Below are 56,541 nucleotides of genomic sequence, written 5' to 3'. Positions count from 1 at the left end.
GCCTCGTTCCGGCGCTCGGCGTGTCGGTGCTGCTGATGGCCGGGGCCCTGGCGGTCGCCGCCGCCACGGCCGCCGCCGTCTGCGCCCGTACGCTCCGGCTGGGCGCGCGGGGCAGGCTCGCCGACCGCCGTCCCGGCGGGACGGCGACGGCCGTGCTGGCTGCGCTGCCCGAGTTCCTCGTCGCCTCGGTACTGGTCTCGGTGATCGGTGTGCAGCTGGGATGGCTGCCCGCCCTGGGCTGGTACGGGCCGCAGTGGATGGTGCTGCCCTCGCTCGCCGTCGGCCTGCCCGCCGGAGCCGTCCTGGGGCGGATGCTCGACGACCTGCTGCCCGGCGCGTTCGCGGAGCCCTGGGCCGTGGCGGCCGCGGCACGCGGTGTCCCGCCGAAGTCGGTGGCGCGGCAGGCGGTGCGCCGCTGCGTGCCCGGACTCCTGCCCAATCTGGCGTTGTTCGTGGTCGGACTGACCGGAGGCTCGGTCGCCGTCGAGCAGATCTTCGACATCCCGGGCATCGGCCGGCTCACCCTGCACGCCGCCCTCTCCCAGGACCTGCCCGTCCTGCAGACCGGCACCCTCGCCCTCGTGCTGCTCGCGGCCACCGCCGGCGCTCTCGCCCGGGTCACCGCCCGGCTGCTGATCGGCCCGGCGCTGCGCGACGGCGCCCTGCAGTCCCTGCACCGGCCCCGGCCGCCCGCGCCCCGCACGCTCCCCCTGCTCTACGCGGGACTGCTGGTCGCCGTCGTCGGGTTCGGGCTGCCCCGCGACCCGATCGCCCTGGACCCGCTCGCCCGGCTGCGAGCCCCTTCGCCGGAGCACCCCTTCGGCACCGACGCGCTCGGACGGGACGTGCTCGCCCGGGTCTCCCACGGTGCCCTGACCACCCTCGGCACCGCCCTGGCGGTGAGCGCCGCCGCCCTCGCCGTCGGGCTGCTGCTGGGGCTGCTGCCGAGGCTGTCCGGGCCGCTGGTCGACACCCTCAGTGCCGTACCGCCCGTACTGGCCGGGCTCCTCGTCACCGGCATCCTGGGCAGCGGGTCCTGGACACCCGCGTTCGCCGTGGCCGTGGTGGCCTGGTCCCCGCTGGCCGCGCACACCTCCGCCCTGCTGCGGCAGGAACGCGCGACCACCCATCTGACGGCCACCCGGGCGCTGGGGGCCGGCCGCTGGTACCTGCTCGTGCGCGAACTGCTCCCCGCCGTCGCGCCCCCGGTCGCCCGGCACTCCCTGCTCCGGCTCCCGGGCATCGCACTGAGCCTGGCCGCACTCGGCTTCCTCGGCCTGGGCGCCCAGCCGCCGTCCCCCGACTGGGGCCTGCTGCTCGCCGAGAACCAGCCGTACGCCGAGCGCGCCCCGTGGGCCGTCCTCTTCCCCGCCGCCGTACTCGCCCTGCTCGGGGCGCTCGCGGTGACGGCCGCGGGCGGCGCACGGCTGCCCCGGCGGCGCACACGGCCCGCCGGCCCGGCCGGACCGCCCGCCGACCGGGCCGCCCCGGTCCCGCCGCGGCGGCCGGGGCGCCCCACCTCCGACCTGACGTCCGTGTCCGCCTCACCAACGGAAGAACGATGACCGACCTCATGTCCCGTGTGCTGTCCCGCCGGACCGCCCGAACCTCCGACGCCGCCGCACCCGAGCGACCGCGGGAGAGCACCTGGCGGCTCTGCAGGGAGCTGTCGCCGCTGCTGCGGCTGCTGATCCTCACCCAGCTCGCCTTCAACATCGGCTTCTTCGCCGTCCTGCCGTTCCTCGCCGAGCACCTCGGCACGGCGATCGGCATGGCGGGGTGGCTGGTCGGGTTCGTGCTCGGGCTGCGCACCTTCAGCCAGCAGGGGCTGTTCGTGGTCGGCGGCTGGCTCGTCGACCGGTACGGCGTGCGCCCCGTCGTCCTGGCCGGCTGCGTGCTGCGGGTCGCCGGGTTCGCCTGGCTGGGCTTCGCGGAGTCGAGCTGGACGGTGATCGGGGCGGTGCTGGTGATCGGTTTCGCCGCGGCGCTGTTCTCCCCGGCCGTGGAGTCGGAGGTGGCCCGCCAGGCGGTGGCCTGGGAGGAGGACGGGCACGGCCCGCGCACCCGTGTCCTCGCCCTGTTCAGCGTGGCGGGCCAGGCCGGTGCGTTCGTCGGGCCGCTGCTCGGCGCGCTGCTGCTCGCCGTCGACTTCCGCACCGCGTGTCTCGCCGGTGCCGCGGTCTTCGTGCTCGTCCTCGCCGGGCACCTGTGGCTGATGCCGCAGCACATCCCCGGCCGGGTCCGCGTCCGGGAGCGGGGCGGGGCCCGGATCCTGCTGCGCAACCGCCGCTTCCTCGCCCTGTGCTGCGCCTACGGCACCTATCTGCTCGCCTACAACCAGCTGTACCTCGCCCTGCCGGACGAGGTGCAGCGCGCGGCGGGCTCCCAGGCGCCGTTGTCCTGGCTCTTCGCGCTGTCCTCGGTGCTGGTGGTGTTCACCCAGCTGCCGGTGACCCGCTGGGCGGGCGACCGGCTCGATCTGCACCGCTCCATGACCGCGGGGCTGCTGCTGATCGCGTCCGGTTTCGCGGTGGTGGCCGCGGCCCGGCCGACGGGCTGGACGGGGGCGACCGGACTGCTTCCGGCCGCCGGCTTCGTGATCTTGCTCACCGTGGGGCAGATGCTGGTCGTGCCCGCCGCCCGTGCCTGGGTGCCCGACCTCGCCGAGGAGGGCAGGCTCGGGCTGTACATGGGGGCGCTGTCGTCCGTCTCCGGGCTGATCGTCCTGGCCGGCAGCGCGGCCACCGGCTTCCTGCTCGACCTGGGCCTGCCGGCCGCCGTGCCGTGGCTGGTCCTCGCGGCCGTGCCGGCCCTGGCGGTGGCCGTACTGCCGCGGCGTGAGAAGGGGGCGGGCACGGCGGCCTGACGTGGACGCCGGCGCCCCGGCAACCGGGCGCGCGGGAGCGTCACCCCGGCGTGCGACGTCTTCGCTCCGAATTTCCGGTGCCGCACCCCAGGGAGACACCGCTGCGGAGATCGGTGGTCGCGCCGCGCCAGTATCCTGGGTCGGCTGCGGCACCCCCCATCAATCCCCGTGCGTAAGCGGGGAGTTCGGCCTGCGGCGACGACCTTCCCATACGCATGAGACGAGGACGAGTGCTGCTAGCGGGCCGCTACCGGCTGGAAGTTGAGATCGGGCGCGGTGGAATGGGAGAGGTCTGGCGTGCGTACGACGAGACGCTCGCCAGAGCGGTGGCACTCAAGCTGCTGCTGCCCCAGGACACCGACGCCACGGCGACCTCCCGGTTCCGTCTGGAGGCGCAGACCGCCGGGCGTCTCAACCACCCCAACGTGGTCGGCGTCCTGGACTTCGGCGAGTACGACAACCGGCTGTACCTGGTGATGGAGCTGGTCGAGGGCGACAGCCTCGCCGGGGTGCTGTCCGGCTCCGGCCCGCTGCCCGTGGAGCAGGTCGCCGCTCTCGCCGCGCAGGCGTCCGCGGGGCTCGCCGCAGCACACGGGCAGGGCATCGTGCACCGCGACGTCAAACCCGCCAACCTGCTGCTGGACACCCACGGCACGCTGAAGATCGGCGACTTCGGCATCGCGCGGTTCCTCGACGACCCCGGCGCCGCGCTCACCGCCACCGGCCAGATCGTCGGCACCGGCCTCTACCTCGCGCCCGAACGGGCCCTGGGCAAGCCCGCGGGGCCCGCCTCCGACATGTACTCCCTGGGCTGCGTGCTCTACCAGCTCCTCAGCGGCCGCCCGCCGTTCGAGGCCGACACCGCCGTCGCCCTCCTGCACCAGCACCTCGACTCGGCACCCGTGCCGCCCCGCGAGCTCGGTGTCGCCGCACTGCCCCCGGCGTTCGAGAACTACCTCCTCGGTCTGCTGGCCAAGCAGCCCGAGAACCGGCCCACCGCGGAGCAGGCCGCCGAGTGGTTCGCCGGGGGCGCCTGGCGGGGCCTGCCCGAGCCGCTGCCCGAGGTCTCACCGCCGCTGCGGCCGAACAACCCCGCGTCCGCGCCGCCGCATACCGGGCGGGACCCGTACGCGGCCGCCGAGAGCAGCCACCCGACCACGTACGCGCTGCCCGCGACCCCCGGGCACCGCACCGCCGCCCGGGCCGCCCAGGCAGGGCGGTCGGGCCGCGCCCGCGGGCGCGGCGGGCCGGGCAGCCGGTCGAGAGTGGCCGCTACGGCCGCCGCCGCGGCGCTGTTCCTCGCCGCGATGCTCCTCGGCATGCGCTGGTTCTCGCCCGACACGAGCGCCGAGGGCACGGAACCCGAACCGTCCCCGACCGCGAGCAGCCCCGCGGCCACCCCGTCCGACGACTCCGCCTCGCCCATCACCTCCGATCCGGGGGCCGGGCAGCAGATCGCCACCACGCCGACCACCGGCACCGTGGCCGAAGTCACTCCGTCCACGCCGCCCGCCTCCCCGGCTCCTGTCCCGCCGGCGACCGGTGCCCCGGCCCCGACGCAGGGGACGGGCGACGCCGGGCCGGAGCAGCCGAACCCGGATCAGCCGAAGCCGGAGCAGCCGGTCCAGGCCGGGAACGACGGGGAGGGCGACGACGGCGGGGCCGACGGGGGCGACGACTGACGGGGCCCCGAAGCGGCCCCGCACCTGAGCGCCCGAGCGCGTGGATCAGCCGGGGGATGCGCCGGTGTGCGAGCGGGCGCCCCCTCGCGCGCCCCTGGGGCGGCTTGTCATCGGCCTTACCCCGGCCTTATTGTCACCAGGCCTTGGTGAACGGGAAATCCGGTGTGATGCCGGTGCGGCCCTCGCCACTGTGAATCGGGAAGTCCGGCTCCGGCCCCTCAGGGGGCAGCCACTGGGTCCTTGCGGCCCGGGAAGGCGGAGTACGGGCGGTGGTACCCGTCAGCCAGGAGACCGGCCAAGGCGCGTCAACCATCCACGAGGTGCTGGAGAGGGTCTGCTGAGCCATGCACATTGCCGAGGGTTTCCTTCCTCCGGCGCACGCGGTCGCCTGGGGCGTCGCGTCGGCGCCGTTCGTCGTCCACGGAGTCCGGTCGCTCACCCGTGAAGTGCGCGAGCACCCCGAGAGCACCCTGCTCCTCGGGGCGTCCGGCGCCTTCACGTTCGTCCTGTCCGCCCTGAAACTGCCGTCCGTCACGGGCAGTTGCTCGCACCCCACCGGCACGGGCCTCGGAGCCATCCTGTTCCGGCCGCCCATCATGGCGGTGCTGGGCACCATCACCCTGCTCTTCCAGGCGCTGCTGCTCGCACACGGCGGCCTGACCACGCTCGGCGCCAACGTCTTCTCCATGGCGATCGTCGGGCCCTGGGCCGGATACGCCGTCTACAAGCTGCTGCGGCGCTCCAACGCGCCGCTGATGGTGGCGGTGTTCGCCGGCGCGTTCGTCGCCGACCTGTCCACGTACTGCGTCACCAGCGTGCAGCTGGCCCTCGCGTTCCCCGACCCGGGCAGCGGATTCCTGGGCGCGCTCGGCAAGTTCGGTTCCATCTTCGCCGTCACCCAGGTCCCGCTCGCGGTGAGCGAGGGCCTGCTGACCGTGCTGGTGATGCGGCTGCTGGTGCAGTCCAGCAAGGGCGAACTGACCCGGCTGGGCGTGCTCCTCGCCAAGAAGCAGTCCCGGACCGAGACCGAGGCGGTGGCCCGATGAGCAGGAACACGAAGATCAACCTGGTGCTGCTGCTCGCCGTGGCCGCGCTGGCCGTGCTGCCCCTGGCGCTCGGCCTCGGCGACCACAAGGAGGAGCCGTTCACGGGCGCCGACGGCGAGGCCGAAACGGCGATCACCGAGCTGAAGCCGGACTACGAGCCGTGGTTCTCGCCCCTGTACGAACCGCCCTCCGGTGAGATCGAGTCGGCGCTGTTCTCCCTCCAGGCGGCTCTCGGCTCCGGTGTCCTCGCCTACTACTTCGGTCTGCGCCGGGGCCGTCGGCAGGGCGAGCAGCGGGCGCTGGAGCGCGAGGCCGGCGGCGCGCTCACCGGCGCCGCCGGGAAGTCCACCGCGGAACAGGACTGAGCCCGGGTGCTGCCGATCGACGCGGCGGCGCACAGCAGTCGCTGGCGCCGCCGCCATCCCGTGGACAAGGCCGTGCTCGGACTCGGCCTCACGCTGCTCGCGATCTCCCTGCCGCCCTGGCCGGGTGCGGCCCTGGTGCTCCTGAGCGCCCTGGTGGTGCTGCTGGGGCCGGCCGGTGTGCCCGGGCGGCGGCTGTGGCGGGCCTACCGGGTCCCGCTGGGCTTCTGCGTGACCGGCGCGGTCACGCTGCTCGTCCAGGTGGGCGGGCCGGGAGGGTTCGTCTCCCTCGCCGCTGACGGGCCGGTCCGGGCCGGGGAGTTGCTGCTGCGGACCTCGGCGGCCTCCCTGGGCGTGCTGCTGTTCGCCTTCACCACACCCATGTCCGACCTGCTGCCCCGCCTGGTCCGGGCCGGTGTCCCCGCGCCGGTCGTCGACGTCGCGCTGGTGACGTACCGGATGAGTTTCCTGCTGCTGGACTCGATGCGCCGCATCCGGGAGGCCCAGGCGGCCCGGCTCGGTCACACCGGCCGGGCCGCGGAGTGGCGTTCGCTGGCCGGGCTCGGCGCCACCGCGTTCGTCCGGGCCTTCGACCGGGCGACCCGTCTCCAGGCCGGACTCGCCGGGCGCGGCTACGACGGCACGCTGCGGGTCCTGGTGCCCGAGGCCCGGGTCTCCCTCCGCTTCACGGCCGCCAGTTGTGCGCTGCTCGCGACGCTGGCCGCCCTCACCTTCGTACTGGAAAGGCCGCTGACATGAGCGAGCCCGCCCTCGTCGCCCTGCGGGGCGCGTCCTACGCCTACGAAGACGGCCCCACCGTGCTCAGCGGGCTCGACTTCGAGATCCGGGAGGGTCGCGCGCTCGCCCTGCTCGGCCGCAACGGCAGCGGAAAGACCACGCTGATGCGGCTGCTCTCCGGCGGACTGCGGCCGCAGGAGGGCCGGCTGACGGTCGAGGGGCAGCCGGTGGCCTACGACCGCAAGGGCCTGACCCGGCTGCGGACCACCGTGCAGCTGGTGGTGCAGGACCCGGACGACCAGCTGTTCGCGGCCTCCGTCGAGCAGGACGTGTCCTTCGGGCCGCTGAACCTCGGCCTGGACGACACACAGGTGAGGGCGCGGGTGGCGGAGGCGCTCGCCGCGCTGGACATCACCGCCCTGGCCGACCGGCCCACCCATCTGCTCTCCTACGGCCAGCGCAAGCGCACCGCCATCGCGGGCGCGGTCGCCATGCGGCCCCGCGTGCTCGTCCTCGACGAGCCGACGGCCGGACTCGACCCCGACGGCCAGGAGCGGCTCCTCACCACCCTCGACGGACTCCGTACCGCGGGCACCACGGTGGTGATGGCCACCCATGACGTCGACCTCGCCCTGCGCTGGGCCGACGACGCCGCGCTCCTCACCCCGTCCGGCGTGCGCACCGGGCCGGCGGCCACGGCACTGGCCCGCCCGGACCTCCTGCGCGAGGCGGGGCTGCGCCTGCCGTGGGGCGCCGCGGCGGCAGAACTCCTGCGTGCCCAGGGGCTGCTGTCCGGCACGGAGCCGGGGCCGCGTACCCCCGACGAACTCGCCGCTCTCGTAACGGCACGGCAGGGGGCGTCCGGCCGCTGAGGGGCGCCCCGTGGCCCTGTCGCCCCCGGTCCGGCCCGCCTCGCCTGCGACCGTCGGAGCGGCCCGGTCAGTGCGGCCCGGTCAGTGCGGCTCGGTCAGTGCGGCTCGGTCAGTGCGGCTCGGTCAGTGCGGCTCGGTCAGTCGAAGCAGACACGGCAAGGGGCGCGGCGCTTCCGGTTACCCTCCACGTGCCCGCGATGCGCTTGTCCAGGCTCGCGGCACCGCACTACGGTGCCGAGGTGGATCTCTTCACCCGTTCATGGGCCGCACTGCGCGCGGCGGTTGACGACCTGTCGGACGAGGACTTCGGGCGGCCCTCGGGCTGTACGGGCTGGCTGGTGCGGGACCTGGTGTGCCATCTGATCGTCGACGCCCAGGACGTCCTGATCACCCTGGCCACCCCCTCCGACCGGGAACCGACCCGGGACGCACTGACCTACTGGGACATTTCCGATACCCCGCCCACGGGTGACGACCCGCTCGACGCGCTGACCGTCCGGCTGGCCGCCGCGTACGAGGATCCGCGCCTCTTGAAATTCCATCTGGACGACGTCGGCTCCGCCGCCGGGCGCGCGGCCCTGCTCGCCGATCCGGCCGGCCGGGTGGGCACCCGCGACGAGATCCTCACCGTGGGTGACTTCCTCGCCACGTACGTCATGGAGTGGACGCTGCACCACCTCGACCTGATCGCCCACCTCCCGAACGCGGAGCAGCCGCCGGCGGAGGGGCTCGCCCGCTCCCGGGAGATGCTGGAGCGGATCGCGGGGGTCCCGTTCCCGGCGTCCTTCCACGACGTGGACGCGCTGCTCGTCGGTACCGGGCGGCGCTCGCCCACCGAGGCGGAGCAGGCGGAGCTCGGCGAGGCGGCCATCGAGGTGCCGCTGTACCTGGGCTGACTTCGCGGTCGCGAAGAGGCTGCCCGCGAGCCCGCCGTCGAAGGACTCCGTCCGAGGTGGGAGCATGGTCAGCATGGACATCCGCCGCAGGAACAATGTGAACGTCACCGGCCCCGAGGGGGCGCCGGTGCTGCTCCTGGCACACGGTTTCGGCTGCGACCAGAACATGTGGCGGCTGGTGGTGCCGGCGCTTGCGAAGCGCTACCGGGTGGTGCTGTTCGACTACGTCGGCTCCGGCGGCTCGGACCTCGCCGCGTGGAGCGAGGAGCGCTACTCCTCGCTCCAGGGCTACGCCGCTGACGTCGTCGACGTCTGCGAGGAGCTGGACCTGCGGCAGGCGGTGTTCGTGGGGCACTCGGTGAGTGCCATGGTCGGGGTGCTGGCGGCGCAGGCGGCGCCGGAGCGGATCGGGGCGCTCGTGATGGTGACGCCCTCGCCCTGCTACATCGACGACGAGGGCTACCGCGGCGGCTTCAGCACGGAGGACATCGACGAGCTGCTCGCCTCCCTGGAGGCCAACTACCTGGGCTGGTCGTCCGCCATGGCCCCGGTGATCATGGGCAACCCGGAGCGGCCGGAGCTGGGCCAGGAGCTGACCAACAGCTTCTGCGCCACCGACCCCGACATCGCCCGTGTCTTCGCCCGTACGACGTTCCTCACCGACAGCCGCGAGGACCTCAAGGGTGTGTCCGTGCCGACCCTCGTGCTGGAGTGCGAGCAGGACGCCATCGCGCCCCGCGAGGTCGGCGCCTATGTGCACGGGGCGGTCCCCGGCTCCCGTCTGGTCACGCTCGACGCCACCGGGCACTGCCCGCAGCTCAGCGCGCCGCAGGCCACCACCGGGGCGATCCTCGATTTCCTGGAGTCCCTGAAGTGATGTGCCGTACGGGCGGCGGGCCGGAGCCGGCGGAGACAGGGGACGAGGCGAGCACGGACGCGGCGTTCACCGCGCTGCTGGAGGACAGCGCGGAGGACCTGTACGAGTCCGCGCCGTGCGGCTACCTGTCCACGATGATGGACGGCACCATCGCCAAGATCAACACCACGCTGCTGGAGTGGCTCGGCCTGGGCCGTGAGGCCGTGGTGGGCCGCAAGCACTTCACGGACCTGCTCACCATCGGCGGGAAGCTGTACCACGAGACGCACTTCGCTCCGCTGCTGCGCATGCAGGGCGAACTGCGGGGCATCGCCCTGGAGATGCGACGCCAGGGCGGTGGCCGGCTGCCGGTGCTGGTCTCCGCGGTGGTCAAGCACGGCACCGAGGGCGAGCCGCTGCTGATCCGGATCACCGTCTTCGACGCCTCGGACCGCCGCGCCTACGAGCGGGAGCTCCTGCGCCGCCGGGAGGAGGCCGAGCGGGCCCGCGCCGAGGCGGACGAGGCCCGGCGGCAGGCCGAGGCGGACCGGGCCAGGCTGGCCGACGCGCTCGCCGTGCTGCAGCGTTCCCTCGTGCCCGACTCGCTGCCCGCGGTACCGGGCCTGGAGACGGCCGTCCACTACCACACGGCCTCGCCGGACCAGCTCGGCGGCGACTTCTACGACCTGTTCCCGGTCGTCGGCGACCGGTGGGTGTTCTTCCTCGGCGACGTGTGCGGCAAGGGCCCCGAGGCGGCCTCCCTCACCTCGCTGACCCGTTACACTCTGCGCGCCGCGGCCCACCACGACCCGGACCCGGCCTCGGCCCTGGCCACGCTGAACGCCGTCCTGCACGAGCGGTACACCGGCGACGGCAACCCCCGGTACTGCACCTGCATCGTCGGGATCATCGAGCCGGTCGGTGAACACGGGCGGACGGTGGTGCGCCTCGCCTCCGGCGGCCACCCGCCGGCGCTCGTCCTGCGCTCCGACGGCCGCGCCGAGTACCTGCCCACCCCGGGCGGCCTGCTCATAGGCGTCGTCCCCGGCGCGCCGATCGGCACCGCAGAGACCGTCCTCGGCCCCGGCGACACGGTCGTGCTCTACACCGACGGCCTCACCGAGGCCCGCACCGGCCCCGGCCGGAACGACCTGTACGGCGAGGACGCCCTGCACGCCTTCGCCACCGACCACGCGCCGGGCGCGCCGCACGAGGTGATCACCGCCCTGACCGGGCTGCTGGAGAGTTTCGGCGACGGTCTGGACGACGACACCGCGCTGCTCGCGCTCGGCGTTCCCGCCGTCCCTTCCTCCACAGGCACCGTAACGAGTCACACCTGATGAACCCGCTCACCGTCAGACAGCACGACACCGCGACCGGCCCCGTTCTTCACGTGGCCGGCGACCTGGACTACGACCAGGCCCCCGTCCTGCGGGGCAGGCTCGACCAGCTCTCCCTGTCACCGGGGCAGTGCCTGGTCCTCGACCTGTCCGGACTGGAGTTCTGCGACTCCTCGGGCATCACCGCGCTCCTCGCCGCCCGCCAGCACGCGCTGGCCGCCGGGGCCGACGTCGTCCTGGCCGCCGTACCGGCGAACCTCATGCGCGTCCTCACCCTCGTCGGTCTCGACCAGGTCTTCACGCTTCGGCCGGACTCCAGCGCCGCGTCCTGAACCGCACGGCACGCCCGGGGGCGGCGACCGCTCCCCCCGGCCCGCCCGGCGTGCCCCTTGGCGCTCCCCGCACACCACCGCCCGGCCGGAAAACGCTTGGACTCGACGGTCGGTATCGCGGGACACTTCCGGACTCGACCCGAAACCTCACGCATCCGTTGCGGTGATGGCCCCTGCCCGCACGCGCGGCGCTGCGGGCGGCCACAGGACGACACAGGGGTGGGATGGAAACGCCGGAAACACACAGGGTTTTACCGGGCAGGCGCTCGGTGCTTCTCGCGCTTCGCCACTACGGACGGGAGTTGTCCCGGCTCCGCCGGTGGACGGCTCCCGCGATGCTGCTCTCGGCGCTGGGCAACATCGGGATCAACTACGTTGCGCCGCTGATCGTCGCCAAGCTCGTCGGCGACATCGCCGGGAACGAGGACGTGACGGCCGGTTCGACACTGCCGTACGTGCTCGCCTTCGCCGGCGTCCTGCTGACCGCGGAGGCACTGTGGCGCGTCGCCCTGCACTGCCTCAACCGTCTCGACGCCCTGGGCATCGAGCACCTCTACGTGATCGGCATGGACGAACTGTTCGCCAAGGACGCCACGTTCTTCCATGACAACTTCGCCGGCTCGCTGACCAAGAGGGTCCTCAGCTTCGCCTCCCGGTTCGAGCAGTTCGTCGACACACTGACGTTCCAGATCGTGGGGAGCTTCGTGCCCCTGGTGTTCGGCGCGGTGGTGCTGTGGCGTTACGAACCGCTGCTCGTCGTCGGTCTGCTGGTGATGATCGCCCTGACGGCGGTGCTGGTGGTGCCGCTCATCCGGCGCCGGCAGGCACTCGTCGACCGGCGCGAGGAGGCGATCGCGCGGGTGTCGGGCCATGTCGCCGACAGCCTGATGAACATGGACACCGTGCGGGCGTTCGCCGCGGAGGAGCGCGAGGCCGCCGAACACCGGTCCCGGGTCGCGGTGTCACGCCGGCTCACCATGCGGTCGTGGGACTACGGCAACCTGCGCATCGACACGCTGGTCGCGCCGATGTCCGTCCTCACCAACGCGATGGGCCTGCTGCTCGCGGTGACGCTGGCCGGCGGTGCGCACGGCGTGGAGGCCATCGTGGTGGCCTTCGCCTACTACAACAACGCGACCCGCATCATGTTCGAGTTCAACCAGATATACCGCCGGCTGGAGAGCTCGATGACGGAGGCCGCGCAGTTCACCGAGCTGCTCCTGACCCCGCCGACGGTGCTCGACCCGCCGGCACCGGAGCCACTGCGGGCCCGGGCGGCCGACGTCCGCTTCGAGAAGGTGACCTTCGCGCACCGGGGCGGCCGGCCGCTCTTCGAGGGGCTCGACCTGACCGTGCCGAGCGGGGCGAAGATCGGCCTCGTGGGCCGGTCCGGCGGCGGCAAGACCTCGCTCACCCGGCTGCTGCTGCGGATGACCGACATCGACGGCGGCCGCATCCTGGTCGGCGGCCAGGACATCAGCCGGGTGCGTCAGGCGGACCTGCGCAGGCGCATCGCGTACGTGCCGCAGGACCCGGCGATGTTCCACCGCACGCTGCGGGACAACATCGCCTTCGCCCGGCCGGACGCCACCGACGCTGAGATCCGCCGGGCGGCCGAGGCGGCCCATGTCACCGAGTTCGCCGACGCGTTGCCGGACGGCTTCGACACCATGGTCGGCGAGCGGGGCGTCAAGCTGTCCGGCGGGCAGCGCCAGCGGGTCGCCCTCGCCCGGGCGATCCTGCGCGACGCGCCGATCCTGCTGCTCGACGAGGCGACCAGCGCGCTGGACTCCGAGAGCGAACTGCTGGTCCAGGAGGCCCTGTGGCGGCTCATGGACGGGCGGACCGCGCTGGTGGTGGCGCACCGGCTGAGCACGGTCGCCGGCATGGACCAGCTCGTCGTCCTCGACCGCGGCCGGATCGTCGAGCAGGGCACCCATCAGGAGCTGCTCGCGAACGGGGGTGCCTACGCGAAACTGTGGCAGCACCAGTCGGGCGGCTTCCTGGACGACACCCCGGGGCGGGCCGAGGTGCTGTAGCGCAGGCGCTCACCTCCGTTTGAGGGCCCGCGCCCGGGCCGCCAGGGCCTCCAGCAGGAGGTCCACCGCCGGTTCGAAGGAGCTGTCCGCCATCGCGGGCAGCTCCCGGCGGACCATGGTCAGGGACGGGTACGCCGCCGGATCGAGGTCCTGGTAGACGTCCCGCCACGACCGGTGGTCGGCCTCGCGCTGCTGCGGTGGGAGAGCGTGGAACGCGGCCTCCGTGGCGGCGTGACTGAGCACGGTGTCGATGAAGGCCAGGTAGAGCCGTGCGGCGTCGGCCGGTGGGAAGCCCGCCGTGAGCAGCAGGCCGATGCCCGTCTCCACGGCGGCGATCTCGTTCCGGCGCCGGGTCACGCGGTGGGCCGCCATGGCCGCCGCGCGGGGATGGGCGAGGTAGCCCGCGCGGACCCTGAGGGCCACCTCGCGCAGCGAGGCCACCCAGTCGTCCCCGGCCGTGAAGCCGGCCATAGCGTCGCCGATGATCCGGTCGGCGATGGCGAGCACGAGGTCGTCGGTGTCGTGGAAGTAGCGGTAGAGCGCGGTCGGGTCGCAGCCCAGGGCCGCGCCGAGCCGGCGCACGCTCAGCGCCTCGGGCCCGTGCTCGCCGATGAGCCGCAACGCGGTCTCCACGATCAGGTCCTCCGACAGCAGGACCCCCGAACGGGTCGGCCGGCGACGCCGGCGTTCCTGCGGGACACGGGTGGTCATGACCGGGACTCCTCTCCTCGCACACGGTTTCGCGCAGCGGCGGAGCCCCGCGCACGGACGGTTCCTCACGTGACGCAGTGAACGGCCCCCGTCGCCTTACGTCAACAGGGTTGACCCAATGTGGACACCGGATGTTCCATCACAGTCCCGCGCGGCTCTTCCCACCTCTCCCCCGAGGAGCCCTTCATGTCCTCCGCACCGCCCTCGCCACGCCCCGCACTGCGCCGTTCCCTCGGCGTCGTCGACGGCGTCGCCATCGCCGCGTCCAGCACCGCGGCCACCACCAGCATCGCCATCGGCATGGGCACGATCGCCACCATCGTGGGCCTGCAGGCCCCGGCGCTCCTGCTGCTGGCGTTCCTGCCGGTGCTGGGCATCGCCCTCGCCTACGCCCGTCTCAACCGCTCCGAACCCAACTGCGGCAACGGCTACACCTGGGTCGGCAGATCCCTCGGGCCCTGGCCCGGCTTCCTGACCGGCTGGGTGACGCTGGTCGGCTCGGTCATCTTCTGCGCCTACACCAGCGCGATCATGGGCTCGGTGGTGCTGGCCTTCGCCAACAAGGCCGGCCTGCACAGCCTGGCCGGCATCGCCCTCGATCCGACGTCCACCGGCGTCTGCACGGCAGTCGGGCTGGTGATCCTGCTCGCCCTGACCGCCCTGGCGGTCAGGGGCGTCCGGGGCGCGACCCGGTTCCAGTTCGGGCTGCTGGTCTTCGAGTACGCGGTGCTGCTCGGCTTCTGCGGCTGGGCCCTGGTCACCGGCGACCACGCGGTCTCCCTGTCGTGGTTCAACCCGTTCGAGATCTCCAGCGGCACCGCCTTCGCCCAGGGCATGGTCCTCGCGGTGTTCTTCTTCTGGGGCTGGGACGCGGCGTTCAGCGTCACCGAGGAGACGAAGAACCCGGGCGACTCGGCGCGGGGTGGACTCATCGCCCTGTTCGCGATGCTCGGCCTGTTCCTCTTTGCGTCGGTGGCCTTCCAGCGGGAGATGAGCCTGGCCGAACTCGTCCGCAACGGCCCGCAGGCCCTCGGCTACCTCGGGGAGAAGCTGGCCGCCGAGCCCTGGGCCACCCTGCCCCTGCTCGCCCTGATGTTCTCCGCCGTCGCCTCGGTGCAGGCCACCTTGATCCCCACGGCGCGCGGCCTGCTCGCCATGGGCCGCGACCGCACCATGGGCCCGCTGTGGACCCGGGTCCACCCGCGCTACGGCACTCCGGCCGCCGGGACGGTCGTCGTGATGTCCGTCGCCGCCGTGATCGCCGTGCTCGCCTTCGCGATCCCCAAGCTGAGCGACATGCTGCTGGCCGCCGTCAACGCCATCGGCCTGATCGTGGCCCTCTACTACGGCCTGACCGCGCTCGCCTGCGCCGTGCGCTTCCGCGCCGCTCGGCACGAGGGCCCGCGCGAGGCACTGCTCGCCGTCGTCGTGCCCGCCCTGTCCGGGCTGGTGCTGCTGGGCCTGGGCGTCTACCTCGGATACTCCTACCTCACGATGAGCGATCACTTCGAACTGAGCCCGGACAACGGCTGGTTCATGTTCTCGCTGCCCGCCGTGATCGTGCTCGCCGGTCTCGTCATGGCCGCCGTGGCCAAGTACGTCCGGCGCTCGTCCTACTTCACCACCGGGCGCGGCACCGACGCCGAAGCCCTCACCCTGCCGATGGACCGCACGGCGGTCTGACCCTCCTTGGAGTTCACCCCGATGTCACACCCCCCTGCCCAGGGACCCGCGGACCTCGTCCTGACCGGCGGTCCGGTGCACACCGTCGACCCGGCCCGCAGCCGCGCCACGTCGGTGGCCGTGCGCGGCGGGCGGATCGTCGCCGTCGGCCACGACGAGGTGCGCGAGCTGACCGGGCCGCGCACCGAGGTCGTCGACCTGGCCGGGAAGCTGCTGCTGCCGGGCTTCCAGGACGCCCATGTCCATCCGATGGGCGCGGGCCTCGAACTCGGCCTGTGCCATCTCGCCGACACCGTCGACGCGGGCGAGTACCTGCGCAGGATCGGGGTGTACGCGAAGGAGCACCCGGACGTCGAGTGGATCACCGGGGGCGGCTGGTCCCTGGAGGCGTTCCCCGGCGGCTCCCCCACGGCCGCCGCCCTCGACGCGGTCGTCCCGGACCGCCCCGTCTTCCTGCCCAACCGCGACCACCACGGCGCCTGGGTCAACAGCCGGGCCCTGGAACGCGCGGGCATCGACGCCCGGACGCCCGATCCGGTCGACGGCCGGATCGAGCGCGACGCCGCGGGCAACCCCACCGGGATGCTCCAGGAGGGCGCGGTCCACCTGGTCGGCAAGCTGGTGCCGGACCCCACGCCGGAGGAGCAGCTCGCCGGTCTGCTGCGTGCCCAGGCCGTGCTGCACTCCCGCGGGGTCACGGCCTGGCAGGACGCCATCGTCGGCACGTACGCCAACCTGACCGACCCGGCCCCGGCGTACCTGACGGCGCTGGACCGGGGTCTGCTCACCGCGCGGGTCGTCGGCGCCCTGTGGTGGGACCGTGAGCGCGGCGCCGAGCAGATCGGCGAACTCCTCGCCAGGAGGGAGGAGTTGAGCCGGGACAGGTTCCGCGCCGGGACCGTGAAGATCATGCAGGACGGCATCGCCGAGAACCACACCGCCGCCATGCTGTCCCCCTACCTGACCGGCTGCGGGTGCACCTCGGACAACAGCGGCATCAGCTTCGTCGAGCCGGGCGAGCTGCGGAAGTACGTCACCGAACTGGACGCGCACGGCTTCCAGGTGCACTTCCACGCGCTCGGGGACCGCGCGGTGCGCGAGGCGCTCGACGCCGTGGAGTCCGCCCGGACCGTCAACGGCCGTCGCGACACGCGGCACCACCTGGCGCACCTCCAGGTCGTCCACCCCGACGACCTGCCCCGTTTTCGCGCGCTGGGCGCGAGCGCCAACCTGCAGATGCTGTGGGCCGCCCACGAACCGCAGATGGACGAGCTGACCCTGCCCTTCCTGGGGGCGGAACGCGGCGCGTGGCAGTACCCGTTCGGGGATCTGCTGCGCGCCGGGGCGACCCTCGCCGCCGGCAGCGACTGGCCCGTCAGCAGTCCCGACCCGCTCCAGGCCATCCATGTCGCCGTCAACCGCGTCTCCCCCGAGGCTCCCGGGGGCGCCCCGGCCTTCTTCCCGGAGCAGCGCATCGACCTCGGCACCGCCGTCGCCGCGTACACGGCGGGCAGCGCGTACGTGAACCAGCTCGACGCCACCACCGGCAGCATCACCGTCGGCAAGGCGGCCGACCTCGTCGTCCTCGACCGCGACCCGTTCGCGGGACCGCCCGAGGAGATCGCCGCCACCCGGGTCCTGGAGACCTTCGTCGACGGCCGGCGGGTCCACACCGGCACCTGAGGCGTGTTCCAATGCTCCGCGGGTTTCCGTCCGCGGAGGGGGATGAGGCACGGTGGGGTCGTCGGGGCACGGGGTCATGCGGTCCGTGATGTGGGTGCTGCTCGCGGTCGTGGCGCTCGGCGTCGGGGTGGCGTCCGCCTTCCAGATCCGCGGGGCGCTGGAGCGGGAGCGGGAGTACCGCGGCGCACCGGCCTGCGCCGCCGTCCCCGTGGAAGCGTCGGGGTGCGTGTGGGAGCAGCAGTTCACCGTGCGGCGCGCCGCCCTGAACCGCGGTGAGCGGAGCGAGTCCCCGGAGGCGGAGCTGGTGCCGCCGTCGGGCCAGCCCTGGAAGGTGACGTTCCTGCGCACCGAGCCCGTGATGTCCGAGATGCAGCCGGACGAGAAGGTCGTCGGTGTGATCTGGCACGGTCAGGTCGTCGAGGTACGGGACGCCGAGGGCCGGCGGCAGCAGACGTCCGACGGGCCGGTGGGATGGCCAGAGGACCGTCTGGGCGGTGCGCTGGCCTGCACCTCGTTCGGCCTGGCGGCCCTCGCGGGCGGGCTGTGGCCCCTCTTCGCGCGGGGCGAGCCGCGGCACACCACCGCGGCGAAGATGGTGCGGTGGCACGGCGTCGCACTGGGCGGCACGGCGGTCCTGACGCTGTGGGCGCAGGCGGCCAACGACTGGCCGTTCTGGGCCCTGCCCGCGATCTGGGGCCCGCTCGCGCTGCTGATCCTGGCGTCCATGACGGCCTTCGCCCTCGGCGCGCTGCGCGGCGAGCTGGACGACGCCGCAACGGCAGCGCCGGAGCCCCTCGTGAACGGGTGACGCTCAGGTCTGCCGGGCGTGCACGGGGCTGTGGGCGATGTCGTCCGGGCAGGCGCGGTGCTGCTCCCCGGCCCGCCGGTCGCGCCGCCAGTCGTACGCCGCGAGAGCCAGGGACGCGGCCATGCCGACGAGCCCGGCGACCATCGCGAGGAAGAGGGCACCGCGGTAGTCGTCGCTCCTGCTGCCGAGCACCAGGTAGTAGAGGCCGGGCAGGGCGGCGGTGCCCACCGCGGCGCCGAGCCGCTGCCCGGTCTGCAGGGCGCCGCCCGCCGCTCCCGCCATGTGCACGGGCACGTCGCGCAGCGTCATGGTGATGTTGGGGGAGATCACGCATCCGCCGCCGACGCCGCCGAGGAACAGGACCGGGGCGGCGATCCAGGGCGCGATGTCGAGGGGCGCGAAGCGCAGCAGCAGCGCGGCGCCGCCCAGGCCGAGGATCACGCCCGTGAGCCCGCCCACCGTGAGCAGCCGGCCCAGCCGGTCCACCAGCCGGCCCGAGACGGCGGCCGCGAACGCCGAGCCGAGGGCGAAGGGCGTCACGGCGAGGCCGGATTCGAGCGGGGAGAAGCCGAGGCCGCGCTGGTAGAAGAGGGCGAAGACCAGCCAGACGCCGCTGAAGCCGATGAAGTAGAGCGTGCCGACGCCCGCGCCGACGGCGTATCCGCGCACGGTGGTGAACAGGCGCGGGTCGAGCAGCGGCTGGGTACCGCGGTCCACGAGGCGGCGCTGCCGGCGGGTGAAGACGAACAGGAGCGCGGCGCCGGCCGGGAACATCCACCACAGCCGGACGAGGCCGCCGGTCTCCGCCTGCACCAGTGGGTACATGAGCGCGAGGACCCCGAGGCCGAGGAGCGCGACGCCGGGCAGGTCGACGTGTTCCCGTCCGGAGCGCCGGGTGCGGGGCAGCAGGCGGCGTCCGAGGAGGAGCGCGAGGATGCCGATGGGGACGTTGACGTAGAAGATCCACCGCCAGCCCTGGGCGCCGTCGGCCAGCGCCAGGATCAGGCCGCCGGCGAGGGGGCCGATGCCGGAGGAGATGCCGACGGTGGCGCCGAAGAAGCCGAAGGCGCGGCCGCGTTCGGCACCCCGGAACATCTGCTGGATGAGCGCGGAGTTCTGCGGGGCCATGAAGCCGGCCGCCAGGCCCTGGGCGAGCCGGGCCACCACCAGCAGCGTGATGTTCGGGGCCGCTCCGCAGGCCGCGCTGCACAGCACGAAGCCGCTGAGGGCGACGAGGAAGATGCGGCGCCGGTCCAGGGCGTCGCCGAGGCGGCCGGCGGTGACGAGGGCCAGGCCGAAGGAGAGGGCGTAGCCGGACACCACCCACTGCACCTCGGCCGCGGAGGCGTGCAGCTCCTGCTGGATGGTGGGCAGGGCGACCGCCACGATCGACACGTCCAGCAGGCTCATGAAGCCGGCCACCAGCGTGACCCACAGGGCCCGCCACCGCTTCGGGTCCGGCTCGTACCCGTCCTGCTGCGTGCCCTGGTTCCGGCCGCCCTCCGCCGACGCTGTCACTTGGGCTCCTCTCACCAGGCACGCACCCGGCGAGTCAAGTTCCCCCGCCGGGGCACGGGCACACACCCGTCCCGGAGATCCTCCCGGGCGGTGCGGCGACCCGCCTCTCACCCTGGGCACCCGTGTGTCACGGTGCGTGGTCGGCCGGGCGCCGCGCGAAGGGGATCGTTTGAGCGCGCGAGATCTGTGCAGGCGTTGTGCTTGGAGTTGCGACCGGCGAAAGGAACCACGTGATGGCTGCGACCGACAACGACGAGTCGGTGGATCCCGCGGCTGTGAGACGACACCGGGTGCTGTTCCGGGCGATCGAGAAACGCCGTCACCCGAAGCTGCGCCGCAGCGACATCACGGTGACCGACGACGCGGCGGTCAAACGCGCCACCAAGGCCGCCGCCCTCGGCAACGCCATGGAGTGGTACGACTTCGGCATCTACAGCTATCTGGCGTCGACCATCGGAAGGGTCTTCTTCCCCTCCGGCAACGACACCGCCCAGCTGCTCGGGTCCTTCGCGACGTTCGCCGTGGCCTTCCTGGTGCGCCCCTTGGGCGGCATGGTCTTCGGACCGCTCGGGGACAAGGTCGGGCGCAAGCGCATCCTCTCCCTCACCATGATCATGATGGCGGTGGGGACCTTCGCCATCGGCCTGGTCCCCTCGCACGCCGCGATCGGTCTGTGGGCCCCGGCCCTGCTGATCTTCTTCCGGCTGGTGCAGGGCTTCTCGACCGGCGGGGAGTACGGGGGCGCCTCGACGTTCATCGCCGAGTACGCGCCCGACAAGCGGCGCGGCTTCTTCGGCAGCTTCCTGGAGCTCGGCACGCTCGCCGGCTACGTCGGGGCCTCCGGCCTCGTCGTCCTCCTGCAAACGCTCCTCAGCGACGACCAGATGCTGTCGTGGGGCTGGCGCGTGCCGTTCCTGGTCGCGGCCCCGCTCGGCCTCATCGGGCTCTACCTGCGGCTCAAGCTGGACGAGACGCCCGCCTTCCAGAAGCTGGAGGGCGGCCGGGCGAAGGCGAGCGAGGCCGCCGACGCCGTGGAGACCTCGGCCGCCTCCGACCTCGGCAAGATCTTCACCCGGTACTGGCGGCCGCTGCTGCTGTGCCTCGCGCTGGTCGCGGCGTACAACATCACCGACTACATGCTGCTGTCGTACATGCCGACGTACCTGTCCGACGAGCTGGGCTACGGCACCAACCACGGCCTGCTGATCCTGGTCGTGGTGATGGTGGTGCAGATGCTCCTCATCAACCAGGTCGGGCGGCTCTCGGACCGCTTCGGGCGCAAGCCGCTGCTGATGACGGGGATGCTCGGATTCCTGTTCCTGTCCCTGCCGTCGTTCTGGCTCATCAGGCAGGGCAACGTCGTCCTCATCACCCTGGGCCTGCTGCTGATGGGGCTCTCCCTGCTGCCGATGCTCGGCACGATGTCGGCGGCGCTCCCGGCGATATTCCCCACGCAGGTGCGCTACGGCTCGCTCTCGGTGGCCTACAACCTGGCCACCTCGGTCTTCGGCGGTACGACACCGCTGGTGATCACCGCCCTGATCAGCACCTTCGACTCGACCCTCATGCCGGCGTACTACGCCACCGGCGCCGCGGTCATCGGCGTCATCGCCGTGCTGTGCATGCGCGAGACCGCCAACAAGCCGCTGGCCGGTTCCCCGCCGTCCGTGGCGACGGAGGCGGAGGCGCGGGAACTGGTCCGGGCGCAGTCCCCGCAGCCCAAGTTCTGACCGGAGGGCGAGGCCCCGTCCGCGACCGCTGCGGACGGGGCCTTTCTCGACAGGGCGCGGCCGGGCCGGGAACGCGGTGCCCGCCGCGGCCCCGAGGCGAGGCCAGTGAGGCGATGACCGAGCAGGAACGTACGCTCGGGGAGTCGCTGACCGGGTGCGGCGCCAGTGCCCCCGGGCTGCGCCTCGGTGGCGGGCCGCCGCGACCGCGTCGGCCCTCAGGGGGCGCCGGCGTCCACTCCCGGAACCGGCCCGCGGTCATGGCCGCCGCACATCGAGGCGGCGCCGCACGCGACGGCCCGGGGGCGGATCGGGACGCCGTTGGTGCGCAGCACCTCCCGGACGTCCAGGATCAGGGAGAACACCTCGCGGTTGCGGTCCTCGCCCTGCTCGTCCCAGGCCCGCTGCTCGGCCTCGACGGCCATCCGGTCCTCGGCGAACACCCGCTCGGTGAAACGCCTGATGAGCGGCCAGGCCAGTTGCAGAGCGCCGGGAACCCGCGGCTTCTCGATCATGAGAAGGCCGAACGTGTGACATCTGCGCTGCTCGGCGTCCTCGGGCACATAGGCGGCCCAGAGCCGGAAGGCCGGCCGTTCGGTGTTCTCCGGGACCAGGTCGAGGGTCTGGTACGGGTACTCGGTGCGGATCGTCATGACGTCGCGGGAGTCGCTGCCGCCGATGCCCTCGGAGGCCAGCAGGCTGGCCCCGCGGTTCCGTTTGCCCCCGGCGTGGCTGAACAGGTACCTGGCCTCCACGGACCGCTCGTCGGTCCGGGAGTCGAGCAGTTCGGGACGGAGTCTGCCCACCACGCCCCGGTGGAAGAACTGGTGGTTCATGTCGAGGAGGTTCTCGTGCATGAACGAGTAGTGGCAGCGCACGGTCCGGGAGTACGTCATCGTCCTGTACCGCGGCGAGCCGAACGCCGGCAGGTCGGGCAGCGGGGCGGCGGCGGCCTTGTCCGGGTCGCCGGGGAACACGAACACCAGGCCGTACGCCTCGCGGACGGGGTAGCCGCGCACGCCGCGCGGCGGCCGGCCGTCGCCCTTGGAGAGGTAGGGGATCTGCGAGATGCGGCCGTCGCCCCGGTAGGCCCACGCGTGGTAGCAGCAGCGCAGTGCCTCGCCCTCCACGACGCCCATGCTCAGCGGCACCTGACGGTGTGCGCACCGGTCCTCCAGCGCGTACACGGTGCCGCTCTCCCCGCGGTAGAGCGCGATGCGCTCGCCGGCGAACGATGTCGCGAACGTCCGCGTGCTGCGCACGTTCTTCGACAGTGCGACCGGGTACCAGTGGTCCGGGTGCGCCCCGACGCGCCGGAGGTCGACCATGCCGGTACTCGGATCGCGGTGCGCCGAGGGCCATGCGGTCCCGGCGGAGAAGGCCCCGGCCTCGTCGGTCTCGGTCATACCTCTCCCTCGCGCGTACGGGCAGCGACCGCCGCGCGTCGCGTCAGGCAGCACCGAGCTGCCGACGCGGGCGCCCGGCACCGTCCATCCTCACCGCGGCGCGCTGTTCACGCCCTCTCCGGCGCGTACGGACGGGTGAGCCCCCGGGGCCGCGCGGCGGCGGAGCGCGCGCCGGATCAGAGGTCGAGCGCGGGCAGTCCGGCCAGACCGGTGTCGAGCATGATGCGGTCGACGGTCTCCCGCAGCGTGCTGTCGGGGCCGATGACGGTCTCGGTGCCGCCGGGCAGCAGGTCCAGCTCCCGGTACCAGTCACGCAGTTCGGCCTCGCCGAGCTCGTTCGCGATCGGCTTGGTGGCGTGGCGCAGGAGGGTCTGCTCGAACGGCACGTGCAGGTAGTACGCGTGGGTCGGCCCCCGGTGGTCGGCCCGCAGCCGGGCGAGCATCTCGCCGTAGCGGTCGGCGTACAGGAGCCCCTCGACGACGACGTGGTACCCGGCATCGAGGGCGTAACGGGCCGTCAGGTCGATCAGGCCGATGTTCGCCGCGCCGGGCCGGTCCCTCTCCCGCAGCACGACGCGGCGCAGATTGTCCTGTCCGACCAGTGCCAGCCCACGGCCGAAGCGCTCCCGCACCCCGGCCGCGACGGACGACTTCCCCGCCGCGCTGTTGCCCCGCAGCAGCACCAGCCGGGTGTGTTCGGTCCCCACCATCACGCGGGCCATCGTACGAGGGACGGTGGCGGTGTTCAGGCACTGCCGGAAACCGGCGACGGCCTCTCCCCCGGTGCCGGTCCCGACGCCCACAGCCAGGTGCGGCGGCGGGTGCGGCCCACGATGTCCGTGCTGTGCGCGGCCGCCACCGCCGTCATGAACGGCCATGCGAGGAAGGTCGTGCCGAGCTGGGCGACGGCCCCGTCCGTGCCGATCGCGACGACAAGGAACTCGGCGGGGAACACGAGCGCGCCGAGCACCGCTCCCGTGAGGGTGAGCGCCCACGGGCGGGTGAGGACACGCGACGCGAGGACCAGTCCCCCGGCGAGGATCAGGCCCATCAGGACACCGGCCAGCAGGCTTCCCCCGGTGAGCAGCACGCCGTAGCGCACGTCGCGGGCGGCGAGTTCGGTGTCCCCTCCCCGGAGGAACTCCACCAGGGCCACCCCCAGAGCGAGAGCGGCCCATGGGATGCCCGGAACGCACGCCATGAGCAGGCCCACTCTCACCCCGCGCCCCGCCGTGCCCCCTCTTCTCGCACGCTCCACGTCAGGGCCTCACCAGTGCGCCGACCCACCAGTCGTGGGGTTTGCCGTCGTTGGCGATGCCGCGGTTGCGCAGCGTCCCTTCGACGGTGAACCCGAGCCGCTCCGCCACGGCACGCGAGCCGGTGTTCCCGGTCATGGCCCACCACTCGATGCGGTGGACGTCGAGCGTGGCCCACCCCCAGTCGCAGAGCGCCCGCGCGGCCTCGACCGTATAGCCCCGGCCCCGCTGCTCCTTGACGGCCCAGTAGCCGAGTTCGTAGACGCCCCGGCTCACTCTGGTGAGGCAGTAGGAGCCGACGAGGGCCGAGGTGTCCTTGCGGAACGCTCCGAGGATGTAGTTGTCGTCGCCGGCCCAGCCCTGGGGCCACTCCTCGCGGACCCGCTTCTCGGCGTCCTGCCGTCCGAAGGGCACGGGCACCGGTGTGTAGAACTGGATGTCCTTGTCCTGGCAGGCGTCGTACACCGCGTCCGCGTCGCCCGGCCCGAAGGGCCTCAGCACCAGACGCCCGGTCTCAAGAGTCACTGGATCCACCGCGTCAGTATGAGCGCGGCCCGTCGCCCGTCACCAGCGAATTCCGCGGCGGACCGGGCCGGCTCCGGGTGCCGGAGCCGGGCGGCCCGCCCAGGGTCGAGGAGATGTTCCGCGCCCGGCGGTCTCGTGCGCGGGCGCCGGCTTGACGGAGCGAAGGAGCGTGGTCGGTGTGGCCCGGAACCGCCGGTTGATCCTCAGCTCGCCGTCCGAGGTCTGGGACCTGCTGTCCGACGGCCATCGCTACGGGGAATGGGTCTCCGGCACGCAACAGGTCACCGCCGCCGACCCGCACTGGCCCGAGGTGGGCGCGCGACTGCAAGTCCGCGTCGGGCTCGGCCCGTTGGTCCTCGACGACACCTGCGTCGTCCGCATCTGCGAGCCGCAGCGGCGTCTGGAACTGGAAGCCAGGGCGGACCCCTTCGGCGCGGCCCGCATCGCCATGAACCTGATCCCCTGGGGCGAGAACACCCTCTTCGTCCTCGACTGGCATCCGCTGCGGGGCCACGGCATCCGGATGCACGGCCTCCCGGTGGACCACGTCGTCTCGATCCGCAACGGCATGATGCTGACGAAGCTGGCCCGGATCGCGGTGCGCGAGCACCGCGAGGGCGTGGGCAGCGCAGCGCCGGGCACCCCGGGCGGATGAGGTCCGGCGCCCGTGTGTCGCCGGCTCCGGTTCAGCGCCCGGGCACGCGTACGGCCAGGAGGGCGACGTCGTCGTCGTTGCCGGAGGGGCGGACGCGGCGCAGGAGCTGGTCGGTGAACGAGGAGAGGGGGCGGTGGGCGAGGGCGGCGGCGTGCTGACGCAGACGTTCGAGTCCTTCGTCGAGGGAGCGGCGGGGCGCTTCGACGAGGCCGTCCGTGTACAGCACCAGGGTGGAGCCGGGCGGCAACTGCACGGTTGCGTCCGGGCGGCGGGTGCCGGTCTGGGTGCCCAGGAGTATGCCGTGGCCCTCGGTGAGGTAGTGGGCCAGGCCGTCGTGGCTGATCAGCAGCGGCGGCGGGTGGCCGGCGTTGGTCCAGGACAGCTGCCAGTGGCCGTCCTCGGCCGGTTCGACCCGGGCGAAGATCGTCGTGGCCATGGTGACGTCGGTGATGTGCTGGATCGCCTCGTCGAGCCGTTCGACGATGCGGCTGGGCGGTTCGTGCTGGGACCAGGCGTAGGCGCGGAGCATGTTGCGGACCTGCGCCATGCCGGCCGCCGCCTCCAGGTCGTGGCCGACGACGTCCCCGATGGCGAGGGCGGTGGACGCGTCCGACAAGGGGAAGGCGTCGTACCAGTCCCCGCCGACCTGTGAGGCGTCCGGTGCGGGCAGGTAGCGGACGGTCATCTGCAGGCCCGAGACGCCCGGCATCTGCGGCAGCAGATGGTTCTGCATGGTCTCGGCGACCTTGCGCTGGCGCTGGTAGAGGCGGGCATTGTCCAGGGCGAGGCCGGCCCGGCGTGCGATGTCCTCGATGAGGGGGAGGTCCACGGGCGTGAAGGGCGCCTGGTTCTCGTCGCGGCCCAGGGTAAGCGCTCCCAGGACGGCACGGGTGCTGCGGATGGGCGCGATGGCCGCGGAGCGCATCCCCGTGGCGTCGAAGAGGCGGCGCTGCTCGACCGCGATGCCGGAGTCCGGCGGCCCTTGGTAGGTCTGCGGGCCGGCCAGGTTGGAGGCGACCCCGCGCAGGGCCCTGGACAGGGGCATCGGGGACTCCTCCGGGATCGGCGGCATCGGCCCCTGCAGATCCTCGTGGTGCGTGAGCGTGTCACCGTCGGAGTGGACGACGACGGTGCGCCACACCTCGTCGCGCTCGGTGATCAGGTCGATGACCGCCCAGTCCGCGAGGCGGGGCAGGACCAGGGTCACCAGCCGGCGCAGCGCCTCGTCGACGTCGAGCGTGGACGTCAGCTGCGCGGTCGTCTCGGCCAGCAGCGCCAGCCGGTGCAGCTCCGACAGGGGCTGGGCCGCCGGTTCCGGCCGCGGGTCCGTGGCCTGCGGGTGGTGGGGTGTGTGGAAGACGACGAGCGTGCCGGCCTGCCGGCCCCCGACGTCGTACGGCGTGATCAGCCAGGAGATGGGCAGCAGGGTGCCGTCGCCGCAGGCGAACCAGTCCTCGTCGGCCTGGGCCGTGCGCCCGGCGTGGAAGGCCTGCCGCATGGCGCACTGGGTCCGCGGCAGGGGCTGCCCGTCCGGGCCGCGGTGCAGCAGATCGTGCGCGTCATGCCCGAGCAGGTCGTCGGCGGACCGGCCCAGGAGCTGCTCGGCGCGGGTGTTCGTGGCGATGATGCAGCCCTGCTCGTCCACGACGTAGGCGCCCGTGCCGATGGCTTCCAGGGTCCCGGCCAGCACGACGGACGCTGTCGGCACGGACAGCCCGTGAACGGACTCCGTAGGCTCCGGCCCCGTCATCGCGGCCTCCCTGCTGATCGGGCCGGCGTCCCTGTCGCCGGCATGCCCTGGTTACCTGCCCTCCCCGTATGCCCATACGACGGAGGATTCCACGTCGTATGGGCGACACCCTGCCCGGCGCGGGTCCCGTGATCACCGGATGCGGGCCGCTGACCTGCGGTCCCGGGCGTCAGGCGTCGGGCGTCGGGGGCAGAGCCTGCCAGGGCGCCGCTCAGGTCGGGGCGACGTCGGTGTGCAGCAGGTGGTGGTCCGAGGACGGCGTCGGTTGCACGCGGTGCCTGAGCGGGGCGAAGCCGCGCAGGAACACGTAGTCGAACTTGCTCTGCCAGTCGGTGGTCGGCAGGCAGGTCCCGGTGGGCGATGGACGGCACTGCGGGTCCGCGTCCGTGGCCAGCGCCCATATCGGGGAGAGCTCCGGGGCGTCCGGCACGGCGTTGAAGTCACCGAGGAGGATCGCCCGCTCGTGCCGGGCGGCCTCCGCGGCGAGGACGCGTGTCTGGTCCGCCCGGACCGCCTCCTGACGCCGTTGGGCGAGGTGCGTGTTGAAGACCCGGACGGGCTGCCCGGCCACGGTGGTGGTGACGGCCATGTACCCGCGGTCCTCGGATCCGCCGTCCGGATACTCGACATTGACGGGGTCCGTCATCGGTGCGGCCGAGAGGATCGCCTGGCCGAAGGCCCCCGGACTCCACGGCGCTCCCCCGCAGCGGCCCCACTTGCGCATCACGGACCCGTACTCGACGTGGTAGACCAGCCCGTGGAGGTTCTCCAGATACTCCCGGATCCTCTCCACGTCACGCACGCACGCCTCTTGCAGGCCGATGACCTGGGGCGCGTACGCGGCGATGTCCGCGGCCCGGTCGACGTCGCTGACCTCGCAGGGGTTACAGATGTTCCACGTCATGACCCGGTTCGATACGACGTCCCCGGCGGCTGCGGCGTGCCGCGGCCCGGCGAAGAGGCCACCGTTCGGTGCGCTGGGGCCGACGAGCACCATGCAGACAGCCAGCATGACCACCGCGAGCAACCGCGCACTCGTACCCCGACCGAGCACTCTCGCCTCCTCACCGGTGCGAACACCTGGCATCCGACGTCTCCCAGCACGAGGCTATGGGACGGGGGCGTCGGAAACACACGTGTACTCCCCTTTCACATTCCGGCTCATCGGTCCTGGCGCCTTCGCCCCACAGGGATCAGGCTGTGCGTAGGGTGGCCGGACTGGTGATCGACCCGGGTGGTGGCGATGGAGTGGCAGAAGTTCGCCGAGGAAATGGCCCTGCTCGCGCGGACCCTGCTGAAGCAGGACTCGGTGCAGCAGACGCTGGACGAGATCGCGGCGTCGGCCGTGAAGCTGGTGGACGGCTGTGACGCGGCCGGGATCCTCGCGGTCCGCAAGGGCCGCGCCGTGACGCTGTCCTCCTGCGGGGACATGGTCGAGGAATCCGACCGCCTGCAGGGCGCACTGGGCGAGGGGCCGTGCTTCGATCTCGCCCGCCGGGCGGACGAGGAGCGCGTGTTCCGGGTCGCGGACATGAACCGGCCCCAGCCGGCCTGGCCGCGGTACGCCGAGGCCGCGCGCGGACTGGGCATCGGCAGCATGACCGGGGTCCTGCTCTACACCCATGAGGAGGACTTCGGCGCGCTGAACCTGTACGCCCGCCGCCCGGGGGCCTTCACCGAGGACATCGCGACCGCCGGCTGGCTGCTGGCCTCGCACGCCGCGGTCGCCCTCGCGGACGCGCGCACGATCGACCAGCTCGAACACGCCCTGGAGACCCGGCACGCCATCGGCGAGGCCATGGGCATGCTCATGGAACGCCATGGAATGAGCGACGAGGACGCCTTCAGCGTGCTGCGCAACATCTCCCAGCACCACAACATCAAGCTGCGCGACGTCGCCCAGCAGATCCGGGAGAAGCACGGCGACAGTCCCGATTGATCGCCTGCCATTGGGGGGCCTGACGTCCTCGGGGCGGATGAGCGGGCTCCTGCGCAATGCCGAAATCATCTGATGCGGGCGGTCATTGACGAGGCGATTGCCCGGTATTTCCAGCATTCATTGGATTCATTCCTCCGCTGTGCTTAGCGTTTGCGGGAGAGCACGCCTTCCGAGCCGTGGTCCGCATTCCCGTCGGCCCATCGCCGAACGGACGTCACCGGACCGCTCCGGGCGCACTGCCTCCGAGCGAACCGGCCACCGCTGTCGGCCTCCATAGCAGCGCGCCGACACCCAGACGAGGAGAACTCAATGTTCCCGCTGAATGCCTGGTACGCCGCGGCATGGGACACCGAAGTCGGTCGGACCCTGTTGCCCCGCACCATCTGTGATCGCCCGCTCGTGCTGTACCGCACCACGTCCGGGGACGCGGTGGCGCTCGCCGATGCCTGCTGGCACCGTCTCGTGCCGCTGTCGATGGGCGAGTTGCACGGTGACGAGCTGATCTGCGGCTATCACGGCCTCGCCTACGGCCCGAACGGCCGCTGCACCCGGATGCCCGCGCAGGAGACGGTCAACCCCTCCGCCGCCGTCGCCTCCCACCCGGTCGTGGAACGGCACAGGTTCGTCTGGGTGTGGCTGGGCGACCCCGCGGCAGCCGATCCCGACCTCGTCCCGGACCTGCACTGGAACGACGATCCGCAGTGGGCCGGAGACGGCGAGAGCATCCTCCTCGACTGTGACTACAGGCTGGTCCTGGACAACCTCATGGACCTCACCCACGAGCAGTTCCTGCACGCCGACAGCCTCGCGAGCGACGAACTCTCCGAAGCGGAACCGGATGTCGCCCACGACGAACACTCGGTCACGCTCACCCGGTGGATGGGGGGGATCGAGGCGCCGCCCTTCCTGGCCGTGCAGCTGCGCCGCAAGAATCCCGCCCACGACGGTCCCGTCGACCGGTGGCAGGTCATCCGTTTCACCGCTCCCTCGACGATCACCATCGACGTCGGTGTCGCGCCGACCGGAACCGGGGCACCTGAAGGCGACCGGAGCGCCGGCGTCAACGGATACGTGCTCAACACGGTCACCCCCGCCGCGGCCGGCACCTGCCACTACTTCTGGGCCTTCACCCGCAACCACCGACTGCACGACCAGAGCCTGACCACCCTGCTCCGCAACAGCGTCTCGCGGGTCTTCGGCCAGGACACCGAGATGCTCAACGCGCAGCAGCGGGCGATCGAGGCCAACCCCGGGCACGAGTTCTACAACCTCAACATCGACGTCGGCGGAATGTGGGTGCGCCGGATCATCGACGCCCAGGTCGCACGGGAGCAGGGACGGGTCCGCACGGCCCCGAGCCGCCTGGCCGCCGTCGCGGCGACGACCAGGGAGACGCCGTGACCAGCACCGCCGGCAGAGCGGTCGTGGTGACACGCATCGAGCTCGTGCCGGACATCGTGGAACTGGTGCTGCACCCGGCCAGGGCCGTCCGGCCGGTCCCGCCGGGCAGTCACATCGACATCACCGTTCCCCTGCCGGGCGGGCCGGAGCCGCGCTCCTACTCGCTGGTCGACCAGGGCCATGACGACGGGCTGCTCCGCATCGCCGTACGCCTCCAGCAGGACGGAGGCGGCGGATCACGGTGGATGCACGACCTGCGCCCCGGCTCGGAGATCACGTTCGCGGGCCCGATCGACGAGTTCCCACTCAGCCCGGGGCGCCTGCCGAGCGTGCTCCTCGCCGGCGGCATCGGGATCACGCCCATCGTGGGGCTCGCCCACGCCCTCCGGACGCGAGGGGCCGACTACCGGCTCGTCTACGCCGGCCGGTCCCGCGACCGGATGGCCTTCGCCGGCGACCTGGAGCGGGAACACCCCGGCAGGATCACGGTGGTCGAGGACGGACACGGAACCTTCGTCGACCCCGACGAGGTCGTCGCGTCGGTCCCGGAGGGTGGCGTGCTGTACGTCTGCGGTCCGATCGGGCTGCTCACCGCTGTGAGAGCGGCGTGGGAGCGGGCTGCCAGGCCGCCCGGCGCACTCCGCTTCGAGACGTTCGGCACGAGCGGCGCCGTCCCCGCGGAAGCGTTCCGCGTGGAGGTTCCCGCGCGCGGGCTGAGCTTCGACGTGCCCGTCGGCACGAGCCTCCTGGACGCTCTGGAGGCCGCCGGGGTGGAGATGATGTACGACTGCCGCCGCGGCGAGTGCGGTCTGTGCCGGGTGGTGATACTCGACGTGGCCGGCACGGTCGATCACCGGGACGTGTTCCTGTCGGAACGTCAGCGCGAGGAAGGCCGGGCGATGTGCACGTGCGTCTCGCGTGTCGCGGGGGCCTCCCTCACCATCGATTGCTGACCGCGGCAGGGGCCGTGGCAAATCGATAGGCCCGTATGACGGTCTGAGTGACGGTGTTGCCCGCCTTGTCCGCTGCGCTGATCCGCAGGGAGACGTATCCGGCGCGACGCGGGTGGTGGAGCAGGACACTGCCGGTGGTGTCGTGGCGGGTGCCATGGACGGCCTTCCACGTGCGGCCGTCGTCGTAGGAGACCTGGAGGGCCAGCCGCTTCACCGCCGACCGTTCGGGCCCCCGCGGGGCGCTGCACAGTGAGCGGGACGCGGAAGGTACGGCCGGCACGGGCTGTGCTGTTGAGGTCGACGTCTCCACCGGTGCGTACGGTCAGCAGCGGCAGCACCGAGGACGTCGAGCCGCGGCGCCGTGCCGAGGTGAAGCCCCAGGTCATCGTGGAGCGAGTGCCGAGAGCCGTCCAGTCGGCGGTGCGCGTGGTGCGGACGGTCAGGGTGTAGCGGCGCTCGCCGGCGCTGGGAACGGTGAAGCCGATGTCCAAGAGGTCGCCGGTTCGGTGGATGACCCGTCCACCGGAGGACACCACGACCTCGCGTGTCACCCCGGAGTCGGAGGAGTCGAGGTGCTGCCCGGTGCCGGTGGCGGCGTACGGCACGAGGTCCAGGGAGACGTGGTTGCCTTTGCGGACGGGGCTGTGGACGGCCCGGTCCGACGGGGGCCCGGTTCCAGTCGATGCCGTAGGTGTGTCCGGCCTGGTGGCGGCGGACCGCCGTGGTCTCGTCGTGCTCCGGGAGAGTGCCGTCGGGCCCGGTGTCCGTCGTCCCGAAGAGATCCAGGTAGTGCGACCAGGTCAGTCCGGGGGCGACTGAGTAGTACTCGGTCGATCGGCTCGGCAGTGCGGTGCGCAGCGTCGGGATGAACGGCATCAACTCCGCCCTGGACGACGGCAGGTCGGATCGCACGGCTGCTGCCCGCTTGCCGCCCTGGGAGGCGTAGGCGGCGTGCACGGTGGCCAGTTGCCGGTCGTGGACGACGGGGTTGGTGTCGGCAGGTATGCCGCCCTTGTGGGTCTGGCGCAGGGAGTAGCGGTAGGCGCCGCCCGAGTCCTTGCCCGTGAGGGTGGTGGAGGCGGCGTAGGTGACGCCCGGGGCCTGTGCGGTGGGGGTGGCGTACATGGTGGCCTTGCTTCCGGCGACGACGGTGAGTGAGTAGCTGTCACCTCCCCGCTCGGGGGCCAGTTCGAGGGAGGCCGAGGTGGAGGTCGCGGTGGCGTCGCGGTGGTCGGTGCGGGCCGAGACCTTGCCTGCCCTGCGGCCGTCGAGCGTCACGGTGCGGTCCTGGTCGGTGCGTATGCCGGTGGCGGCGAGCAGGGTCCGGGTGCCGGTGCGGATGCTAGAACCATCGAACTCGGCAAGGCTGTCGTCGACGCCGAGGATGGTGTAGTCGTCCTTCGGCAGGCGCAGCCGGAACGTGCCGTCACTCCCCAGCCGGACGTCCTGCTTGATGCCGGTGCGCGGGCCGAAGACCGTCAGCTCCGCGCGGTTGAGGCCGGTGACGGTCAGTGTGTGGCGTTCTGGTACGGCGAACAGGGGCGCCCACCTCACCGCGGTCGAAGCTCACCTGCAGCCCACCGTCGGTCGGTCCCCCGCAATCCCGTCCGATCCGTGACGCTGCCCACGGGACAGGTCGGCCCGCCGTCCGGTACCGGACTCGTGGTTCTCCTGACATGGTTGCCGGGGCCAGCCACGCGGCAGGCGTCTGCGGGGACTTCGCGACCGGAGCATCCCCGCGGCCGACTCCACGCTGGCGGCAGGCCGTGGCCCGGCCTCCGGAGCATCCCCGCCGGCGCGGGGGCGGCAAGACGCCCCACCCGACGCGGATACGGGTCTGCCGCCCGGGGTGTGAAGGCGGCGCGTCGGCAATGCGGCGTCTGTACCAGAAGGACTGCCCTCGGGTGAGGTGTGCCCGCTCCGACGGCCTTATCTCGCCACCGCGACGGCATTCAGCCAACACTCCACCCCCTTGCCGTCTTTCGGACAACCGAGCAGCCGGTCCGTTCCTCTCACAGCGCGGGCGAAGCCGACGCCTCTCACGTGACGGCCCCGGCGCGGGCCTCGTGGACGCGCCATGCCGCCTGCTTCCTTCTCACAGCACCGGAGGACGAGGGACCATGACCAGAAGACGCACCGCCCGGCTGCGGCGAACGCTGCTCGCCGGCACGACGGCCATCGCCGTGACGGCCGTGACGGCCGGCATCGTGGCCGCAGCGCAGGAGCCGGCGAAGGCCGCGACGGGCCCCAAGCTGAGCCTCGTCGCTGCGACCACTTCGGTGACGCTCACCTCCTGGAAGGAGGAGCCGGGTGTGTTCTTGGACCTCGGCACCTACCTCATCGCCGAGGGGACGCCGCTGGAGCTCCAGGTGACCCGGAAGTCCTACAAGGACCCGGTCACTGTCACCCAGACCGTGTACGAGGCCGGCAAGGCCAAGGCGAAGAAGCTGCCCCTGGGCACCGTGAAGGACTTCTCCGGGCTGCCCGGCTTCACAGAGATCACCTTCACCGACGCAGCCGGCAAGAAGGTCCTCACCCACAGCGAGAGCTTCTGCCCGAACAACGCCAGCGGCCGAGTACGGCCCGACGCCCCCTCCACCTCCCAGTATCCGGAGAGCTGCCCCACCAACCCCTTCACCCTCGGCTCCGTGTGGGGCGTCCAGAAGGGCTGGGCGGCCAACACCTACGCGGCTTCCTACACCGAGCGGGCCCAGCTGCCGGCCGGTACGTACACGGCCAAGGTCGGTGTCGCCAAGAAGTACCGCGACTTGTTCGGCATCGCCGACAAAGCGGCCACGGTCAAGGTGACCGTGGTGGAACGAAGCGACGAGGACGAAGAGAGCTCCACCGGGGCGATGTCCCGCTCTGCGAAGGCCGGCGGGCACGCCGGGCACCGTGCCGGTCACCAGGCGCCGACCGCGCACACCGGTCACGGGTCAGGGCATGCCCCGGCTCCCGCCGAGGCCGCAGCACCGGTGACGAGCGGTGCGGGTCCCTCGTACAACGTGGGCCACGGTCCGCTGAAGGCCGCGCCACCGGCACTGCCATGGGCGCTGAAGAAGAAGCAGCAGTCCGCGCTGTCTCAGCAGGCCAGGGACACCGGCGGCCAGACCGACGGATCGCGTCAGGCGCCCGCCCGCAAACCGCTGTCGAAGCGGCCCACCGGTGAGCCCTCCGTCCCGGACGTCCCCAAGCCGGACCTGCGCTCGCTGCCGGCCTACGGCATCACCATCAGCGACGGCGGCACGGACATCCCGGGCAAGGACTACCTGGCGTTCAGCGCCAACGTCTGGAACGCCGGCCCGGCGCAACTCGTGGTGGACGGGTTCCGCTCGCCCGGCAAGGCCAAGATGGATGCCTTCCAGTACTTCTACGACGCCAAGGGCAAGCAGGTCGGCTACACCCCGACGGGCACCATGGAGTGGGACCCGCGCCCGGGGCACGTGCACTGGCACTTCACCGACTTCGCCAGTTACCGGCTGCTGAAGGCCGACAAGAAGGAGGCCGTGCGCAGCGGCAAGGAAGCGTTCTGCCTGGCCAACACCGATGCGATCGACTACACGGTGAAGAACGCCAACTGGCACCCGTACAACACGGACCTGGCCACCGCCTGCGGTGAGGAGAACTCGATCTCCGTCCGCGAGGTGCTGGACGTCGGCTCCGGTGACACATACACCCAGGACCTGCCGGGCCAGTCGTTCGACATCACCACTGTTCCCAACGGCACCTACTACATCCAGGTGCTGGCCAACCCCGAGAAGCGCCTGAAGGAAACCAACCTCGACAACAACACTGCCCTGCGGAAGATCGTGCTCGGCGGCAAGCCGGGGCAGCGGACGGTCACCGTGCCGGCGCACGACCTGGTGAACGCCAACTGACCCTGCCGTCCGGCTGGGAGAGTGTCCCGCCCGAGATCAGGGCGGGGCACTGCCATCGGCGGCATTCCCTGAGCGGGAGTTCGTGGCTCACCCACAGCAGTCAATGGTCGTAGTGGTCGGCGAGATCTACACCGTTCGGTGGCGATGTTGTCGCGGCGCGATGATCGGCTGCCGACCGGCGAGGCGCGCCGGCCGTCCGGGCTCCCGCCCCCCGTTACCTTCTTCGTGGCTCCGCAATGGGGCCTCCGGCCTTCGGGTCCGGCATGACTTCCGCCCCTTGTTGGTCATGATCCGGGGGGGTGGTGTCACCGGGCCCGGAGGCATCGACGGACCGCTGATGAGGGGCTTGAGCACCGGCTTCACCCGAGCCGGAAGAGCTCTCCGTAACGTGGATGTGGCAGCTCGGTGCCCTGGCAGGCCGGACGAAAGCGTGATGGAGGGGCCTGCACGTGATCGACACCGGTGACATCGACGTCTTCCTCGGCCTGGACGTCGGCAAAGGCGAACACCACGCCACCGCCGTGACACCGCCGGGAAGAAGGCGTTCGACAAGCGGCTGCCCAACACGGAGCCCAAGCTCCGCGAGCTGTTCGCCAAGCTACAGGCCAAGCACGGAAGGGTGTTGGTCGTGGTCGATCAGCCGGCCTCGATCGGGGCCTTACCTTTGGCGGTCGCACGGGACATGGGCTGCCCGGTCGCCTACCTGCCCGGACTGACGATGCGACGGATCGCCGATCTCTACCCCGGCGAGGCGAAGACCGACGCGAGGGACGCGTTCATCATCGCGGACGCGGCCCGCGCAATGCCTCACACGCCCCGGCAGGCGCCGCCTGGTCACGCTGCTGCGGCCAAAGGCACCGAGGATGGCGGAGCGGCTGGTCGAGGAGATCTTCGCCGCCCTGGACGAGCAGACCGTGAGTCCCGGGGACCGAGGCGGCCGCGCTGATCGTCCCGAGCCTGGCCGCTTCGCTGACGGCCGTGCTTGACCAGCGGAAACTGCTGGCGGGGCGGATCGAGGAACTACTGGAGGACCACCCTCTTTCGAAGGTCCTGACGTCGATGCCGGGAGTCGGCGTCAGGACCGGAGCCCGCATCCTGATCGAGGTTGGTGACGGCAGCACCTTCCCGACCGCCGGACACCTGGCCGCCTATGCAGGTCTCGCCCCGGCGACCCGGAACTCGGGCTCCTCAATTCGCGGCGAACAACCCTCCAGACGGGGAAACAAGCAGCTCAAACGCGCCTTCTTCCTCTCCGCGTTCGCCGCCCCGGGCGACCCGGCATCCCGGGCCTACTACGACAAGAAGATCGCCCAGGGCAAACACCACACCCAAGCCCTGCTCTGCCTCGCCAGACGCCGGGCCGACGTGCTCTTCGCCATGCTCCGCGACGGAACCTTCTACGAGCCCCAACCTGCCGCAGCTCGGTGAGGAGTTGAGACCGCTCGATCAGTCCTCCGGCCGCAGCCTCTGCCGAGCGGCCTCAAGCCGCTGGTCATAGTCAGGCGCGAACAGCTCAGGAAGCGCCTTGTCCAGCGTTCCGGCGATCCGATGGATCGGCGCCCAGACCGCCGGATCGTCGACAACACGGCTGAGGTCCGTCATCTGGAGCCTCTCCAGCCAGTGCGACAGCACCAGTGCCTCGTCACTCGTGAGCTTGATCGTGACCTGGCTATCGCTCATGCGCACCCCTGCGGCTCGGCCCCACCCTCGGACTACACGAACCTACTGGCCTTCGACCTTGACCAAACACATAGGGGCACCCCCCCCCGCGGCCCGTTGGGGGGGGCGTCCCCGGAGGGCGGATGGGACGAGGCGGTATGAGGCCGACAGCTCCACCGGGCTCCGGCCGGTAAAGCGCCCCCCCCCGTGGCCGGCCCTGACGTGCGATGCCGAGGACGACGTGGTGACGTCGATGAGGCCGGCATCGTCGAGGCGGTTCAGCACCCCACCGGCACGTGACTCAACCGCCGGCCAGGACAACCTGATCCCACGGCACGCCCAACCCGAAGCGCCTGCCATGCCGTCGGAAGATATGACCAGTAGGCACATCAGACTTAATGACGCGTCACTAGGGTTAGCAATGGGTTAGCAAGAGTCCTGCCACAGCTACCCACAGACGGGCACACCGTGGAATGACCCGAAGTACGGGGCGATGCGGTGCGGGGAGTACGCCTCGCAGTGGAAGGCCGGACAGCGGGATTTGGGGCCGGCGTCGGTGGTGCACCTGGAGTCGCTGCTGAACATTGCCGCTGCTGGGCAGCCGGCGGATGGACACCTTCGACCACAAGGTCGTCGAGGACTTCATCCGGACCCTGGAACGCAACGGCATCGGCCTGGCCGCCCAGGCGAACGCGTTCGACAGGCTCAAGGCGATCCTGCTGGACGCGGACCGGCTGGGACTGTTCGACGACAACCCGGTGGCCGGGGTGAAGCCGCCGCAGTACGACCCCAAGCGCGTGGTGATCCCCACCCCCGAGCAGCTGCGTCAGATACGCACCGCCGGCGACGACAGTTTCCTGCTGGTCGCCGATCTGATGAGCGGCTGCGGCATGCGCAACGGTGAGGCGTTCGCGGTGAACGTCAACAACATCGTCGCCGACGACGTCTACCGCATCACCGAACAGGTCAACCGGACCACCTGCCAGTACGAGCGGCTCAAGCACCGCAAGGCCGGTGAGTACCGGGACGTGCCCCTGCCGGCGCGGGTGAGGCAGACCACCGAGTGGTACGCCGCCGAACACGGCACCGTCGACCATCGACGTCACTTTCAAGACCTACCGGCACCTCATGCCCGGCTCCATCAGCAAAGCAGCCCACATCCTCAACACGAACCTCGCCTCATTGCAGTGATCCATCGAGCGCGCCCGACAGCGGTCGTCGAGTGCAAGCGGATCTACTCTGAGTAGCTCCGCGGCCCGGTAAGGCACGCCCGCAGCGAGAATGGCGGGGCGGGCGTGCACGCGGATGTCCGTGGGTCGCGCGACGTGGCACGTTCCCGCATGGTGGTTTTACGGGGCCGGTCCCTTCTCGGGAGGAGACCACCATGAGCGAACAAGGGCCGCTCACCCCTCCGGAGGCATGGCGGGCTGTCGCCGGATGTTTCCTCGCCTCCTGGATGCTGCTCGCCCGGCGCCGGGTCCACCTGCCGAGAGAACGAGTGGGAACGCGTATCCGCTTCGCCGACGGCACCTCGGCGCGGGTGTACCGGGAGACCCGCCTCGGCAGCGGCCTGGCGAAGGTTCCGTGCACGCTGGTGGTCGTCTTCCGGCTGCGCATGGTCCGCGGTCCCGGGCACGCGCTGTTCCGGGCGGAGAGCCTGTTGAACACTCCGCTGTTCGTCGGCTTCCCCGGCTTCGCCTCGAAGTTGTGGCTGGCCCATGACGAGCACGGCCGTTACCGCGGCTTGTACGAGTGGGACGGCCCGCAGCGCGCCGAGCACTACGCCCGTTCTCTGTGGCGGGTACTTGCCCTGGTCAGTGTGCCAGGCTCCATCGGCTACGCCGTGCTGCCCGGGCTGCGCCGCGACGATGTCCTCGCGGACCCCGGACTGGTCGAAGGCGCGGCACGGGACGACGCCCCGGACTGGTGGCGTGTGACGGCCGGGACGCGATGATGACGGTGGACGTCCTGGTCGTAGGGGCGGGGCCGGCCGGCCTCACCCTGGCGCTGGAGGCCCATGACCACGGGGCGCGGGTCCGGGTCGTCGAGCGGCGGCCCGAGCCCTTCCGGCCCTCCCGCGCCCTCATTCTGCATCCGCGCACCCTGGAGGTTCTGCGCCCTCTCGGGGTCACCGACGCCGTGCTGGAACGGGCGGACACCGCCCCCGCGGCAGTTCTCCGTCTCGGCTCCCGTGTCGTCGAAGCCAGGCTGGCCGATTTCGCGTTGCCTGAGACGGCGTTCCCGCATCTGTCCCTCGTCCGGCAGACGGACGTCGAGGACGTGCTGACGCAGGCGCTCGCCGACCGCGGGGTGCGTGTGGAGCGTGGCACCGAGTTGATCACCGTCCGCGACGACGGGCACAACGCGTCGGCCGTCCTGCGATCACCGCGCGGCACGGAGGAGATCAGCTGTCCTTACGTCGCCGGCTGCGACGGCCCGGCCAGTACCGTGCGGGCCTGTGCCGGCATCGGCTGGCACGGCAGGCCGTACGCCGTGGAGGTGATCCTCGCCGACCTCGATCTGGCAGGTGCTGCGGGTCGCCCCGGTCCTTCCGGTGCTCAAGTGTTCGCCGGGCGTGACGGGCTGGTGTTCCTCTTCCCGCTCGGAGAGCAGGCCGCCTGGCGCCTGCTGGTCACTCGGGCGGCCGTCGGCAGCGCCGGGCGGGACTTCGGTCAGCCCGGCGCCGCCGTCCCGCAAGCCGAGCTCCAGCGCCTTCTGAGCGACGCGGGGACGCCGGCGCGGATCGAGCGCCTGGCCTGGTCCGCGCGGGTGCCGCTGCGGTGTGGCCTCGCGCGACGGTTCCGCCAGGGGCGGCTCTTCCTCGCGGGGGACGCGGCCCACAACTACTCGCCTGCCACCGGTCAGGGCATGAACGCCGGCATCCAGGACGCGGTGAACCTCGGCTGGAAACTCGGCTTCGCGGCAGGGCATGCCGAGGGCGAGCCCAGTGACGGCCTGCTGCTGGACTCCTACGACCAGGAGCGCAGGCCGGCTGCCCACCGCCGGATCGTCCTCACGCACATGGCGTTCTGGGCAGAGGCGTCGACCGGGCGGATCCCCTCTTGGCTGCGCGGAGTGGCCGCCCCGCGTGCAGCCGCGACCGTACCCGCCCTGCTCGACCGGCGCAGGCTGGTCGCCGAGGCCGTCCGTCTCATCTCCCAGTTGCGGGTGAACTACCGGCACAGCCCCTTGTCGGTGCAGGGAACGCCTCCCCTGCGGGGTGCTCCCCGCCCAGGAGACCGCCTGCCGGACGCGGCCGTCAGCCTCGGAGGGGCTCCACGGAGGCTCCACGAACTGCTGGCCGGCCCGGGGGTGCACCTGCTGTTGCAGCGCGACGCCGCTCCCCCGCCGCCGCAGGTGGTGACCGGCTCCCAGGTCAGCGTCCTTCGGCTGGCGAACAGCCCGGGCCGCGGTCTGGTGGCGGTCCGGCCGGACGGGCATGTCGGCTTCCAGTGCGGGACCGCCGACCCGGCCGGGCTGACCGACTGGCTGGCGCTGATCGGTGCGGCGTCTCATCCCGTCCGAGTGTGAACACGAACCACGGACGCAAGCACGGCCGCCACCTGCTCGCGACGCGGGCCGCAGCGCCACCTTCCATGTCCCCCAGCCTTGATGACCTGCGCTTCAGGCACAGAGAAGCTTCCGGGGAGAGCCCTCACGCCTCCGCGAAATACCCCCGGGGGTATTTCTGTTATGGTGAGGGACAGATACCCCCCGGGGTACCCCATCGCGAGAGGAGTCGTAGCCGTGTTCTTCGTCGACACCCTGGAATTCGAGGGACTGGGCAACCGCAGCTACTTGGCCGGCGGGCCGGATGCCGCCGTCGTGGTGGATCCCCCGCGCGACATCGATCAGGCCATCGCAGCAGCAGCCCGCCGCGGGGTGCGCATCGTCTACGTGGCCGAGACCCACGTGCACAACGACTACGTCACCGGTGGCCTGGAGTTGGCCCGCACGACCGGCGCCCGCTACCTGGTTCCGGCCGGGGCCTCGGTGTCCTTCGATCGCATGCCCATCGCCGACGGTGACGCGATCGCGGTCGACGAGGGGCTGCTGCTGCGCGCCATGGCCACTCCCGGTCACACGCCGCACCACACGTCCTATGTCCTTGAGGAGGACGGCAGGCCCGTGGCGGCCTTCACCGGTGGATCGCTGCTGATCGGCAGCGTCGGGCGGCCGGATCTGGTGGAGCCGCGGCTGACCGAGCCGCTGGCCCGCGCCCAGCACGCCTCCGCACATCGACTGGCCGACACCCTCGACGACGACGTGCGGGTGCTGCCCACGCACGGTTTCGGCAGCTTCTGCTCCTCTTCACAGGCCGAGGGAGACGCGACGACGATCGGCGCCGAGCGCAAGAACAACGACGCCCTGACCATGGACGTCGACACCTTCGTCGCAAAGATGCTCGCCGGCCTGGACGACGTACCCGCCTACTACGCGCACATGGGCCCGGCCAACGCCTCCGGCCCCGCGCCCGTCGACCTCACCCCGCCCCGGTCCGCCGACGCCGAGGAGATCGCCTCCCGGCTGGCGGCCGGAGAGTGGGTGGTGGACCTGCGTAACCGTGTCGCCTTCGCCGAGGGCCACGTGGCAGGCTCGTTCAACTTCGAGGGCGAGGGCAAACTGGCCACCTACCTGGCGTGGCTGATCCCCTGGGGCAAGCCCGTCACGCTGCTGGCCTCCACGCCGGAGCAGATCACCGCGGCGCAGCGGGAACTGACCCGCGTGGGCATCGACCGTCCGGCCGCCGCCGCCACAGGAGAGGCACACACCTGGGTCCGCGACGGCGAGCGGCTGGCTTCGTTCCGTCGCGCCCGCTTCGCCGATCTCGCCGAGGCCCGCGAGAGGGGTGAGCAGGTGGTGGTGCTGGATGTGCGCCGCGCTTCCGAGCGGGCCGACGGGTTCGTCGAAGGCTCGGTGCACATCCCCGTCCACGAGCTGCACGGCCGACTCGGTGAGGTGCCGGCAGGTGTGGTGTGGGTGCACTGCGCCGGCGGAATGCGCGCGGCGATCGCCGCCTCCCTGCTGGACGCCGCCGGCCGTGAGGTGGTCGCCGTCGACGACGCGTTGACCGCCGCCGGCGAAGCCGGGCTGTCGCTCATCGGGCCTGCCGGCAAGGACTGAACCACATCCCACCTTCCTTCCGCACGGAGACACGCACCATGTCGCCCTTCTTCCGACGCGGCTCCGGCCGCGTCACCCCCGAACAGGCCCACCGGCTGGTCGCCGACGGGCAAGCCGTCCTTCTCGACGTCCGCGAGACGCAGGAGTGGAACGCCGGGCACGCGCCCGGCGCGCTGCACCTGCCTCTCACACAATTGATGGCTGGAGCACCATTGCCCACCACCGTGCGGGGCAGGCGGGTGGTGGCCATCTGTCGCTCCGGGAATCGCTCCCGCACGGCTGCGGACTTCCTCGCCGCCGTCGGCGTTGAGGCCACCGACGTCACCGGAGGCATGACCGCCTGGGCCCGTCAGGGGCTGCCGGTCACCGGCGTGAACGGCAGTGGCGGTGTCATAGCGTGAGTGAGCTGGTCCTGGCCCTGATCGCCGGAGGGGTGGTGGGGCTGGCGCTCGGCGCGCTCGGTGGGGGCGGCAGTGTCCTGGCGGTGCCCGCGCTGATCTATCTGCTCGGTTTCACCCCGGCGGCCGCCACCACGGCCGCACTCCTCATCGTCGTCGCGACCTCGCTGGCAGCCCTGTACGGTCACGCCCGCGCCGGGAACGTGCGGTGGCGAACGGGTGCCCTGTTCGCGGCGGCAGGTCTCCTGCCCGCCGCCGTCGCCGGGGCCCTGGCAGGGCGGCTGCCGCAGCCGCTGCTGACCGCCGCGTTCGCCGCCGTCGCCGCTGCCGCGGCCGTCCGCATGCTGCGCCCCGCCCGGGACCTGCCGGCAGGGCCCCAGGGCGCACGGCCGACCCGGGCCGCCGGAGCCGGCGCGGGGTTGGGGGCGCTGACCGGACTGCTCGGCGTCGGCGGGGGCTTTCTTGCCGTTCCGGCTCTGGTCACGGTGCTGGCGTTCGAGATGCAGGCCGCGATCGGCACGAGCCTGCTGGTCATCTCCGCGAACTCGCTCGCCTCCCTGGCCACCCGGGGCGCCACCACGGCGGGCGTCGACTGGACGGTGATCGCGCCGTTCACCGGGGCCGCGATCCTGGGCGCCTGGGACGGCAAGCGGCTGGCCACCAGGATCTCCGGCCCTCTGCTGCAACGCACGTTCGCCGTCGTACTGCTGGCAGTGGCCGCGTTCATGCTCACCGACGCCCTGACATGACCGGACAGCCTCAGGCCAATGAGAGGAAGAGCTTCTCCAGCCGTGCCCGCATCACCTCGCGGTCTTCGGATGCCGCCATGTCCCCGTCTGCCAGGCACTGCTGGAGGCCGGTGGCGATGATCGCGAAGCCCGCTCTGTCCAGCGCCCGGGACGCCGCCGAGAGCTGCGTGACCACGTCCTCGCAGTCCCGCCCCTCCTCGATCATCTTGATCACACCGGCGATCTGGCCCTGCGCCCGGCGCAACCTGTTGACCACCGTCCTCAGTTCCTCAGCCGCCATCACCAGTTCCACAGCCCACACTCCTTCGCGGATACCCCCACGGGTATCCTACCCAAGGGGTGACGTACAGAGAGCAAAGGAAATTCCCGTGGCACACACCACCCTCACCGCCGGCCAGGCCAGCGCCCGCCTTCACGAGCTGACCGTCGTCGACGTACGCACACCCGGCGAATACGCGACCGGCCACCTGCCCGACGCCCACAACATCCCTCTCGACCACCTCGACGCGGCCCTGCCCGCGCTCAAGGTGGCCGCCGAGCGCGGCGACCTCTTGGTCGTGTGCGCCTCAGGCACCCGATCCGTAGAAGCCTGCCGGCGACTGGCCGAAGCCGGCATCACAGCCGCCACCCTCACCGGAGGCACCAGCACCTGGACCCAGCTCGGCCACGACGTCCACCGCCCCGTCGGCGTCCGCGCACCCTGGCCGATGGAACGGCAGGTCCGCCTGGCCGCCGGGTCACTCGTCCTCTCGGGCCTCCTCGCCGGACGGCTCCGCCCGGGGGCGCGGTGGATCTCCGCAGGTGTCGCCGGTGGCTTGGTCTTCTCCGCGGTCACCGACACCTGCGGCATGGCCCGCCTGCTCGCCAAGCTCCCGTACAACCGGCCCAAGGCGACCGACCTCGATTCCACTCTCACTGCGCTGAGCGGCGGACGCCCCTCCGTCTGAGCCGCGCCAGCGGGTGAGGCTTCGGACAGGACGTTCCCCGGCGGTCGAGCGTGGCCGGCGTGGTGAACTGCCGGGCGGCGGAGTCGATGACCAGCGCGTCGGCGCCGCAGACGCAGACCTTGCCCATGCCGCGGGCGACGACGGCGGCATGGCTGGTCTTGCCGCCCCGGCTGGTCAGGACCGCCTGTGCGGCGATCATGCCGGGCAGGTCCTCGGGGTGGTTTCGCGGCGGACCAGGACGGTGTGCTGTCCGCCGGAAGCACGGCGCACAGCGGCGTCCGAGTCGAACACCACGGCGCCGACCGCCGCACCGGGCGAGGCGGGCACTCCGTGGGCAAGGGGCACGTCGGAGGTGCGGGTGGCGAAGCTGGGAAACATGAGCCGGGTTAGTTCCGTGCCGTCGACGCGGGCCAGAGCTTCATCGGACGTGATCGTGCCCGCCTCGTCGAGCTCGCGCGCGATCGGGAAAGCGGCCTCGGCGGTGCGCTTGCCCACCCGCGTCTGCAGAATCCACAGACGTCCTCGCTCGACTGTGAACTCGACGTCGCATAGGTCGCGGTAATGGGCCTCCAAAGTGCGCAGGGGATCGCCGAGTTGTCCGTACGCCCGGGGGTCGAGGGGTCCTGCGGGAACCCCTCTCCCGTCTCGCGGCGGATAACGCCCTTGAACTCCTCGACGACGTTGGCCAGTTCTTCCGCGTCCAAGGCGTGGTCGTCGGTCACGGACAGCGCGGTCTTATGGGCTTCGACGACCCGTTCGAACGGTCCGGCGGTGTGGCTGTTCAGCAGCGGGCCCCTCGACCCCTCGGCGTCCGAGCGGGACATCCCCCCGGCACCGGGGGTGCAGCGGGTGATGAACCGCATCGGCCCACGTGGTCACGTCACCTTCGGGGGACGGCTGACCTGGGCAACCATGGTGACCCGGGACCTGGCGGTGTCCGAAGGCTGACCGCTCCTGGTACAACCCTTCTGGCTTGTCAGGCGTGTGCCACCACGGCTACCGGGGCGACGGCGTGGTGCAGGACGGCATGGGCGACGGGGCCGATGTGCACGCCGAACCGGCTGCGCCGGATCCGCCGGCCCACTACGACCAGGGAGGCATTGCGGGAGGCGTTCGCCAACTGGTCCGCAGCACTGCCGGCCCGGGAGGCCTCGATCACCTCGACGGCCGGGTACTTGTGCCGCCAGGGACGCAGTGCCTCGGTGAGCTCGGCCGCATGCTCCCGGGCGAGCTCGTCGTACAGGCTCACATGGTCGGACAGGCCGTAGATGTTGTACGGCGGGGGGTTCCAGGCGTGCAGGACGCACAGGGCCGTGTGGCGACGGGCCGCCTCCTCGAAAGCGAAGGTGATGACCGTGTCGTCAAGGCTGCGGGTGTCGAGGCCGAGGAGCAACGCGGAAGGGGGTCGCCGCGGACGGTATGCCGGCGGGATCCATGGTGTGCTCGTCCGCTGCCTGCTCACCGGCCCGCACCAGTACCACCGGCACTTCGGTGCGCGCGATGGCGGCCTGGCCCACGGAGCCGACCATGAATCCTCCGATCCCGCTCAGTCCGCGGGAGCCGAGGACCAGCAGTTCGGCGTCCCTTGCCACGTCCACCAGGACATCGCCCGGCAGCCCGGTCAGGTGGACCGCGTTCACGTCCACTCCCGGATGACGTGACTGGAGCCCCTCAGCTGTCTCGCGCGGGATCCGCTCGCTCCAGTGCTGGAGGGTCTCCGGACCGAGAAGCGGGGCCTGTGCCATCGGTTCCGGGACGGGCTCCCAGACGTGCACCAGCCGCAGCGGCAGTCCACGCAGCTTCGCCTCACGAGCCGCCCACTCCGCGGCCGCCCGGCTCTCGGACGAGCCGTCAAGGCCCACCATGATGTAGCCCAGCATGCTGACCACTTCCTGAATCGGTACCGGTTGCGACGCCTCTCGGGAACAAGGCGCTGACCGTGCACCACACCGCCCCTCGGGTTACGCCGCCGGAACGGCCAGCTCGTCGTGCCGCTGCTCGCCGAGCACGACTTTGAGCGCGCCGGTGTCGGCGGCGTGTGCGAACACCTCGTACGCCTCTTCCATCTGGTCCAGCGGGAAGGTGTGGGTGACCAGCGGTGCGGTGGGCACCCGCCCGGAGGCCGCCATCCTCAGCAGCGTGGGCGTTGAGGACGTGTCCACCAGCCCGGTGGTGATGGTCACGTTCTTGATCCACAGGTCTTCGAGATGCAGGGTCGCGGGCTTGCCGTGCACGCCTACGTTGGCCACCCGGCCGCCGGGCCGCACCATACGGGTGCACATCTCGAAGCTCTCCGGCACTCCCACCGCCTCGATGACCACGTCGGCGCCGAGGCCGTCGGTGAGGTCGGCGACGAGCTGCTCCGGCTCGTCTCGCACGGGGACGACGGCGTCGGCACCGAGCCGCCTGGCGGCCTCGAGCCGGGAGTCGGCGAGATCCACGGCGATGATCCGCTCAGGCGAGTACAGCCGCGCGGTGAGGATCGCGGCGAGTCCGATGGGCCCGACGCCGACGACGGCGACCGTGTCACCGGGGCGCACTCCCCCGTTGATCACTCCCACCTCGTAGGCGGTCGGGAAGATGTCCGCGAACAGCACGGCGTCCTGGTTCTCCAGCGCCCCCGGCAGCGGGTGCACGGACAGGTCGGCGTGGGGCACGCGCACATACTCCGCCTGTGTGCCGTCGATCAGGTGGCCGAGGATCCAGCCTCCGCCGCCCTGGCACTGGCCGTACGCGCCCTCCCTGCAGAAGCGGCAGCGGCCGCAGGCGGTGATGCAGGAGACCAGGACCCGGTCGCCCGGACGGACCGTCCGCACGTCGCTGCCGGTCTCGACGACCTCGCCGACCGCTTCGTGTCCCAGCACCGTCCCGGAAGGCACCTCCGGCACGTCGCCCTTGAGGATGTGCAGGTCCGTCCCGCAGATCGTGACGGCGTCGACCCGGACGATGGCGTCGGTGGGATCCTTGAGGCCCGGGTCCGGGACCTCCTCCCATGCGGACTGCCCGGCGCCGTGGAAAACGAAGCCCTTCATGTCCGTTCCTCCCTGGCCTCCGGCCGTTCGGCCGGACGTCGTCGGATGACTGGGGCGGGCACGGAGCGCGCCGGAGATACCCCATGCATCCATCTTTGACCAGAGTGGTGGCCTTCGCTCGGGCCGGGCGGCCCTGTCGCAGGGCACCAGCTCGTGGCGGGCCCGGGCGAGATGGTCCGCCCACGGCACCGTCGAGGCCCGCTCCGCGGTGCGGGCGGTCGCGGCCCTGGTCGTCGCCACTTCGTGTCCACATCCGGCACGGCGTCCGCGACGCGGTCCGCGACGACGAGGCAGAGGGCGAAGCCGAACTCGACGAACTCACCCTCGACCTGCGTCGCACGCTACGACTGCGACCGCCTCCACGACGACGAGCCGGTCAAACCCCACGGGGGTATATTCGCAACCAGTGAGCCCCGGCCACGGGGCGCTGCGGAGACAACTCCGAGCGGAGGTGGTGGCGATGGCGACAGTGCGCGCCAGTGCCTTTCGCTGCGCAGGCGGCGCCGTCATCGCCCTGCTCGCCGCTCTGGCCGTACTGATCCATCACGAGACGGCCGCTGTCTCGGACGCCCCGGCGCAACGCGCCATGCACTCCACGCACATCGGGCATGCCATGCCCGGCATGGCGTCCTCGTCCGCTGCCGCGGCACGGCAGGTCTCCGACCTCACTCACGCGGACGGGTTCAGTACACCCGCTCCCGCGCACGGCGTCGGGGGCAGCACCTGCGCCGTTCCGGGCATGCAGCACTGCACCGCCGGAAACGTCGAGGGGCTCAAGCTCCCCATGCCGCCGCAGGGCACTCCGGTGCAGTCGGCCGCCCCGTACCAGACCGAGCCCGGCCCTCGGCCCGTCGGCACGGTCGGCCGCGCGCCACCCGACCTGTCGGTCCTCTCCCGACTGCGCCTCTAGGCCGCGACCACGGCACCCGTGTGCCGTCCTCGCCGCGCCCCATGCCAGTTCGAAGAAGAGGACTCACATCGTGAACAGCATCAACCGCCGCTCCATCCTGCTCGCCGGACTCGGCGCCGTCGGCGCGGGCGCACTCGCCGCCTGCACCGACTCCGGCAGCGCCCCTGCCCTGGTCAGCCCATCCGGTTCCGCCGTCGCCGCCGCAGAGAAGAGGCGGGGCGGCACCGGCAGGCAGCACAAGATCGCACTGACCGCCGCGCCCGCCAGGGTAGACCTGGGCGGCGGCGTCAAGGCCAACACCTGGGCCTTCGACGGCCGCACCCCGGGCAAGGAGATCCGGCTCTCCGCCGGGGACACCCTGGTCGCCGAACTCGCGAACCAGCTGCCGGGCAAGACCACCACCTCGATCCACTGGCACGGCATCGCCCTGCGCAACGACATGGACGGCATGCCCCCGGCCACCCAGGCCGCCGTCCGCCCCGGCTCCACCTTCACCTACCGGTTCGTCGCCGACGCCCCGGGCACGTACTTCTTCCACCCGCACGTCGGCGTCCAACTCGACCGCGGCCTGTACGCCCCCCTGATCGTCGAGGACCCGCGCGAGCCGCTGGCGTACGACGACGAATGGGTGGTCGTCCTGGACGACTGGGTCGACGGTGTCACCGGCACCCCCGACGAGGTCTTCGCCGAACTCAGGCAGGGCATGGGCGGCATGGACATGGGCGGCAACTCCGGCTCGGGCACGGAGGGCCACGACATGCACTCCATGGGGATGGCGAGCGGCGATCCATCCCCGTCCGTCTCAGCCACGTCGGGCGGGAGGCCGTCGACATTCATGCTCATGGGCGCGGAGAGCGATCTGCTGGGCGGCGATGCGGGCGACGTGAAGTACCCCTACCACCTGGTCAACGGCCGCGTGCCGGACGACCCGGAGGTCTACACCGGCAAGCCCGGCCGCAAGGTGCGGCTGCGGATCATCAACGCGGGCAGTGACACCGCCTACCGGGTCGCCCTCAGCGGCCACAGGATGACCGTCACGCACACCGACGGCTTCCCCGTCCGGCACCGGCAGACAGACGCACTCCTGATCGGCATGGGTGAGCGCTATGACGTGCTGGTCACCCTCGCTGACGGCGTCTTCCCCCTGGTCGCCCTGGCCGAGGGGAAGAACACCAGCGGGCTGGCCCTCGTGCGCACGGGCTCCGGCCGCGCGCCCACTGCCGCCGTACGCCCGAGGGAACTCAACGGCACGGTCATGACCGCGTCCGGGCTGCGCGCGGCCGGCGACGTGCGACTGGAGTCCGTCGCGGCCGACGTCACGCACCGCATCGAACTCACCGGGGGCATGATGCACTACAACTGGGCCATCAACGGCAAGCCGTTCGACATGGCCGATCCGGACGCCAACGCCGTCCTGGTCGAGGAGGGCCGGCGAGTCCGGCTGGACTTCGTCAACACCACCACCATGTGGCATCCGATGCACCTGCACGGCCACACCTTCCAGCTCGGCCGCTCCGGTCCCCGCAAGGACACCGCGATCGTGCTGCCCAAGAAGACGCTGTCCGTGTTCTTCGACACCGACAACCCCGGCCAGTGGATGCTGCACTGCCACAACGCCTACCACGGCGAGGCCGGGATGATGACAAACGTCGCCTACCAGGCATGATCCCCCGGTGGCCGGACGGCACGCCGCTCACGTGTCGTCCGGTCACATGGGTAGCCGTAGTAGTGGAGAGTGAACTCCTCGGGCAGCGCATCGCCGTCACCCCGGGATGAGGCCCTCGTCGGAGAGCAGCTCCCGCACCTGTGTGAGGCTGGTGTCCTCGTCGGGCAGGACCAGGTCGGACGGCGTGATCGTCTCCGCCGGCAAGGGCGCGCCATAGCTGCGTACCGCGTCCAGCAGCGCCGACAGGGCAGTGGCGAACAGCGTGTCGTCGTCGGCGTCGGCCGCGGACTGCAGAGCCGCATCCAGCTCGTTGAGCCGGTCGAGGTGATCTTCCGTGACCTCGTACTGACCCTCGCCGAGAATCCGCATGATCATGATGTCCCCTCCTGGTCCGGCGCGCCCTGCTCGGCGCTCTTGCCTTCCAGGGCCGAGGGGGTGGCGGACGCGGGGAGCTGGGCTTTCATCCGGGCCAGTTCCCTGTCCACGTCCTGGCCCGCGGTGACCCGTTCGAGTTCGGCCTGGATGTCGTCGCGGCCCGCAGGGAGGGTGGCGTCCTCCAGGGCGCCGGAGGCGAGAAGTTCATCCAGCGCACCGGCACGGGCCTGCAGTTGCTCGGTCTTGTCCTCGGCGCGCTGCATGGCCATGCCGACATCGCCCATCTCCTCCCCGATGCCGGTGACCGCCTCGGTGATGCGGGTCTGGGCCTCGGCCGCGGTGTAGCGGGCCTTGATGGTCTCCTTGCTGATGCGGAAGGTGTCCACCTTCGTCTGGAGGCGCTGTGAGGCCAGGGTGAGTTTCTCTTCCTCGGCCTGCAGCGTTGCTTGCTGGGTCTGGAGGTCCGTGAGCTGGGAGGCCACGGCGGTGCGCCGGCTCAGGGCTTCGCGGGCGAGGTCCTCGCGCCCGGCGGCGAGCGCCTGCTGGGCCTGGCCCTCCAGCTTGCCGCCGGACTGGCGCAACTGGTTGATCTGCAGATCGATGCGCTTGCGGCTGGTGGCCACGTCCGCCACACCGCGTCGTACCTTCTGCAGCAATTCCTGCTGCTGGGTATAGGAGTAGTCCAGTACCTCGCGCGGGTCTTCGGCCTTGTCCAGGGCCTTGTTCGCCTTGATCCGGAACAGGGCGGCCATGCGGTGGGCGATGCTGGTCATAGCGGCCTGCCTCCTCTCGATCGATGAGGAATCAGCCAGGCCATGCCTCGTCTGCGGGGCACTTCCAGACTCCGGCGGCGTCGTCCGGGCCGCAAACCGGTCGGCGGTCGTCACTCTCCCGCTCGCGCCTGGCGGGTCGACGATGGAGGTGAGCCGCAAAGGAGGTGACCGGCGATGCCACCGCACTGTGATTCTCTTGACGGTCCCGTCGTCACGGCCGCGCGTAAAGCCCTGGAGGGCAGGGATGTCGCACAGATCCTGCCCTACGTGCCCGAAGAAGGGGAACGAGAGGTCCGTGAGGCGTTCAGTCTCACGGCCAAGGCGCGCACGTTCGGCCGGGAGGCGCAGGAAGTGGCCGACCGCTGGTTCTTCGAGACGGTCGTCCGCGTACACCGCTCCGGAGAGGGCGCACCCTTCACGGGGCTGAAGCCGGCCGGGCTCGATGTCGGGCCGGTGATCCCGGTTGCTGAGCATGCCCTCGACGTCGGCTCCCCGGACGAACTGACCGAGGCACTTTGCGGGATCATCCGTGAGCAGGTCGAAGAGCGTCACGGCCGGGCCATGGCGCTCAAGAAGCATGCCGCGGAGGGGGTGGCTGCCGCCCGCGCATTCGTGGAGGCCGGCCTCGGCGTGCAGGTGTGGGCGCACCACGTGTACCAACAGGCGATTGCCGTCCCGCACGCACCAGCCCTGCACTCCTGACGAAACGACAGTCCGGGCCCTCCCTGCATTTCATGCTGCCGTCGCACTGACACGCGTGCGCAGGCTGCGGAACTGGCGGGTTTGCATGATCAGGTGGGCGGGCTCCCAGAACAGCACGTCCATGGTCCGGGTGAGGGGCCGCGGGCGGCTGCGACCCCTCGCGCGGACGATGAGCCGGGTCCTTCCGCCGGGCTCCGGCCGGAGGTGGAAGCCCCAGATCGAGTCGATGTACGCCTTGGGCAGCGGCTCGTACCGCACGTCGAAGGGGCGTCCCGAGGGGAGTTTCGTCTGCGAGCGCAGCACCAGGGTCCGCTCCGGTTCCAGGACCGCGACGGTGAACCAGGCGTCGCCGCTCGGCAGGGCGTCCAGGTGCTGGTCCTGCTCCAGGCGCTGCCACTCCGGGACGATGCGCTCCACGCTCGGGCGTCCGCCGTTGTCCAGGCGGTCCCAGCTGTACCAGCCGCCGCGGTTGCAGCCCATCTGTGCCAGCCAGGGCCAGACCTCTTCGGGCGGTGCCGGCAGGGTCGTGGCCATGGTCGAGGTGCCGTCGGCATCGGGGATGAGACCATCGCCGGGGAGGCTGCGGTCGGCTTCGTCGTGTGTCGTACCCCAGGTCAGCACCCGTGGCCGCAGGAAGACGGCGTACAGGGCCAGCATGGCGGCCGCCGCACCGAGTGGGCGTCGCCCGGCCCCGGGCCGGTGCTCGCTCATGTGTTCAGCCTCGCAGCTCCCTGTCAGTCCCACCACAGGAGCTCGGCACCGCCGACCCCGGAGCCCGACCTCATCTGCGTGCCGTCACTTCACGAACGGCACGTCGTCGGCGTCTCAGGCTCAGTCGGCAGGAGTCAGGGCGGTGGGCGGGCCGGCGGTGACGCCGCCGTCCAGGACGAACTCCACGCCGGTCGAGAAGGTGGCCTCGGTGGCGATGAAGAGGACCATACGGGCGACTTCCTCGGGTTCACCGAACCGCGGGAGAGGCTGGGCGGCGGTGAACGAGTCGTCGAAGTCGGCCGTCATCGCTGTGCGCACCGCACCGGGATGGACCGAGCAGACACGGATCCCGTCCGGGGCCAGTTCCAGAGCTGCGGCCTTGGTCAGCCCTCGCAGTGCCCACTTGCTGGTCACATACGCTCCGATGCCGGCGTAGCCGGTGAGGCCGGCGATCGAGGAGATGTTCACGATCACGCCTCCGCCGGCCCGGCGAAGAGACGGTGCTGCCGTTCGCATGCCCAGCCAGGCGCCCTGGACGTTGACGTCGATGACCCTCCGGAAGGATTCGAGGCTCTGCTCCTCGACGGTCCCCCACTCCAGGATCCCGGCGTTGTTGACCAGCACCGAAACCGGGCCGAGGTCCCGGTCCGTCTCCGCGACGATCGTCTGCCAGCCGTCCTCGGTGCTGACGTCCAGGTGCGCGTAGCGGGCCGGGCCGCCGAGCTCCGCCGCCAGCTTCTCCCCCTCGGCGTCGAGGACATCGGCGACCACCACGGCTGCGCCCTCTGCCGCGAACAGCCGTGCCACAGCGGCGCCGATCCCTCTGGCTCCGCCGGTGACGATCGCCACCCGCTCGTTGAGACGTCGCATCATGACCTCCTGAACCTGCCTCGACGAAAATGCGTAAGTACGGCATCGGCAGCGACGGACTCAGCACGACGGCATGCCATGTATGGCCTCAAGTGCCGCAGGCCGAACGACAACAGGTCGGTCAAGGGGTCGCGCAGATGATCTCGACGACATGGCCCACCCAGGCCGGTGCCCCTCCAGACCAGTGTGGATTCCTCACCTCCCGTGCGCATGCCGGGAACAGGCGCCCGCGTCACTCAAAGTCCCTGTGCTGCCGGTAGGCCCGCGCGCGGCGGGCGTTCCGGTCTCAGTCGCGCCTGGAGCCGCATGACGACATGGCCGAGGCCGGACAGCACGCAGGCGATCGCCAGGTCGGTGAGCGGAAGCGGCTCCGTACCCAGCAGGTCCCGCAGGAGCGGCAGATAGACAGCGGCCGCCTGGAGGCTCAGTGCCACTCCCACGGCCACCAGCAGGAAGGGGTTGGCCAGGGTGCCCGGGCGGGCCCGGGAGCCGAGTGCGACGCCGAGCTGGGTCGCCCCGAGCACCAGAAACATCATGGACTGCCAGGGACGTCCGGTCTCCCGGGCCCAGACGCCGACCACGAGGGTCACCGTCGTGACGAAGGCCCCCATGAACAGGATCCGCGGCCACAGACCGGCCCCCAGCACGCTCTCTTCGGGAGGCCGGGGCGGGTGGCGCATCGTGTCCGGGTCGACGGGTTCCGCGCCGAGAGCGACACCCGGCAGGCCGTGCGTGAGCAGGTTGATCCACAGAATCTGTGCGGGCAGCAGCGGCAGCGGCATCCCCAGGAAGGGGCCGAGGAGCATCACCAGGATCTCCGCGGTGCCCCCGGCGAGCGCGTAGAGCAGGAACCGGCGCACGTTCGCGTAGACCCGGCGTCCCTCCTCGACGGCCGCCACGATCGTGGCCGGGTTGTCGTCGGCGAGCACCAGATCGGCCGCCTGGCGTGCGACCTCGGTGCCGCGCCGGCCCATGGCCACGCCGATGTCGGCCTGACGAAGGGCCGGGCCGTCGTTGACGCCGTCCCCCGTCATCGCCACCACGTGCCCGGCCCCGCGCCACGCCTGGACGATGTCCAGCTTCTGCTCGGAAGTGGTCCGGGCGTAGACGCGTACGTCCGTCAGATCGCCCGCCGTGCCTGTCCGGATCCGGTCCCCTGTGGTGACCTCGTCGTCCCGGGTGGCGATGCTGAGGCGCCCGGCCACGGCCCGCGCGGTCAGCGGGTGGTCGCCGGTGATGAGTACGGGGACGATGCCGGCCCGTTTGCAGGCGGTGATCGTCGGCTCGGACGCGCTGCGGGGCGGGTCCAGGATGCCGACGAGGCCGAGGAGCGACAAGCCCGACTCCCAGGTCGGGGGTGGCTGCGCCCGGCCCTCGTGGTCGGCCGAGGCGACGGCGAGCACCCGGTACCCACGGCGTGCCCATGCCTCCGCTTGTGCGGCCGCGCGGGCGACGGCCTCAGGGCCGTCGGCCAGAATCTGCGGGCGGAGCACGGATTCCGGCGCTCCTTTGCACGCAACGCGCAACCCGCCGTCCGGGCGGCGGTGCACGGTCGTCATGCGCTTGCGGCTGCTGTCGAAGGGAATCTCCTCCAGGCGCGGCAGTTCGCTGTCCAGTGCCGCCCGGTCCAGCCCGAGGCGAGCCCCGGCCACCAGCAGGGCAGCCTCCGTGGGATCGCCGAGCGCACTCCACTCCGGGGAGTGGTGCGACGGGGGCTCCAGAGCCGCGTCGTTGCACAGCATCGCGACGCTCAGCAGCGCCGCCAGGTCGGGAGCGTCACCCGCGGTCACCGCCTCGCCGTCTCGGACGACCCGGCCCTCGGGTTCGTAGCCGGTCCCCACGACCGATGCCTCGCCGAGGGACGTCCACAGTTGCTCGGCCGCCATCCGGCCCTCGGTCAGGGTGCCCGTCTTGTCGGTGGCGATCACGGTCACCGAACCCAAGGTCTCCACCGCGGGCAGCCTGCGGACGATGGCGTGCCGGTCCGCCATCCGCCGTGCTCCCAGCGCCAGAGCGAGCGTCACCACGGCGGGAAGCGACTCCGGAACGGCGGCGACGGCGAGGCTGATCGCCGCCACGATCATCAGCTCCACGGGCTGGCCGCGCACCAGCCCGAGGGCGAGCACCACCGCGCACAGCGCCACCGTGACAGCCGCCAGCGTCCGGCCGAACTTCACCAGCCGGTGCTGCAGTGGGGTGAGGCCGTGCGCACCGCCCATCAGGGAAGCGATCCGGCCGAGCGCGCTGTCGGCCCCGGTCGCGGTCACCACGACCCGTCCGCGGCCACGGACGACGACCGTGCCCGCCGACACCGCCCCGCGTGCTTCGTCACTGCCGGGGGCCTTCTCCACCGGAACGGACTCGCCCGTCAGTGACGACTCGTCCGCCAGCAGCGACGCCGCGACGAGAACGTCCCCGTCCGCGGGGACGATGTCCCCCTCGGCCACCAGGACCACATCTCCCGGCACCACCTCGGCTGCCGCGACGGAGCGCTCCTCACCGTCCCGCACCACCCTGGCGGCGGGGGCACTCATGGCGGACAGGGCCATCACCGCCTGTTCCGCCCGTACCTCCTGTACGACGCCGACCACGGTGTTCACGGTGATCACGAACAGGATCACCGCGGCGTCGGAGAGATCGCCCGTGGCGATCGTCAGGGCGGCCGCCACGAGCAGGACCAGGATCAGCGGATCGCGCAGCTGCTGCAGCACCCGCCGCCATACCGGAGTCCGCGGCTCCGCGGGGATCTCGTTGGGCCCGTGGAACTCCAGCCGCCGCGCGGCCTCGTCCGACGACAGACCCGTGGCGGGAGTCGTGCCCCGGAGCAGGTCGGACTTTGCGGCGGACCTCCGGCTGCCTTCCCGCCGGTTCATGTCCGTGACAGAGCCGCGTCCGGACGGCTCCGTGCAGGGGCTGCCATCCACCGCTCCCGTCGTCTCCGGCCACCGACCCGAGGGACGTACCCCCGCCTTCTCAGAGTGCACCCCTGCTCAAGGCTGCGCACGGCTGCGGCCGTGGTCGTCGGCGTACGCGGCGAACACTTCCGTCGGCGTTCCGCCCGTATGGAGGAAGCGCTGGTCAAGGATGGCGGCGAAGTCCTTCAGGGCACCGGCGAGCAGCTCACCGGCCAGTCGCACCTCCGGCCGCCGCGCCGCCTGCCCGTTTCGGGCTAGAACATCGGCGTAACCGACCATGGCCGCCAGCGACGAGTGGTCCTCCCCGTCGTGGAACCCAGTACGCCTCGGCGTACTGGGTGAAGTCGATACGGACGCGTACGATCTCGGTGGCCAGGCTGTCCAGCAGGAGCGCCCCCGCCGTGCAGTCGATCTGCTGCGTCGTCGGGTCCGAGTCGCGCAGCAGCGCCAGCCGGATGGCCAGGACCCTCCTACGGGTCAGCGCCGGGTAGATCTCCAGCACCCAGGAGACCGTGGCCGTCAGGAGGGCGAAGCCGACGAGGGCTTCCAACGGTGAGACCAGGCGAAGCCAGCTTTCAGCGGGTGCGATGTCCCCCAGTCCCAGGGTGGCGACCGTGACGAGCGACAGGTACACGGAGTCGAGCAGCGCCGGCTCCTGCGCCGCCTCGGAACCGGGCGAGAAGGTGAACGCCCCGGGCATGTGGGGCCAGTAGACGATGGCCCAGCCGAGGATGACGGTGACGGCCCACATACTCACCACCGTCACCATGGCGAGCGGTCCCACGAGC

General features: G+C 71.8%; 51 protein-coding genes, 4 pseudogenes and 1 riboswitch (2 of these 56 running past the window's edge). Of the genes and pseudogenes, 33 read left to right on the top strand and 22 right to left on the bottom strand.

The annotated features are described in order from the left end of the window. The 12 genes from RFN52_RS36730 to RFN52_RS36675 all read left to right on the top strand — a co-directional run. Positions 1–1,565 carry the 3' portion of an ABC transporter permease subunit gene (locus RFN52_RS36730; protein ID WP_184853217.1) on the top strand. 313 nt of this gene lie to the left of the window's left edge, so only the last 1,565 of its 1,878 coding nucleotides appear in the window; the start codon falls outside the window, past its left edge; it ends in the stop codon at positions 1,563–1,565. Beyond that, a complete protein-coding gene (locus RFN52_RS36725; protein ID WP_184853215.1) occupies positions 1,562–2,866 on the top strand; it encodes an MDR family MFS transporter in 1,305 nt (434 codons plus the stop codon). The genes RFN52_RS36730 and RFN52_RS36725 overlap by 4 nt, the downstream gene beginning before the upstream one ends. Before the next feature lie 215 nt (positions 2,867–3,081). Continuing rightward, a complete protein-coding gene (locus RFN52_RS36720; RefSeq protein ID WP_311241147.1) occupies positions 3,082–4,548 on the top strand; it encodes a serine/threonine-protein kinase in 1,467 nt (488 codons plus the stop codon). Between the two features lie 127 nt (positions 4,549–4,675). Further along, positions 4,676–4,862: riboswitch (cobalamin riboswitch) on the top strand. 30 nt (positions 4,863–4,892) lie between these two features. Further along, positions 4,893–5,594, top strand: a complete 702-nt coding sequence (locus RFN52_RS36715; protein ID WP_184853212.1) for an energy-coupling factor ABC transporter permease — start codon at positions 4,893–4,895, stop codon at positions 5,592–5,594. Next, complete coding sequence (locus tag RFN52_RS36710) at positions 5,591–5,959, top strand: energy-coupling factor ABC transporter substrate-binding protein (protein ID WP_184853210.1); 369 nt, start codon at positions 5,591–5,593, stop codon at positions 5,957–5,959. Before RFN52_RS36715 ends, RFN52_RS36710 begins: the two co-directional genes overlap by 4 nt. A 6-nt stretch (positions 5,960–5,965) precedes the next feature. Next, the gene (gene cbiQ / locus RFN52_RS36705; RefSeq protein ID WP_184853208.1) at positions 5,966–6,715 is read left to right on the top strand and encodes a cobalt ECF transporter T component CbiQ; all 750 of its coding nucleotides are present in this window, start codon (positions 5,966–5,968) and stop codon (positions 6,713–6,715) included. Further along, the gene (locus RFN52_RS36700; RefSeq protein WP_184853206.1) at positions 6,712–7,566 is read left to right on the top strand and encodes an energy-coupling factor ABC transporter ATP-binding protein; all 855 of its coding nucleotides are present in this window, start codon (positions 6,712–6,714) and stop codon (positions 7,564–7,566) included. Before cbiQ ends, RFN52_RS36700 begins: the two co-directional genes overlap by 4 nt. 239 nt (positions 7,567–7,805) lie before the next feature. Beyond that, the gene (locus RFN52_RS36695; RefSeq protein ID WP_184853204.1) at positions 7,806–8,462 is read left to right on the top strand and encodes a maleylpyruvate isomerase N-terminal domain-containing protein; all 657 of its coding nucleotides are present in this window, start codon (positions 7,806–7,808) and stop codon (positions 8,460–8,462) included. Positions 8,463–8,535: 73 nt separating this feature from the next. Continuing rightward, positions 8,536–9,339: an alpha/beta fold hydrolase gene (locus RFN52_RS36690; RefSeq protein WP_184854175.1), complete on the top strand. Its 804-nt coding sequence runs from the start codon at positions 8,536–8,538 to the stop codon at positions 9,337–9,339. Further along, positions 9,339–10,658, top strand: coding sequence for a PP2C family protein-serine/threonine phosphatase (locus RFN52_RS36685; RefSeq protein ID WP_184853202.1), 1,320 nt, complete (start codon positions 9,339–9,341; stop codon positions 10,656–10,658). Before RFN52_RS36690 ends, RFN52_RS36685 begins: the two co-directional genes overlap by 1 nt. Next, positions 10,658–10,990 carry an STAS domain-containing protein gene (locus RFN52_RS36680; RefSeq protein WP_184853200.1) on the top strand — a complete coding sequence of 111 codons (333 nt, stop codon included), beginning with the start codon at positions 10,658–10,660 and terminating at the stop codon, positions 10,988–10,990. The genes RFN52_RS36685 and RFN52_RS36680 overlap by 1 nt, the downstream gene beginning before the upstream one ends. A 224-nt stretch (positions 10,991–11,214) precedes the next feature. Further along, complete coding sequence (locus RFN52_RS36675) at positions 11,215–13,029, top strand: ABC transporter ATP-binding protein (protein ID WP_184853198.1); 1,815 nt, start codon at positions 11,215–11,217, stop codon at positions 13,027–13,029. Between the two features lie 9 nt (positions 13,030–13,038). On the opposite strand, the gene RFN52_RS36670 is transcribed toward RFN52_RS36675, so the two are convergent. After that, a complete protein-coding gene (locus RFN52_RS36670) occupies positions 13,039–13,740 on the bottom strand; it encodes a TetR/AcrR family transcriptional regulator (RefSeq protein ID WP_184853195.1) in 702 nt (233 codons plus the stop codon). Positions 13,741–13,926: 186 nt separating this feature from the next. Between RFN52_RS36670 and RFN52_RS36665 the strand changes: the two genes are divergently transcribed. The 3 genes from RFN52_RS36665 (at position 13,927) to RFN52_RS36655 (ending at position 17,914) form a co-directional block, all read left to right on the top strand. After that, the gene (locus RFN52_RS36665; protein WP_184853193.1) at positions 13,927–15,423 is read left to right on the top strand and encodes an APC family permease; all 1,497 of its coding nucleotides are present in this window, start codon (positions 13,927–13,929) and stop codon (positions 15,421–15,423) included. 21 nt (positions 15,424–15,444) lie between these two features. Beyond that, positions 15,445–17,106 carry an amidohydrolase gene (locus RFN52_RS36660; RefSeq protein ID WP_184853191.1) on the top strand — a complete coding sequence of 554 codons (1,662 nt, stop codon included), beginning with the start codon at positions 15,445–15,447 and terminating at the stop codon, positions 17,104–17,106. A 76-nt stretch (positions 17,107–17,182) separates the two neighbouring features. Continuing rightward, positions 17,183–17,914 carry a hypothetical protein gene (locus RFN52_RS36655; protein ID WP_311241146.1) on the top strand — a complete coding sequence of 244 codons (732 nt, stop codon included), beginning with the start codon at positions 17,183–17,185 and terminating at the stop codon, positions 17,912–17,914. A gap of 3 nt (positions 17,915–17,917) precedes the next feature. Here RFN52_RS36655 and RFN52_RS36650 read toward each other — a convergent pair whose 3' ends face one another. Further along, positions 17,918–19,432 (bottom strand): MFS transporter, encoded by a 1,515-nt coding sequence (locus RFN52_RS36650; RefSeq protein WP_184853189.1) that lies wholly within the window; start codon positions 19,430–19,432, stop codon positions 17,918–17,920. A gap of 233 nt (positions 19,433–19,665) precedes the next feature. Between RFN52_RS36650 and proP the strand changes: the two genes are divergently transcribed. Next, complete coding sequence (gene proP / locus RFN52_RS36645) at positions 19,666–21,162, top strand: glycine betaine/L-proline transporter ProP (RefSeq protein ID WP_184853187.1); 1,497 nt, start codon at positions 19,666–19,668, stop codon at positions 21,160–21,162. 215 nt (positions 21,163–21,377) lie between these two features. On the opposite strand, the gene RFN52_RS36640 is transcribed toward proP, so the two are convergent. The 4 genes from RFN52_RS36640 to RFN52_RS36625 all read right to left on the bottom strand — a co-directional run bounded on the left by RFN52_RS36640 (position 21,378) and on the right by RFN52_RS36625 (position 24,355). Beyond that, entirely contained in the window at positions 21,378–22,565 is a 1,188-nt protein-coding gene (locus RFN52_RS36640; protein WP_184853185.1) for a Rieske 2Fe-2S domain-containing protein, read from the bottom strand. Positions 22,566–22,741: 176 nt separating this feature from the next. Then, the gene (locus RFN52_RS36635; protein WP_184853183.1) at positions 22,742–23,287 is read right to left on the bottom strand and encodes a P-loop NTPase family protein; all 546 of its coding nucleotides are present in this window, start codon (positions 23,285–23,287) and stop codon (positions 22,742–22,744) included. Positions 23,288–23,310: 23 nt separating this feature from the next. After that, positions 23,311–23,766 (bottom strand): hypothetical protein, encoded by a 456-nt coding sequence (locus RFN52_RS36630; RefSeq protein WP_184853181.1) that lies wholly within the window; start codon positions 23,764–23,766, stop codon positions 23,311–23,313. A 58-nt stretch (positions 23,767–23,824) separates the two neighbouring features. Beyond that, the gene (locus tag RFN52_RS36625; protein WP_184853179.1) at positions 23,825–24,355 is read right to left on the bottom strand and encodes a GNAT family N-acetyltransferase; all 531 of its coding nucleotides are present in this window, start codon (positions 24,353–24,355) and stop codon (positions 23,825–23,827) included. Positions 24,356–24,524: 169 nt separating this feature from the next. Between RFN52_RS36625 and RFN52_RS36620 the strand changes: the two genes are divergently transcribed. Beyond that, entirely contained in the window at positions 24,525–25,001 is a 477-nt protein-coding gene (locus RFN52_RS36620) for an SRPBCC family protein (protein WP_184853177.1), read from the top strand. Positions 25,002–25,032: 31 nt separating this feature from the next. Here RFN52_RS36620 and RFN52_RS36615 read toward each other — a convergent pair whose 3' ends face one another. Both RFN52_RS36615 and RFN52_RS36610 read right to left on the bottom strand, forming a co-directional pair. Further along, complete coding sequence (locus RFN52_RS36615; RefSeq protein WP_184853175.1) at positions 25,033–26,751, bottom strand: SpoIIE family protein phosphatase; 1,719 nt, start codon at positions 26,749–26,751, stop codon at positions 25,033–25,035. 211 nt (positions 26,752–26,962) lie between these two features. Then, positions 26,963–27,838: an endonuclease/exonuclease/phosphatase family protein gene (locus RFN52_RS36610; protein ID WP_184853174.1), complete on the bottom strand. Its 876-nt coding sequence runs from the start codon at positions 27,836–27,838 to the stop codon at positions 26,963–26,965. 156 nt (positions 27,839–27,994) lie between these two features. On the opposite strand from RFN52_RS36610, the gene RFN52_RS36605 reads away from it, so the two are divergent. From RFN52_RS36605 to RFN52_RS36595, 3 genes are all read left to right on the top strand, one after another. Next, positions 27,995–28,690 carry a GAF and ANTAR domain-containing protein gene (locus RFN52_RS36605; RefSeq protein ID WP_184853172.1) on the top strand — a complete coding sequence of 232 codons (696 nt, stop codon included), beginning with the start codon at positions 27,995–27,997 and terminating at the stop codon, positions 28,688–28,690. 309 nt (positions 28,691–28,999) lie between these two features. Beyond that, a complete protein-coding gene (locus tag RFN52_RS36600) occupies positions 29,000–30,091 on the top strand; it encodes an aromatic ring-hydroxylating dioxygenase subunit alpha (RefSeq protein ID WP_184853170.1) in 1,092 nt (363 codons plus the stop codon). Then, the gene (locus RFN52_RS36595) at positions 30,088–31,044 is read left to right on the top strand and encodes a PDR/VanB family oxidoreductase (protein ID WP_184853168.1); all 957 of its coding nucleotides are present in this window, start codon (positions 30,088–30,090) and stop codon (positions 31,042–31,044) included. The genes RFN52_RS36600 and RFN52_RS36595 overlap by 4 nt, the downstream gene beginning before the upstream one ends. Here RFN52_RS36595 and RFN52_RS36590 read toward each other — a convergent pair. Then, positions 31,028–31,258, bottom strand: coding sequence for a hypothetical protein (locus RFN52_RS36590; RefSeq protein ID WP_184853166.1), 231 nt, complete (start codon positions 31,256–31,258; stop codon positions 31,028–31,030). The genes RFN52_RS36595 and RFN52_RS36590 overlap by 17 nt on opposite strands. Continuing rightward, positions 31,255–32,598 carry a hypothetical protein gene (locus tag RFN52_RS36585; RefSeq protein WP_184853164.1) on the bottom strand — a complete coding sequence of 448 codons (1,344 nt, stop codon included), beginning with the start codon at positions 32,596–32,598 and terminating at the stop codon, positions 31,255–31,257. The genes RFN52_RS36590 and RFN52_RS36585 overlap by 4 nt, the downstream gene beginning before the upstream one ends. A gap of 566 nt (positions 32,599–33,164) precedes the next feature. Here RFN52_RS36585 and RFN52_RS36580 point away from each other — a divergent pair. Both RFN52_RS36580 and RFN52_RS36575 read left to right on the top strand, forming a co-directional pair. After that, a complete protein-coding gene (locus RFN52_RS36580) occupies positions 33,165–34,922 on the top strand; it encodes a lysyl oxidase family protein (protein ID WP_184853163.1) in 1,758 nt (585 codons plus the stop codon). A gap of 449 nt (positions 34,923–35,371) precedes the next feature. Next, positions 35,372–36,350 (top strand): annotated as a pseudogene (locus tag RFN52_RS36575) (IS110 family RNA-guided transposase). Positions 36,351–36,368: 18 nt separating this feature from the next. Here the strand turns inward: RFN52_RS36575 and RFN52_RS36570 are convergent. Then, positions 36,369–36,602 carry a hypothetical protein gene (locus tag RFN52_RS36570; protein ID WP_184853161.1) on the bottom strand — a complete coding sequence of 78 codons (234 nt, stop codon included), beginning with the start codon at positions 36,600–36,602 and terminating at the stop codon, positions 36,369–36,371. A gap of 587 nt (positions 36,603–37,189) precedes the next feature. On the opposite strand from RFN52_RS36570, the gene RFN52_RS36565 reads away from it, so the two are divergent. The 6 genes from RFN52_RS36565 (at position 37,190) to RFN52_RS36540 (ending at position 42,852) form a co-directional block, all read left to right on the top strand. Then, positions 37,190–37,828, top strand: a complete 639-nt coding sequence (locus RFN52_RS36565) for a site-specific integrase (protein WP_311241145.1) — start codon at positions 37,190–37,192, stop codon at positions 37,826–37,828. A 137-nt stretch (positions 37,829–37,965) separates the two neighbouring features. Beyond that, positions 37,966–38,535 carry a hypothetical protein gene (locus RFN52_RS36560; protein WP_184853159.1) on the top strand — a complete coding sequence of 190 codons (570 nt, stop codon included), beginning with the start codon at positions 37,966–37,968 and terminating at the stop codon, positions 38,533–38,535. Continuing rightward, on the top strand, positions 38,535–40,112 hold the full coding sequence (locus RFN52_RS36555) for an FAD-dependent monooxygenase (protein ID WP_311241144.1): 1,578 nt from the start codon (positions 38,535–38,537) through the stop codon (positions 40,110–40,112). Before RFN52_RS36560 ends, RFN52_RS36555 begins: the two co-directional genes overlap by 1 nt. Positions 40,113–40,328: 216 nt before the next feature. Next, the gene (locus RFN52_RS36550; protein ID WP_184853157.1) at positions 40,329–41,705 is read left to right on the top strand and encodes an MBL fold metallo-hydrolase; all 1,377 of its coding nucleotides are present in this window, start codon (positions 40,329–40,331) and stop codon (positions 41,703–41,705) included. 38 nt (positions 41,706–41,743) lie between these two features. Then, complete coding sequence (locus RFN52_RS36545; protein ID WP_184853155.1) at positions 41,744–42,106, top strand: rhodanese-like domain-containing protein; 363 nt, start codon at positions 41,744–41,746, stop codon at positions 42,104–42,106. Beyond that, positions 42,103–42,852 carry a sulfite exporter TauE/SafE family protein gene (locus tag RFN52_RS36540; RefSeq protein ID WP_184853154.1) on the top strand — a complete coding sequence of 250 codons (750 nt, stop codon included), beginning with the start codon at positions 42,103–42,105 and terminating at the stop codon, positions 42,850–42,852. Before RFN52_RS36545 ends, RFN52_RS36540 begins: the two co-directional genes overlap by 4 nt. 10 nt (positions 42,853–42,862) lie before the next feature. Here the strand turns inward: RFN52_RS36540 and RFN52_RS36535 are convergent, their stop codons facing one another. Then, on the bottom strand, positions 42,863–43,144 hold the full coding sequence (locus RFN52_RS36535) for a metal-sensitive transcriptional regulator (protein ID WP_031133256.1): 282 nt from the start codon (positions 43,142–43,144) through the stop codon (positions 42,863–42,865). Between the two features lie 76 nt (positions 43,145–43,220). Between RFN52_RS36535 and RFN52_RS36530 the strand changes: the two genes are divergently transcribed. Continuing rightward, positions 43,221–43,799, top strand: a complete 579-nt coding sequence (locus RFN52_RS36530) for a rhodanese-like domain-containing protein (protein WP_184853152.1) — start codon at positions 43,221–43,223, stop codon at positions 43,797–43,799. Between the two features lie 31 nt (positions 43,800–43,830). Here the strand turns inward: RFN52_RS36530 and RFN52_RS36525 are convergent. Then, positions 43,831–44,474 (bottom strand): annotated as a pseudogene (locus RFN52_RS36525) (PEP-utilizing enzyme); the annotation flags it as partial. A 93-nt stretch (positions 44,475–44,567) separates the two neighbouring features. On the opposite strand from RFN52_RS36525, the pseudogene RFN52_RS40200 reads away from it, so the two are divergent. Continuing rightward, positions 44,568–44,747: pseudogene (locus RFN52_RS40200) on the top strand (flavodoxin domain-containing protein); the annotation flags it as partial. A 28-nt stretch (positions 44,748–44,775) separates the two neighbouring features. On the opposite strand, the pseudogene RFN52_RS36515 reads toward RFN52_RS40200, so the two are convergent. Both RFN52_RS36515 and RFN52_RS36510 read right to left on the bottom strand, forming a co-directional pair. Beyond that, a pseudogene (locus tag RFN52_RS36515) lies at positions 44,776–45,679 on the bottom strand (universal stress protein). Between the two features lie 81 nt (positions 45,680–45,760). Next, complete coding sequence (locus RFN52_RS36510) at positions 45,761–46,831, bottom strand: zinc-dependent alcohol dehydrogenase family protein (protein WP_184853150.1); 1,071 nt, start codon at positions 46,829–46,831, stop codon at positions 45,761–45,763. Positions 46,832–47,291: 460 nt separating this feature from the next. Between RFN52_RS36510 and RFN52_RS36505 the strand changes: the two genes are divergently transcribed. After that, positions 47,292–47,741, top strand: coding sequence for a hypothetical protein (locus RFN52_RS36505; protein ID WP_184853148.1), 450 nt, complete (start codon positions 47,292–47,294; stop codon positions 47,739–47,741). A 70-nt stretch (positions 47,742–47,811) separates the two neighbouring features. Beyond that, positions 47,812–49,407, top strand: coding sequence for a multicopper oxidase family protein (locus RFN52_RS36500; protein ID WP_184853146.1), 1,596 nt, complete (start codon positions 47,812–47,814; stop codon positions 49,405–49,407). 96 nt (positions 49,408–49,503) lie between these two features. On the opposite strand, the gene pspAA is transcribed toward RFN52_RS36500, so the two are convergent. Together pspAA and RFN52_RS36490 are read right to left on the bottom strand one after the other, a co-directional pair. Then, positions 49,504–49,782, bottom strand: coding sequence for a PspA-associated protein PspAA (pspAA, locus tag RFN52_RS36495; RefSeq protein WP_184853144.1), 279 nt, complete (start codon positions 49,780–49,782; stop codon positions 49,504–49,506). Beyond that, positions 49,779–50,555, bottom strand: coding sequence for a PspA/IM30 family protein (locus tag RFN52_RS36490; protein ID WP_184853142.1), 777 nt, complete (start codon positions 50,553–50,555; stop codon positions 49,779–49,781). Before RFN52_RS36490 ends, pspAA begins: the two co-directional genes overlap by 4 nt. A 174-nt stretch (positions 50,556–50,729) precedes the next feature. Between RFN52_RS36490 and RFN52_RS36485 the strand changes: the two genes are divergently transcribed. Next, positions 50,730–51,257, top strand: coding sequence for a DUF6448 family protein (locus RFN52_RS36485; protein ID WP_184853140.1), 528 nt, complete (start codon positions 50,730–50,732; stop codon positions 51,255–51,257). A 30-nt stretch (positions 51,258–51,287) separates the two neighbouring features. On the opposite strand, the gene RFN52_RS36480 is transcribed toward RFN52_RS36485, so the two are convergent. From RFN52_RS36480 to RFN52_RS36460, 5 genes are all read right to left on the bottom strand, one after another. Continuing rightward, entirely contained in the window at positions 51,288–51,968 is a 681-nt protein-coding gene (locus RFN52_RS36480; protein WP_184853139.1) for a hypothetical protein, read from the bottom strand. A 120-nt stretch (positions 51,969–52,088) separates the two neighbouring features. Beyond that, a complete protein-coding gene (locus RFN52_RS36475; protein ID WP_184854172.1) occupies positions 52,089–52,838 on the bottom strand; it encodes a glucose 1-dehydrogenase in 750 nt (249 codons plus the stop codon). 236 nt (positions 52,839–53,074) lie between these two features. After that, positions 53,075–55,711: a cation-translocating P-type ATPase gene (locus RFN52_RS36470; RefSeq protein ID WP_184853137.1), complete on the bottom strand. Its 2,637-nt coding sequence runs from the start codon at positions 55,709–55,711 to the stop codon at positions 53,075–53,077. 117 nt (positions 55,712–55,828) lie between these two features. Next, positions 55,829–55,975 (bottom strand): hypothetical protein, encoded by a 147-nt coding sequence (locus RFN52_RS36465; protein ID WP_311241143.1) that lies wholly within the window; start codon positions 55,973–55,975, stop codon positions 55,829–55,831. Beyond that, positions 55,959–56,541: the 3' portion of a potassium channel family protein gene (locus RFN52_RS36460; RefSeq protein WP_311241142.1), read on the bottom strand. The gene runs 167 nt beyond the window's last position; only the last 583 of its 750 coding nucleotides appear in the window; its start codon lies beyond the right edge, outside the window; it ends in the stop codon at positions 55,959–55,961. Before RFN52_RS36460 ends, RFN52_RS36465 begins: the two co-directional genes overlap by 17 nt.

The organism is Streptomyces collinus (assembly GCF_031348265.1).
GTDB classification, from domain to species: Bacteria; Actinomycetota; Actinomycetes; order Streptomycetales; family Streptomycetaceae; genus Streptomyces; species Streptomyces collinus.
The sequence above is the reverse complement of the archived record's forward strand: the minus strand, read 5'-3'. Positions and strand labels throughout refer to the sequence as shown.

Coding starts and splice junctions, on each gene's coding strand:
- RFN52_RS36600 (WP_184853170.1), top strand. CDS start 29,000: ATGTTCCCGCTGAATGCCTGGTACGCCGCGGCATGGGACACCGAAGTC.
- RFN52_RS36640 (WP_184853185.1), bottom strand. CDS start 22,565: ATGACCGAGACCGACGAGGCCGGGGCCTTCTCCGCCGGGACCGCATGG.
- RFN52_RS36690 (WP_184854175.1), top strand. CDS start 8,536: ATGGACATCCGCCGCAGGAACAATGTGAACGTCACCGGCCCCGAGGGG.
- RFN52_RS36725 (WP_184853215.1), top strand. CDS start 1,562: ATGACCGACCTCATGTCCCGTGTGCTGTCCCGCCGGACCGCCCGAACC.
- RFN52_RS36610 (WP_184853174.1), bottom strand. CDS start 27,838: ATGCCAGGTGTTCGCACCGGTGAGGAGGCGAGAGTGCTCGGTCGGGGT.
- RFN52_RS36555 (WP_311241144.1), top strand. CDS start 38,535: ATGACGGTGGACGTCCTGGTCGTAGGGGCGGGGCCGGCCGGCCTCACC.
- RFN52_RS36630 (WP_184853181.1), bottom strand. CDS start 23,766: ATGGCGTGCGTTCCGGGCATCCCATGGGCCGCTCTCGCTCTGGGGGTG.
- RFN52_RS36660 (WP_184853191.1), top strand. CDS start 15,445: ATGTCACACCCCCCTGCCCAGGGACCCGCGGACCTCGTCCTGACCGGC.
- RFN52_RS36580 (WP_184853163.1), top strand. CDS start 33,165: ATGACCAGAAGACGCACCGCCCGGCTGCGGCGAACGCTGCTCGCCGGC.
- pspAA (WP_184853144.1), bottom strand. CDS start 49,782: ATGATCATGCGGATTCTCGGCGAGGGTCAGTACGAGGTCACGGAAGAT.
- RFN52_RS36505 (WP_184853148.1), top strand. CDS start 47,292: ATGGCGACAGTGCGCGCCAGTGCCTTTCGCTGCGCAGGCGGCGCCGTC.
- RFN52_RS36605 (WP_184853172.1), top strand. CDS start 27,995: ATGGAGTGGCAGAAGTTCGCCGAGGAAATGGCCCTGCTCGCGCGGACC.
- RFN52_RS36655 (WP_311241146.1), top strand. CDS start 17,183: ATGCGGTCCGTGATGTGGGTGCTGCTCGCGGTCGTGGCGCTCGGCGTC.
- RFN52_RS36720 (WP_311241147.1), top strand. CDS start 3,082: ATGAGACGAGGACGAGTGCTGCTAGCGGGCCGCTACCGGCTGGAAGTT.
- RFN52_RS36670 (WP_184853195.1), bottom strand. CDS start 13,740: ATGACCACCCGTGTCCCGCAGGAACGCCGGCGTCGCCGGCCGACCCGT.
- RFN52_RS36470 (WP_184853137.1), bottom strand. CDS start 55,711: ATGAACCGGCGGGAAGGCAGCCGGAGGTCCGCCGCAAAGTCCGACCTG.
- RFN52_RS36545 (WP_184853155.1), top strand. CDS start 41,744: ATGTCGCCCTTCTTCCGACGCGGCTCCGGCCGCGTCACCCCCGAACAG.
- RFN52_RS36560 (WP_184853159.1), top strand. CDS start 37,966: ATGAGCGAACAAGGGCCGCTCACCCCTCCGGAGGCATGGCGGGCTGTC.
- RFN52_RS36480 (WP_184853139.1), bottom strand. CDS start 51,968: ATGAGCGAGCACCGGCCCGGGGCCGGGCGACGCCCACTCGGTGCGGCG.
- RFN52_RS36510 (WP_184853150.1), bottom strand. CDS start 46,831: ATGAAGGGCTTCGTTTTCCACGGCGCCGGGCAGTCCGCATGGGAGGAG.
- RFN52_RS36490 (WP_184853142.1), bottom strand. CDS start 50,555: ATGACCAGCATCGCCCACCGCATGGCCGCCCTGTTCCGGATCAAGGCG.
- RFN52_RS36700 (WP_184853206.1), top strand. CDS start 6,712: ATGAGCGAGCCCGCCCTCGTCGCCCTGCGGGGCGCGTCCTACGCCTAC.
- RFN52_RS36475 (WP_184854172.1), bottom strand. CDS start 52,838: ATGCGACGTCTCAACGAGCGGGTGGCGATCGTCACCGGCGGAGCCAGA.
- RFN52_RS36615 (WP_184853175.1), bottom strand. CDS start 26,751: ATGACGGGGCCGGAGCCTACGGAGTCCGTTCACGGGCTGTCCGTGCCG.
- RFN52_RS36565 (WP_311241145.1), top strand. CDS start 37,190: ATGGACACCTTCGACCACAAGGTCGTCGAGGACTTCATCCGGACCCTG.
- proP (WP_184853187.1), top strand. CDS start 19,666: ATGGCTGCGACCGACAACGACGAGTCGGTGGATCCCGCGGCTGTGAGA.
- RFN52_RS36635 (WP_184853183.1), bottom strand. CDS start 23,287: ATGGCCCGCGTGATGGTGGGGACCGAACACACCCGGCTGGTGCTGCTG.
- RFN52_RS36680 (WP_184853200.1), top strand. CDS start 10,658: ATGAACCCGCTCACCGTCAGACAGCACGACACCGCGACCGGCCCCGTT.
- RFN52_RS36710 (WP_184853210.1), top strand. CDS start 5,591: ATGAGCAGGAACACGAAGATCAACCTGGTGCTGCTGCTCGCCGTGGCC.
- RFN52_RS36715 (WP_184853212.1), top strand. CDS start 4,893: ATGCACATTGCCGAGGGTTTCCTTCCTCCGGCGCACGCGGTCGCCTGG.
- RFN52_RS36665 (WP_184853193.1), top strand. CDS start 13,927: ATGTCCTCCGCACCGCCCTCGCCACGCCCCGCACTGCGCCGTTCCCTC.
- RFN52_RS36685 (WP_184853202.1), top strand. CDS start 9,339: ATGTGCCGTACGGGCGGCGGGCCGGAGCCGGCGGAGACAGGGGACGAG.
- RFN52_RS36675 (WP_184853198.1), top strand. CDS start 11,215: ATGGAAACGCCGGAAACACACAGGGTTTTACCGGGCAGGCGCTCGGTG.
- RFN52_RS36570 (WP_184853161.1), bottom strand. CDS start 36,602: ATGAGCGATAGCCAGGTCACGATCAAGCTCACGAGTGACGAGGCACTG.
- RFN52_RS36485 (WP_184853140.1), top strand. CDS start 50,730: ATGCCACCGCACTGTGATTCTCTTGACGGTCCCGTCGTCACGGCCGCG.